The organism is Alkalimonas sp. (assembly GCF_020831925.1).
Taxonomy (GTDB): Bacteria; Pseudomonadota; Gammaproteobacteria; order Enterobacterales; family Alteromonadaceae; genus Alkalimonas.
On record NZ_JAFIFQ010000020.1, the window covers coordinates 1 to 56249 of the forward strand.

Consider the following 56249-nt stretch of genomic DNA (forward strand, 5'->3'; position numbering starts at 1 on the left):
ACGATGCTTTCTCGCTCGACCGAAACCGCACCACCTTATCGGATGAACCCGGTAAAGATAAACTGAGCAGCAAAGCACTGGCGCTGCGTTCGGATTACAGTGGCGTCGTCGGCGCTGATCTGATGTGGCAACTGAGCTGGCTGTCGGCCGACTCGGACTACAGCTTTGATGAAGACTGGGCTTTTGTGGGGATCCGCCCGGGCTGGGAATATTCCGCTTTTGACCGTTATCAGCGCTCCCGTGAGCAGTGGACGCTGGATTATCGTCTGGTATCGGATGAGCAGGGCCGCATCACCGACAATACCGATTGGGTGCTCGGGTTTTATGTCAGTGGCCGGGAGCTGGATTTACAGCGGACGCGTCGCTCAGGCACCAGGCTGCGTACTTTTGATAATAAGCTGCAACGTGATAATGCAGCGGTGTATGGCGAAACCAGCACCGCGCTCTCGGAGCAGACCACCTTGGTGGTTGGTGGTCGGGTAGAGCGCTATAAAGACGATTACCGGGACAGTGGCAACTTGACGATTCAACAGCGGCATACCATGTGGGGCGGCAAGCTCAGCCTGAATTTCCAGGCCAGTGAGCAGGCGATGATTTATACGTTGTTGTCACGTGGTTACAAGGTGGGCGGCGTGAATGGCGAGGCACTATCCAGAGCGGGCGATGATGGCCTGGAAGCCTTGCTGCAACAAGCCACCTTCAAACCGGAAACTCTGGTGAATGCAGAGTTTGGTGTGAAAGGGGCTGCCATCGATGGCAGCCTGGTAACCCGGGTGGCGGTGTTCCATATGTGGCGTGACGATATGCAGGTCAAGGGTTGGTTGAACCCGGATCTGGGCCCTGAATTTGCCGGCTTTATCGACAATGCCGGTCGCGGCCGCAATTACGGTATTGAAATGGAAAACCGTGTGGTGCTGCATCCAAGCTTTACCCTGCATGTGAATGCCGGGGTGCTGAAATCCAAGTTAGGCCCTTATGTCACCCAGTCCGGTCTGGATATGACCGGTCGTGATCAGGCCCATGCACCGCGCCTGACCTACCAGCTGGCTGGTGACTGGTTCCTGAGTGAGCAACTGACGCTGCAGGCCAGTGTGCAAGGCAAAAGCGGTTTCTATTACTCCGACGGCCACAACGCCCGCTCGGCCAGTTCCGAGCTGGTGAATCTGCGTCTAAGCTATCAGCTGGAGCAATGGCAATTCGCGCTCTGGCTGCGTAATGCGCTGGATAAAGACAAAGCCGTGCGTGGTTTTTACTTTGGCAATGATCCACGCGATGAGTATGCGCCACACACCTATGAGCAGTGGGCTGAGCCACGCCGCTTTGGTGTGACCGCCAGCTACCAATTTTAACAGCGCACTCAGGAGACGATGATGAAACTTTCGGTTGAAATCAGCAAGTACCCACTGGCCGATGAGTACATTGGCCCAATCAAGGCCTTTATCGAACAACTGCAGCAAGAGCCACAGCTGCATATTATCACCAACACCATGAGCACCCAGCTGTTTGGTGACTACGATGCGGTGATGTCGGCATTGCAGCGCTGCATGAAATGGTCGTTTGAGCGCTACGGTAAACTGGTGTTTGTCTGCAAGTTTATTCCGGGTGATCTGCGGCCATGATGGCGGCTTTGCAGCAGTTCTGGCAAGAGTGGCAGCTGCTGACCAGTTTAGAGCTGGTAGCCATGCTGCTGGCGCTGGCTTACCTGCTGCTTGCCATGCGGCATAGTTTGTGGTGCTGGCCGGCGGCGCTGGTCAGTACACTGATCTACACCTACGTGATGTGGCAGCATCAGCTGTATTCAGAAACCCTGTTGCAGCTCTATTATGCTGCTATGGCTGTTTACGGGCTGGTGCATTGGCAGCAGCTGCAGCAACAACTGAAGCAGCCTAAAGCAATAAAGCCAGTGATTGAGTGGGGCTTGCGCCAGCATCTGAGTTGGATCAGCATTGCCGCGGGCAGCGGTCTTGTTCTGGGCTATTACATGGCCAACTATACCCAGGCCGACTTTGCCTGGCTGGATGCGCAAACCACCACTTTCAGCATCATGACTACCCTATTGGTGGTGCGTAAAGTGTTGTCGAACTGGCTGTATTGGGTGGTGATCGATGCGGTTTGCATCTATGTTTATTTTCAGAAAGGCCTGTACTTCACCACCGGCCTCTTTGTACTCTACACCTTCTTGGCAGTGATAGGATACCTGGCATGGCGCAGCCATTACCGGCAACAACAACATACCAGCGGGCAGGTGCTGCAGCCGGCCTGAGTAATGCTGAAGCAGAGCAACGCATTCGTCAGCTCTGCTTGCATCTGGAGTTTTTTGCCAGTCACCCCCCCATAGCCATGAAACCACTGTCGCAAGGTAGCACCAACTTAAGTTACTGGGTGAAAACCAAGCGCGGTGAATATGTGGTACGTCATTATGCGCCGGATGTTACCGGGGTTTGTCGTCAGCAAGAGCTGCGTTGCCAGCATGCTGCTGCTGTTGCAGGCCTGGCACCCCCGCCTTTGTGTTTGAACAATCATCAACAGGTATTGATTTCTGAATACTTGCCAGAGGGCAAGCCGCTGGCGTTATCATCATCGCTGCTTGCGGCTATGGCGACTCAGCTGGTGCGTTTGCATCGATTGCAAGTGCAAACCCCGGTGTTACAGCCTGGTCGCTATCTGCATGAGCTGAAATCTCATGCTAAAACAAGCTGGACATCAGCTAATGAGGAGTTATTCGCTGCATGCATGCAGGTTGTTGCCATGTTTGAGGACATGCCGCAGGATCTGGTGTTGTGCCACATGGACTTACACGCTGGCAATTTGCTTTGGCAAAAACAGCGAATTTGGTTGTTGGATTTTGAATATGCGCAGCTGGCGGACAGCAGCCTGGATCTGGCTTCGGTGCTGGAAAATTTTTCACTGAATGCCGAGCAAAGCGAGCAGTTGCTGCAGTTGTATTGTCAGCAGCGTAATGCGGCCTTATCAGCCGAGTGCTGGCAGGAAAAAGTGGCCGCTGCCAGGGTGCTGTATCAGGGGTTCTGCTGGCTGTGGTACCTTGCCTTACCTGAAGGAAAGACTGAGGCGGTGCAACACCAACAACGTTTGCAGTTTTTGCTGCACCGAGGGCAGACCGCCTCAGCACCCTAGTTGCACTAGAGACCGCCTAGCCGCTCAGCCAGGATTTTGTAACGCTCCACGTCTTCTTTTTTAAACAAGGGCTTACCTTGCTCATCTTTATCGGTGGTGACCAGTAGGTTTTCCCGTGCCAGGCGTTCAACCCGTATGTTTTGCACACCAAGAAACTCGGCCACTTCATCCACACTCATCAGGCTCATGCTGTTATCCTTACTCACTTTTATTGTCGTTTGTGCTAAGTAAAGCCTAAAACTGCTGATTTGTGAATCAAATTTTTTTGCGTTCAGCCTGTAACAACTGGTTACACCTAAGGTTGATAGAAAAGTGGCGCATCGACAGCAGGCATGATAATTTTTTGCTGCTAAAGCATAAGGACAGCATGATGAAACTTTTAACTACTTTACTTTGTGTTCCACTCAGTCTGACTACCGCCGTTTTTGCAGACAGCAAGGTAGCTCCTGTCGCCGAGTCGCGGCCTTTTACTGTGAGTTCACCTCATGGTGATCGGGTTGATCCTTACTATTGGCTGCGGGACGATTCGCGTAGCAGTCCGGAAGTGATTGCCTATCTGGAAGCTGAAAATGCCTATGCTCTGGCGCATCAGGCCTCTTATGCTGATCTGGTGGAGCAATTGACCGATGAATTGATCGGACGTTTGCAGCAGGATGACAGTTCTGTTCCGTTTGTGATGGGTGACTATCAGTACAGCACCCGCTTTGAAACAGGCAAAGAGTACCCAATTTATGTGCGTACGCCGGTCGCAGGTGGTGATGAGCAGATCCTGTTGGATGTGAATGTTTTGGCCGAAGGGCAGGATTATTTTCAGGTCGCCAATTGGTCGGTCAGTCCCGATCAGCAAAAACTGGCTTATATGGAAGATACCACCGGGCGGCGCCAGTATCAGCTGCGGGTGAAAGATTTGACCACAGGCGCCTTGCTGGATGACACCATGACTGGGTTGTCATCATCTCTGGCCTGGAGTGCCGATAGCCAGCATCTGTTTGTGGTGGAAAATGATCCTGTGACCTTGCTTAGTACCAAGGTCTATCGGCATAAGCTAGGTAGCCCGGTCGGTGAGCGTGCTCTGGTGTATCAGGAGCACGACAACAGCTTTTTTATGGGGGTTGGTAACACCCGCGATCGTAATTTCGTAGTGATTGGTGTGAGCAGCACAGTTTCCAATGAGATGCGGGTGCTGGATGCCAGTAAGCCGGATGGAGACTTTCAGCTGATAGCTCCACGCCAGCGTGATTTTAAATACTCGGTCGACCACCTTAATGGTCGCTGGATTATCAATACCGACTGGGATGCGCCCAATTACCGCCTGATGACAGTAGCGCACGATAAAATTGGCGATCGCACTAACTGGCAAGAGTTAATTGCCCATGATGAGCAGGTCTTCCTGGAAAGCTTTATTGCTTTTGAAAACTACCTGGCCATTAACGAACGCAGTGAAGGCTTGCGTCGTATCCGTCTGATCAATTGGGAAGACATGAATCAGCAACAGTTTCTGGCATCGGATGAACCTAGTTACGTGATGGGCTTTTCTGTGAACCCTGAGCAGAGCCAGCAGTGGCTGCGTTATACCTATACCTCACTGACCACACCAGCCAGTGTCTATGAAGTCCATATGAAGACCGGCGAGCGGCGTTTGCTAAAGCAAGATGAAGTGCTGGGCGGTTTCGACCAGGCCAATTACGTCACTGAACGGGTTTGGGTGCCGGTAGACGATGGAGTAAAAGTCCCGGTTAGTTTGTTGTATCGCAAAGGCTTTGAGCGTGATGGCTCCGCTCCCCTGTACCAGTTTGCCTATGGCTCTTATGGTATTTCGATGGATCCATTCTTTCGCTCCGGTATTTTGTCGCTGGTCGATAGAGGCTTTGTTTACGCCATTGCGCATATCCGTGGCGGACAGGAGATGGGTCGCCATTGGTATGAAGATGGTAAGCTGTTAAATAAAATCAACACCTTTAACGACTTCATTGCGGTGACCGATTATCTGGTAGAGCACAAGTACGCTGCACCGGATACCGTGATAGGGATGGGAGGCAGTGCTGGTGGCTTATTGATGGGAGCAGTTGCCAATATGGCCCCACAGAAGTATCTGGGGTTGGTAGCGCATGTGCCTTTTGTCGACGTGGTCACCACCATGCTGGATGAGAGCCTGCCACTGACCACCAATGAGTACGATGAGTGGGGCAATCCGAATGATAAAGTCTATTACGACTACATGCTGTCCTATTCGCCTTATGATCAGGTAAGCGAGCAGGCCTATCCAGCTTTGTTTGTCACAACAGGCTTTCATGACTCACAAGTGCAGTACTTTGAGCCGGCGAAATGGGTTGCTAAGCTGCGTACTGTCAATACTTCCGAAAAGCCAATCCTGTTCCGGACTACGATGGAAGCCGGGCACGGTGGTCGCTCAGGCCGTTTTGCCCGCTTGGGGCAGGTTGCTGAAGAGTATGGGTTTGTGCTGGACTTAGTGGAGCAGGCCCAATCGGCCCGCGATTAACTCGGCACATGACGGGTCGGGGTCTGAAACAGGCCCCGGCTCATGTCCACTAGTTCGTAATAGTTCGTTGCTATGCTCAGACGACAGCCATGCGCCAGGCCGTATTTTGAGACGGGCTCTGGTTAGGCTTCCTCAAAGCCGCTGCTAATCAGTTGCACCACCGCTTGTAAAGCGCGCTCGGCATCCTCACCTTCAGCGACAATCTCCAGTAATTTGCCTTTACTGCTTGCCAGCATTAACAAGGCCAAAACACTGCTGGCATCGGCAGATCTACCATCCTGAATCAGCGCTATCTTGCTTTGAAACTGCTGACACAGTTGCGCTAGCTTAGCTGCCGGCCGGGCATGCAGGCCCAGCGGGTTGACGATGGTGACTTCGGCGCTACACTTGGTCGTCATGAAGCGTGGCCATGGTGACGTACCAGCTCGCGGTGGCGAATTTGAATGTCGCTACGTTGTTCACGCAACAGGTCTGCCAGTTGTTCGGCGATAAATACTGAACGGTGTTGGCCACCAGTACAGCCAATAGCAATGGTTAGATAACTGCGGTTGTTTTTCTCGAGTTGTGGTAACCAATGGACCACAAATTGATGGATTTGTTGAATGTAATCTTGCACCACAGGCTTCGTTGCCAGGTACTGTTGTACTGGCTGATCCAGCCCGGTTTGCGGCTTGAGCTCCGGCTCCCAGTGCGGGTTGGGTAAAAAGCGTGCATCAAACACAAAATCAGCATCTTTAGGGATACCGTATTTAAAACCAAAGGATTCAAACAGAATCACCAGTCGACCAGATTGTTGGCCCAATAAACGCTCACGTATTTGATCCGCCAACTGGTAGACATTAAGCTCTGTGGTGTCGATGTAGAGATCGGCTCGACTAGCAATTGGATCGAGCAGTTGTTGTTCCCGCAAAATAGCATCGTCCAGCGACATGGCCTGGTGCGATAATGGATGCATGCGACGGGTTTCGCTAAAGCGTTTTATCAGGCTGTTGTGATCGGCATCCAGATAAAGGATGGTCAACTCCAGCTTACGCGGTAAGTAGGTCAGGATTTCTGCCAGTTCGTCCGGCTCTTCCGGTAAGTTGCGGACATCAATGCTGATGGCTACCCGCTCGTACTTACCCATCACGGCATTGGCGAGTGTAGGTAATAAATTAACGGGAATATTGTCAACACAATAATACCCAAGGTCTTCCAGTACCCGCAGGGCGACCGATTTGCCGGAGCCTGAACGGCCACTGACGACCAACAATTTCATCTAACGTTCCGCCTCTTGTTGAGCTGCCAGTAAAATTTGGTATAAATCATTGTCGGATGTAGCATGGCGAATTTTCCGGGTCAGCTCTTTTTTCGACAACAGGCGTGCAATGGATGCCAAGGTATTAAGATGCATCTGGCACTGGTTTTCCGGGATCAGGATAGCGCAGAAAATATCCACCGCCTGGTTGTCGATGGCATCAAACTGGATCGGATCTTTACTGACCACGAAGATCAAGACGGGCTGCTCAACATCTTTTAGTTTGCCATGGGGGATGGCAATGCCTCCACCTATGCCGGTTGAACCAAGTCGCTCCCGTGCCATCAGGGACTCCAGGATCACGTACTCTGACGTCTCAGGCAGCTGTTGGTGACCCAGTTCGGCGATGTACTCAAGAATGCGTTTTTTGCTGTTAAAAAGGACTGCACTTTTGGTGCAGTCCTGAGATAACATAGTGCTCAATGTAGTCATACTGGTCAGTGTCGTGCTAATTTCTCTTTGTGCTTAATGACTTGCCTATCCAATTTATCGATGAGCTGGTCAATGGCGGCATACATATTTTCACTTTCTGAAACGGCAAAAACTTCACCACCATTCAGGTTGAGCTTGGCTTCTGCAATCTGCTGTAATTTTTCCACGTTTAGCACCACATGTACATTGTTAATGTGCTCGAAGTGGCGCTCGAGTTTGGCAAACTTGTTATCCACGTAGTCTTTTAAGGCTGCGGTGATTTCAACATGACGACCGGTAAGATTGATTTGCATAGCCTGTTTCCTTCTGGTTAAGTACTCAAAGCAAGGTCTTGCGTTGATTTGACGGCGGGATCAGCAAGGCCTCACGGTACTTGGCAATGGTTCTGCGGGCAACATTGATGCCCTGGTCCGACAAAATTTCCACCATCTTACTGTCACTCAGTGGTTTTGCCGGGTTTTCCGCCGCCACTAACTTCTTAATGAGCGCCCGAATCGCGGTAGACGAGCACTCGCCACCATTCTCGGTGCTGACATGACTGGAGAAAAAGAATTTCAGCTCAAAAATACCCCGTGGTGTGTGCATGAATTTTTGCGTGGTCACCCTGGAAATGGTGGACTCATGCATTCCGACCATTTCGGCAACATCATTCAGTACCATGGGTTTCATCGCTTCTTCCCCGTGTTCAAAAAAGCCTTGCTGCTGTTGCACAATGCAATTGGCGACTTTCAGCAAGGTATCGTTTCTGCTCTCTATGCTTTTTAGAAACCACTTGGCTTCTTGCAAGTGTGAGCGAATAAACTGACTGTCCGCGCTATTCTTGGCGGTACGGCTCATGGCTGCGTAGTGTTGATTGATACGTATTTTGGGCATCGAATCCGGATTAAGTTCCACCAGCCAACGACCTTTTACTTTTTTGACCGTCACATCCGGAATAATGTAGCTTTGTTCTTCGCGGATAACGGTGGTACCAGGCCGTGGATTCAGGCTATGGATCAGCTTCATCGTATCACGCAACTCGTCTTCTTTGAGCCGGGTTAGCTTCATCAGGGTACGAAAATCGCGATTGGCCAGTAAGTCGGCATGCTGGCTAATCAGTTGTCTGGCTTCTGCCAGCATTGGTGTGGCGGGATCGAACTGGCGCAGCTGCACCAGCAAGGACTCCTGCACGCTGCGTGATCCAACGCCGATCGGGTCAAACAACTGTATACGCTTTAGCACCGCCTCAACTTCATCTGCCTCGATCTCATCCATGCCAAGCGACTCGAGGATATCTTCACAACCGATGGTTAAAAAGCCACTCTCATCGATGGCTTCAATGATGATTTCTGCAATAGCGCGGTCTGTATCGGAGAAAGGGGTTAGCTCCATCTGCCAACGCAGATAGCTTTGCAGGGTTTCACTGGTTTCCCCCTGGTAAGTCGTGTCTTCATCGCCATTGTAGCTGCCGGAGGTCACCGGAGCGGCGCTAACCAGATCATCCCAATGGTTATCCAGTGGTAAGTCGTCGCTGATGTCCTGGCTGGTCATGGCTTCGCCGGTATCTGGCTCGTAGGGCTCATCGGTACCGCTGTCATCAGCACTATCATCCGATGCCGCATTGGCTCGCTCGGCACTCAACTCGCCTAAGCCATGTTCGTCGCTGCCGTTCAGTTGCTCGTAATCCTCTTCGGCTTCAAGCAAGGGGTTGGCATCCAGTGCTTCCTGGATTTCCTGTTGCAACTCAATGGTCGACAGCTGGAGTAGCCGGATGGCCTGCTGCAGCTGAGGAGTCATGGTAAGTTGTTGGCCAAGACGAAGTTGCAAAGATGGCTTCATCGGTGTGTACTGTGCTCCTGCATAAAAATTGAAAGCCTGTCGTTATAACTATAGCCTGAATTGCTCACCTAGGTATACATCCCTGACTTGCTGATTGGCAAGAACATCCGCAGGTGTTCCCTTGGCAATCAGCTCACCATGACTCACTATGTAGGCGGTTTCACAGACATCAAGGGTTTCACGCACATTGTGGTCGGTAATCAGCACGCCGATACCCCGCTGACTTAAGTGTTGAATAATTTTCTTAATATCCAACACCGATATCGGGTCGACGCCAGCAAAGGGCTCATCCAGAAGGATAAAGCGTGGATCCGCTGCCAGCGCCCGGGCAATTTCGACCCGGCGGCGTTCGCCTCCTGACAGGCTCATGCCAAGGCTCTGACTAATATGGCCAATATGAAACTCTTCCAGCAGATCATCGGCGGTTTCTTCCTGTTGGGCTGCAGTCAGATCTTTACGGGTTTGCAAGATGGCCATCAGGTTGTCCCGTACGGTTAACTTGCGGAAAATCGAGCTTTCCTGAGGCAGATAACCAATACCGAGCCGGGCGCGCTGATGGATCGGCTGATCGGTTAAATCCTGCTCACCCAACTGGATCCGACCTTTGTCACTTGGAACCAGTCCAACAATCATGTAGAAGGTGGTGGTTTTGCCTGCACCATTGGGGCCTAGCAAACCGACAATTTGGCCGGCGTTGACTTCAAGGCTGACATCTTTCACCACCTGGCGGCCTTTGTAGCTTTTGGCCAGATGCGCTGCAGTTAATTTCATGGTTGCTGTTTCTCTTGCTTCTTCTCTGGCTGCGGCAAGGCCTCAGGCGCAAAAATGGTGCGGACACGGCCATTTTCTCCACGCTCTGCCTGCAGTTGCTGTGTTTCAATGTTGTACTCAATTCTGGCGGCTTGTACCAAACTGCCACTTTGTTTTAACTCTGCCGCACCGACCATGATCAAGATCCGGCTGGCCCGGTCGTAACGGATCTCATAGGCTTCCGCTTCGACCAGGGAGTTATCTTCCATCCGTTGACTGTAGGTTGCTGGTGAGCCGCTGGCAATAAAGATTTCCAGCCCTTTGCCAGCTGAACCATCGACCTCCAGCCGCTCGGCTCGGATGTTGAGGCTACCTTGCTGCACCAACACATTGCGCTCATAGACCACATTCGAGCTTTGCAAATCGGTGAAAAAGGCTTCGGAGTCGATGCTCAGTGGTTGTTGAAAATCCGGCAGGGTTGAAGCCAAAGCGGATGCTGTCAGCAGTAGAGCCGCCAACGCAATTTTAAGGTTCATGATGGTAATCCGTTCGTAAGTGATGTTCAATTTCAATCGTCTGCTGCACAATACTAGCACGCAAACCCCGGCCAAAGATGGTAAAGCCATCGCCAAAAATCTGCACATCCTCATCGGTAACAAATTGCTCTGAGGCTAACAGCATTTCAAGATAACTGGTTTGCACTCGATCAATCAAATCACCGCTGGCCAGATTTTGTAGTAGCACAGCGCCATCCAAAATCAGTTTGTCATCGGGATAGAGCACTGCTGTGTTGCTGGATGCTTGCCAGCTCAGGTTGTGCGTCCGATCCAGCAAGGTAAACACTGGCTGCTCCAGTTGGGTAAAGCCCAGCAAATCGTAATGTTCCATGCGGCTGGCTTGCATCAGCTCACTGAGTTGACCCTGTTCATCGTACACAATACGGGTTAACTGTTCAGCCACGAAGTCCGGGATCAGCTCACGCTCGGTCAAAGGCGCACTGGCTTCATCGCTGCGGTCATACCAATACCAGGCCACTGCCAGCAGAGCAAGCAGCAGTAACAGAGTGCTCCAGGGCTTCATGTGCTACTACCCTGGAACTGGTGAAAGGCATTGCGGCTCATTAGCAGTAAGTCCGCTGCTTCACGAACAGCACCAAAGCCGCCTGGGCAGGTGGTGACATAATGACTGTGCAGACGCAAATAAGGATGGGCATCCCGCACTGCGATGCTAAGTCCGACGTGTTGCATCACTTCCCAGTCACTCAGATCATCGCCAATATAGGCTACCTGCTCTGGTGTGAGCCGCTCTTTTTGAAGTATCTCGGCAAACGCAGGCTGTTTACGCTCTTGTCCCTGATAAATATGAGGCACCGTCAGTGATTGCATGCGGTGTTTGACGATCTCGGAATGCCGGCCGGTAATGATGGCTACCTCAACACCAGCTTTACGCAAGGCTTTGATACCATAACCATCCCGGGTATGAAACGCTTTCAGCTCTTCGCCATCATTGCCCAGATAGATACGGCCATCTGAGAAAACGCCATCGACATCGCAAATCAGCAACCGGACTTGCTGCGCTTGTTGCCAAAGGGTATGCGATACCTCCTGATAGCATTGCTTAAATAGTTGCTGCATATCAGAGCACTCCAGCTTTAAGTAAGTCGTGCATATTCATTGCTCCTACCGGGTGCTGGTGTTGATCCACAATGACCAGGCCATTTATTTTCCGCTGTTCCATCAGTTTCAGCGCCTCTGCTGCCAGCATCTGTGGCTGGGCGGTGATGCAGTTGCGTACCATCACGGCCGTAATCAGCGTATCGTGTATATCGTAGCGCTGGTCAAGAATACGGCGTAAATCACCATCGGTAAAAATGCCTTGCAGGGTACCGCTTTCATCCACCACTGTGGTCATGCCTAGGCCTTTGGCTGACATTTCCAGCAGCGCTGTTTTGATGGTGGCTGTGGTAGGCACCATCGGGATGGTGTTGCCGGTATGCATAACGTCCTCAAGACGAAGCAGCAGGCGCCGGCCGAGACTGCCTCCAGGATGCGACAGGGCAAAATCATCGGCAGAAAACCCCCTGGCGTTGAGCAGTGCGACAGCCATGGCATCTCCCATCGCCAGGGTGGCGGTGGTACTGGCGGTTGGTGCCAGGCCGAGCGGACAAGCTTCTTGCTCCACCTGCACACAAACATGCACGTCCGATAGCCGCGCCAGGGTTGAGGCCGGATTGCCACTCATGCCAATTAAATGCGCACCAATACGCTTGAGCACAGGAATAATGGTTAGCACTTCGCCGGTTTCACCGGAGTTGGAAATGGCAATCACCACATCGTCCTTGGTAATCATGCCCAAGTCACCATGACTGGCTTCACCCGGATGAACAAAAAAAGCCGGCGTACCGGTTGACGCAAAGGTAGCCGCTATTTTGTTGGCAATATGACCGGACTTGCCCATGCCAGAAACAATGACCCGCCCCGGGCTGTCCATAATTAACTGGCAGGCTTTATTGAAATCATCATTCACAAAGCGCGCTAGTTGCGAAATGGCGGTTGCTTCTATCTGCAACACCTGCAGCGCTTGTTGGGTAAAATCTATGGTCATGCTGTATCCATTAACTCTAACTGGAAAATAATAAGTACTGATAACCGATAAAAGCCATCAACAGTATGCAGCCTTCGACCCGATTAATGCGCCGAAGTTTGCCTAAACGTAAACTCATCAGTAATAAAGCCAGGGTCGCCGCCATCATCACGTAGCTGTCTCGGCCTGCAGCAGCAGCGTCGATTGCCCCTGGGGCAATGATGGTGCCAACGCCGAGCACCGCCAGAATATTAAAAATATTTGAACCAATGATGTTGCCAAGGGCTAAGTCATCCTCGCCTTTTAAAATACCAATAAGGCTGGCAGCCAGCTCAGGCAGGCTGGTGCCTATGGCAATGATGGTCAAGCCAATCAAGAGGTCGCTCATGCCAAAGTGGCTGGCAATGGTCACAGCCCCGTGCACCAGCAACTGTGAGCTGGCCAGCAACAGGGTCAGCCCAAGCACCAGCCAGGCAGTCGCTTGCCAGGTCGGGGTGGGGGGCGGTAACTCTGCCTGGTACTCAGTCAGCAAGGGATCGTCCGGTTGCGCATGCTTCCCCCAGTACACCATCAGCACCAAAAACAACACAAAACCACCCAAAAACAGAGCTCCTTCAGCTCGGGTTAAGCTTTGGTCGGCTAGAAACAGGTAGCCTAACAGGGTGACCAGGATCAGCAATGGAAATTCGCGTTTAATGGTCATGGAGGCTACAGCGATCGGTTTCAACAAGGCGGTGGCACCAATCACCAGCAAAATATTGGTAATGTTGGAACCAAGGGCGTTGCCGACGGCCGTATCGAGTCGTCCTTGCCAGGCGGCTGTGGCCGAGACCATGATTTCAGGGGCCGAAGAGCCCATTGCAACGATAGTCAGGCCAATGATCATTGGTGAAATGTTCAGATTGCGAGCTATGGAAGAGGCGCCGTAGACAAAGCGATCGGCACTCCAGATCAGTAGTACCAGGCCAACCAGAACGAAAATAGTGGCAACAAGCAGTGGAGACACCTGTGATTCCTTGTAAACAATGGATCCTGTTGGCGCATTTTCCCGTTTATTGACAGGAAAAGCAAAACTTAGTGCGCCTGGGAACGTTCTACTTTCTGCAACGACTTGTTACGAATAATAGCAAGGTGTTGTGGTGGTAATTTTGTTACAATTGATCCCTTACTCAAGCTTGGCCGGATCAGCGTGCTGGTCCTGTTGATTGAAATGATGTATCAGCACCGGTATAGTGCGCGGCTGCACCGATGCAGGCTCGCGAGCAATGGATGGAGAGAATTTTGTCCGATTTGATGGTGGATATTCAAAATCTGACATTCAGCCGTGGAGAACGGCTGATATACGATGGCATGAGCATGCAGGTTAAGCGTGGTCAGGTTACGGCTATCATGGGTCCCAGTGGCATTGGTAAAACCACCTTGCTGAAACTGATTGGTGGCCAGCTGAAACCGGAGCGCGGGGATATCCTGTACCAGGGGCGCTCCATTCCTAAAATGAGCCGGGCAGAACTGTACCAAACGCGTAAATCAATGAGCATGTTGTTTCAAAGTGGTGCCTTGTTCAGCGAAATGACAGTGTTTGACAATGTCGCTTTCCCTATTCGGGAACATACCAAGCTGCCGGAAACCCTGATTCGTACCATGGTGTTGATGAAGCTCGAGGCCGTCGGTTTGCGCGGAGCCAGGGATTTGATGCCATCCGAGCTGTCTGGAGGTATGGCTCGCCGGGCTGCTCTGGCAAGAGCCATCGCGTTGGATCCGCAGCTGATCATGTACGATGAGCCTTTTGCCGGTCAAGATCCCATTTCGATGGGTATCGTGGTCAAATTGATTCGTGAGCTCAACAATGCACTGGGGCTCACTTCTATCGTGGTTTCTCACGATGTTCCCGAAGTGATGAGTATTGCCGATTATGTTTACGTGGTGGCAGAGAAGCATGTGATTGGAGAAGGAACGCCGGAGCAACTCAGGCAGCATGCATCACCCTTGGTGCAGCAGTTCTTAAAAGGCGAAGCCGATGGGGCAGTGCCGTTTCACTTTAAAGCGGCGCCTTATGCCGATGAATTAATGGAGCTGTTGTAATGTTTGTAAACCGATTACAACGCCTGGGTGCCGATACCATACAAACCGTAGCAGGCTTAGGCCGGGCCACCTTGATGCTGATCGGTGCCGTCTTTGGCAAACCGGATGTTCGCAAAGGTTTTCCGCTGTTAATCAAACAGCTGTATGTGGTTGGGGTTTTATCGCTGCTGATTATCGTGGTGTCAGGTCTTTTTATTGGCATGGTCCTTGGATTGCAAGGCTATACGGTGTTGGTGAAGTTTGGGGCCGAAGGCATGCTGGGCCCCTTGGTGGCTCTGAGTTTGTTGCGTGAACTTGGCCCTGTAGTAACGGCTTTGCTATTCGCTGGCCGGGCAGGCAGTGCCTTAACGGCTGAGATTGGCTTGATGAAAGCCACCGAGCAAATTTCCAGCATGGAAATGATGGCGGTGGATCCATTGCGGCGTATTATTGCGCCCCGCTTCTGGGCTGGTGTGATCAGTATGCCCTTGCTGGCTGTAGTCTTTACTGCGGTCGGGATTTTGGGAGGGCATTTAGTCGGTGTCGATTGGTTGGGTGTGGATGCAGGAAGTTACTGGTCCGCCATGCAGGCCAATGTCGATCTGTATCAGGATGTTTTCAATGGCATCATCAAAAGTATTGTGTTTGCTTTTGTGGTGATGGCAATCGCTTTGCACAAGGGTTTCGATGCGGTGCCGACATCCGAAGGCATTGCTAAGGCGACTACGGAAACCGTAGTTACTGCATCGCTGGCAGTGCTGGCGTTCGATTTTGTATTAACCGCATTAATGTTTGGTGGATAAGATGAACACACGGAAAATTGAAATTGCTGTTGGCTGTTTTGTCGCTATCGCGATAGGGGCATTTTTGATCCTGGCGTTGAAAGTGGCCAACACGGGTTTTGCCGGTTCAGGCGAAACCTATACCTTGTACGCCGACTTTGAAAACATTGGTGGTTTAAAAGCCCGCTCGCCGATCAAAGTAGGTGGCGTTGTAGTTGGCCGAGTCGCTTCCATTGAGCTGGATAAAACCTATTATACCCCGCGGGTGCGGTTAGAAATATCTAAGCAATACGATAACTTTCCGGAAACCAGTTCTGTGGTGATTCTGACCTCAGGGCTGCTGGGCGAGCAGTATCTGGGCATTCAGCCTGGTTTTATCGATGAAACCGTGCATATCCTGCAAGATGGGGATGTGATTGAAGATACGCGTTCAGCCATGGTGCTGGAAGAGTTAATTGGTCAATTTCTTTTTAACCGGAATTAATCATGAATATAGTGAAAACAATGGGCCAACTGCTGTTGGCTGCAAGCTTGGTAATCAGTGCTAACGTTCAGGCTGAAGTAGAGCGCTTCACCGATCCTTATCAGATGATTTCAGTGGTGGCAGATCATGCCTTTAGCCGACTGGCACAGGAAAAAGACAACATTAAAGAAAATCCGGAACTGTTGCGTACCATGGTGCATGAAGAATTGTTGCCATACATCGATGTGCGGTATGCTGCGTTTCGGGTGATTGGCAATCACATTCGCAGTACCACGGAAGAAGAGCGTGATGCCTTTGTCGCCGCTTTTCAGGAATACATGATTTCCACCTATGCTGGTACTTTTACGCTGTACCGGGATCAGCGGGTGATTGTGGAGCCTGGTCAGGATGTTGGCAATCGTCGGGTGGCGACAGTACGGACCCGAGTGATTGATCCCGGCAAACCCGATATCACCATCGAATTCAAATTGATTCGCCATCGGGATAGCGAGTACTGGCAGGTATTTGACATGGTGGCTGAAGGTATTTCTTTATTGGACAGCAAACGGGCAGAACTGGGCGGTATGATTCGTCAGCAAGGTTTGGCGCGGGTCACCGAGTTATTGCAAGAGCGTGCCAAGCTGCCGATTGAACTGGCCGAACCTGAGGAGTAAGCTGTGCTGAACATAGAGCAGCAGCAACAGCGGCTGATTTTCAGCGGCGTGCTGGACAGAAATACGCTGCTGGCATTTTGGCCTTTTCGCCTGCTGAACAGTTTGTCGGGTGATGTGGTATTCGATTTAAGTCAGTTGCAATCGATCGATACTGCAGGACTTGCCTGGCTCTTAAAGCAATTAGCACTTGCCAGGCAGGCCGGCTTGGTGGTTCAATTGCAGCATGTTCCAGAGCAAATGCGCTCACTGGCGAAAGTCAGCGATGTGTTGGAGCTCTTGCCTATCAGTGACTAATGCCGGGAATTCATGGATATTCAACAAATAGAACAAATTCTGCAGGAACAATTGCAGCTAACTGAAGTCAAAGTCAGCGCTGATGGTTCACACTACTCGGTGCGGGCAGTTGGTGACTGCTTTGCCGATGTAAGCCGGGTGCGGCAGCAGCAAATGATTTATGGCCCTTTGATGGCAGCCATCCAGGATGGCAGTATTCATGCGGTGTCCATTCGAACCTTTACCCCAGCGCAATGGCGTAGAGAAAAATTACTTAACTCATCGATGTAATCACTTATGCAGCAATTTCTTGTGACCGGTGGTGCTGAACTGCGTGGCGAGGTAACCATTTCCGGTGCCAAGAACGCAGCACTGCCTATACTTTTTGCCAGTATTCTGTCTCATGATCAGGTCATTATTGATAACGTACCTGAACTGAAAGACATTGATACCACCTTCCAATTATTGCGTCAGTTTGGCGCAACCGTCGAGCGTGCTGGACACCAGGTGCAGATCCACGCCGGTGCGATAAACAGCTACAAAGCCTCGTACGATTTGGTCAAGACCATGCGGGCCTCTATTCTGGCACTTGGTCCTTTGCTCAGCCGTTTTGGTGAGGCCGAAGTGTCTTTACCCGGTGGTTGTGCCATCGGTGCTCGCCCGGTCAATTTACACATTGACGGCTTACGTAAAATGGGTGCTGAAATCACGGTGGAGAATGGCTACATCAAAGCTCGCTCAAGCCGCTTGAAAGGCGCCCACATTGTGATGGATATGGTCAGTGTTACCGGCACTGAGAACCTGATGGCTGCGGCCGTACTGGCCAGTGGTACTACTACCATTGAAAATGCCGCCCGCGAGCCAGAAGTCACCGATTTAGCCAACTTTTTAATCGCCTTGGGTGCCCGTATAGAAGGGGCTGGTACGGATACCATCCGTATCGAGGGGATTGAACGTTTGGGCGGTGGTCAGTATCGCGTATTGCCCGATCGGATTGAAACCGGAACCTTTCTGGTTGCCGCCGCGGTCACAGGTGGCGATGTGACCTGTCGCAATACACAGCCTGGCGAGTTGGAAGTGGTGCTGGATAAGCTGCGTGAAGCAGGCGCTGATATCAGCACAGGCCCGGATTGGATCCGGCTCAATATGGCTGGCCGTACTTTAAAAGCCGTTCAGGTCAAGACAGTGCCTCACCCTGGCTTTCCGACCGACATGCAGGCTCAGTTCACTGTGTTGAATGTGGTGGCGCAAGGGGTTGGTACGGTCACGGAAACCATTTTTGAAAACCGCTTTATGCATGTGCCTGAGTTGCAGCGTATGGGGGCACGCATCCAGTTGGAAGGTAACACCGCGGTGTGCCAGCATACCGAGCATCTAACCGCAGCACAGGTGATGGCGACCGATCTGCGCGCATCTGCCAGTTTGGTAATTGCGGGTCTTGTTGCGAAAGGCACTACCGTGGTGGATCGAATTTACCACATAGATCGTGGCTACGAGCAGATTGAGCATAAGTTAGCTGGTCTAGGAGCTCATATTGAGCGGGTTGGTTAAACCCGCCAATGTCGCGCAGTGTGTGGTGATGCTTTGGCAGGGAGTTAACGAAACTCCCGAATCAGGGTAGGCACCACCATTCGCTCATTGTTGCGCTTGATGGTGAGCTGAACCACAGTATCAGGCGGGGTCTCGGCAATCACATTCAGTGCATGCTGGGTACTGCGCAACGGTTTGCCATCAATTTCCAGTAAAATATCGTTGACCTGAAGCCCGGCCTCAGCCGCTGGGCTGTGCGGGCTGATGGATGTTAGTTGCACGCCATACAGGGTTTGGCCGGTGGAGATTAGCCGATCGCCAGCCGCATTGATGACAGGCTCTCCATTAACGCCGAGATGTCCGCGGATCACCCGGCCATGCTGGATCAGCTTTTCCATGACCCGGTAAGCCAATTGGTAAGGCACTGCGAAGAAGATCCCTTGTACATCCTGACTTTGACGTTGGAAGGTGCCGGCATTAATCCCAACCAAAGTGCCGTTGCTGTTGACCAGAGCGCCGCCGGAATTGCCGGCATTAATGGCCGCATCCATCCGCATAAAATCGATATAACCGCGTGAGCTCAGGCCATCGTTGCCATTAGCACTGATAATGCCCTGAGTAATGGTTTGGCCAAGGTTCAGCGGGTTGCCTATGGCGAGCACGACATCCCCCACCTGAGGCTGTAACTCAGGATCCTGCGGGATGGCTGGCAGGTTGTCAGCCTCCACATACAAAAGTGCTAAGTCGGTAATTTCATCATGACCTATCAGCAGTGCTTCAAGCCAGCGACCATCTTGTAGCGCCACTTCGATATGATCAGCGCCATAAACCACATGGTGATTGGTTAAGATGTAGCCTTGCGAGCTCATAATCACGCCAGAGCCGAGCTCCTGTCGCTCTATGGTTCGCGCCCGGAGTGAACGTGGGTGGCTGATGGTGGTGCGGGTATAAACATTCACCACCGAAGGTGCTGCCAACCGAACGGCACGGGCATAAGAGACGGGCGCTGCCTTTTGCACCGCATCATTTGAGGTATGGCTGGGCCAGGGGAAGCGTAGCTGCTCTGGAAACAGCAGCAATAGAATCAGCGCCAGCGCAAGGCCGTAAGCTACACTTCGCAGTAAAAATAACAGAATCTTGAGCACTGACATCGGTTTAGCCAACGAGAGAATCTGTTAAGGATACCATTATTTACAGAAAAGCAGTAGCGGGCTAACGCTACTGCTTTGCACATTACCGATTATGGAAGCGGTGTTAGCGGATCAAAACATACAGGGTCTGATTGCCGCGCTGGATATTCAGGGCGACAACGCCGCGCTGCTCTTGCAAAGCTTTGCGTAGCTCGGCCAGGTTATGGATGCGCTGGCGGTTGACTCCGATGATCACATCGCCTTTTTCAAGACCAAGCCGCGCGGCTGGGGCGCTTCGCTCCAACTCACTGATCAATACACCGGCTTTACCATCCTGGGTTTGATCGTTCAATAAGGTGGCGCCTTCAAGCATAGGGTGAATGACATTAGCCGCGACCTGGGCTTGCTCCGCCCGACGAAGTGTGACGTCGACATCCATGGTGCGGCCATCACGCAGGATGGATAAGCGTACCTCACGGCCAGCGCCTAAAGTCGCGATCTTGGCTCTGAGCTCGCGGAAGTTAATGATACGATTGCCATTCATGCCAACAATGACATCACCGGAGCGCAGACCGGCCTCGGCTGCCGCTGAGTCTGGTACTACTTCATTAACAAAAGCACCTTGGGTGACAGACAAGTTCATGGCTTCGGTTAGCTCGGAGGTCACATCAATACCACGGATCCCGAGACTGCCACGGCGGATTTCACCAAACTCAATCATTTGATCGACTAAATTTTTCATCATATTGGATGGGATCGCAAACCCAATGCCGACATTGCCGCCATGCGGCCCCAAAATGGCGGTATTAATACCTATCAGCTCGCCGCGTAAATTGACCAGAGCCCCACCCGAGTTGCCGCTGTTAATAGCCGCATCGGTCTGGATAAAGTCTTCGTAGCCTTCCATACCCAGATTACCGCGGCCAAGGGCACTGACAATGCCTGAGGTAACCGTTTGTCCAAGCCCAAAAGGGTTACCGATGGCAATGGCAAAATCACCGACTCTTAGGCGATCCGAATCGGCAATTGGCAAGGCGACCAGATTGTCAGCCTCGATTTGCAGCAAAGCGATATCGCTCTCAGGATCTTCACCAATTTTCTTGGCAGCAAAGGTGCGACCATCCTGCAGGTTAATAATAATATCTGAGGCATCCCGTATCACATGGGCATTGGTGACGATATAACCTTGCTTGGCATCAATAATAACGCCCGAGCCTAAACCACGAAAAGGGCGTTCTTCACGGAATTCTCCAGGCGCTCTTGGACCAAAAAAGTGGCGAAAAGCGTCCGGCATGCGTTGGCGTACTTCACGGCTACCCTGCACCGAAATATTGACCACGGCAGGGGTGGCTTGCTCCAGCATCGGAGCCAAGGTAGGGGTTTCGCCCTGACTGAGCTGACTTAACGGAAGGTTTGCCTGTGCCAGCCCAACAGTTAAAAACAGGCTGGCAAGCAGGCCACTAACAGTAAGGATGTTTTTTTTCATACACGCAGATCTCCATCTAACACGCTGAGCATAAAATTTATGATTCAGAATGCTGCTAAAGACGCTCAGCGTTCAAAAAAGTTCATCGGTATCGGGTGAGATATCATCCAGAAACGTTGTTTCTGGATGATGTCCGCCTGGCTTTAAGCTGACGCAGGCTTTTTCGCGCTCTCTTTTAAAAGGCCACTGGCACCGCCGGCATAATCTTTCGGTTGCTCAAAGGACTCAGAAAAGGTTGGTTTGCGTTCGTCCAGCTGGTGGATAGACTGGCGGATCTGGTTGGCGGTATCGGACGACAAATAGGATATTGGTTCCGACTTCTTTTCCAGCATCGGTTTTTCCACCAGCTCCATCTTACTTTGTTGCAGGTGACTGGCAATTTTGCCATAGTTTTGCTGCAACTGAGTTATCAGCTGATTGGTGGTTTCCAGGTGGTTGGAGACATCCGCCCGGTATTTTTTCAGTTGCTCCCGCGTGTCGGTCAGTTCTTGTTGTAACTGGCTCTGATTGTGTTGCCGCAGGGCAAGAAACCATGCCACCAGACCTCCACAAACAAAGCCAACTGCCAGCCATACTAAAGTCATTGTTAGGGTCATATTTGCTCCTGCATTAACATCAAACGATTCCTCAATAAGTGTAACCGATTTTTTCAGTTAGAGTGGTAAGGCATGTTAAGATATCACCCTTGGTTTAATTGTGGCTGAACAGCCTTCTTTCAAGTAGAGCCATTATGCCCTCACCACAGGAAAAATATCAGCAAGATTTGCAACGTGTTGATTTTCAGCCGGATGCTGCCCAGGCAGAGGCAGTCCGTCACTTACAACGTTTGTACGATGATCTGCTGCAACAGCAACGCCGTCCGCTGGGGTTGTGGCAGCGTTTACTTGGCAAAAAACCGGAGCAGCCTGTTATTGGCTTGTACTTCTGGGGCGGTGTAGGCCGTGGTAAGACTTATCTGGTGGATACTTTTTATGAATGCCTACCAGTGCAACGCAAAATGCGGGTGCACTTTCACCGCTTTATGCATCGGGTACATGAAGAGCTAAAAAGCCTGAATAATCAAGCTAATCCACTGGAAATCGTGGCCGATCGCTTCAAACAACAAGCGGATATTATTTGTTTTGATGAGTTCTTCGTGTCGGATATTACCGATGCAATGTTGCTTGGTACCCTCATGCAGGCCCTGTTTAGTCGTGGCATTACTCTGGTCGCTACATCGAACATTGAACCCGATGGTTTGTACCGCAACGGTTTGCAGCGAGCGCGTTTTTTACCTGCCATAGAGCTTATTAAACAACATACGGTGGTGGTGAATGTCGACAGCGGCATTGACTACCGGCTGCGCACTTTAGAGCAAGCTGAAATTTATCATGCCCCGCTTGATCAGCAGGCTGAATTAAATCTGGCGCAGTACTTCCAGGCGTTATCGGATGAGCCAAGGCAGCAGGATGTGGCGATTGAAGTAGCGAACCGGCAGATCCAGGCCAGGCATGAAGCTGATGGTGTTGTTTGGTTTGGTTTTCGTGAACTGTGCGAGAGTGCCCGCAGTCAATACGATTACATGGAGCTTAGCCGTTGCTACCACACGGTACTGGTATCCGGGGTGAAGGTGATGGGCCAGCACAACGATGATGTGGCGCGTCGCTTTATTGCGCTGGTCGATGAATTTTACGAACGCAATGTCACCTTGATTTTATCGGCCGAAGCTGAGCTTGAGGCCTTGTATCAGGGCGGCTTACTCAGTTTTGAATTCAAACGCTGCATCAGCCGTTTGCAGGAAATGCAGTCGCACGAGTACCTGGCGCGGGCTCATTTGCCGTAGCGAAGAAAAAAATTGATATTTTTTAACCAGAAGGGCTGATCTTTTGCTGCAGATACATTATAATGCGCGCCCGGCCTACGTTACAGCCTCTACTGCCCTTTAGCCAGGCAGTAATTGTACTCGAAGGGGTACGGTCACGATACACGCAATAGCCCTGCGGGTATCAGGTGTAACTATGTAAGTTTTGGACTATTTAAATGAAAACTTTTACTGCTAAACCAGAAAGCGTTCAACGTGACTGGTACGTTGTTGATGCGGCTGGTAAGACTCTGGGACGTATCTCAACTGAAATCGCTGCGCGCTTGCGTGGAAAACACAAGCCTGAGTTTACTCCACACGTAGACACCGGTGATTACATCATCGTGGTCAATGCGGACAAAGTGGTTGTCACTGGCAACAAAGCCAAAGACAAAATGTACTACTCGCACAGTGGTTTCCCTGGTGGCATCAAAGAAATTAACTTTGAAAAGCTGCTGGCGAAAAAACCTGAAATGGTGTTGGAAAAAGCCATCAAAGGTATGTTGCCAAAAGGTCCATTGGGCCGTGCTATGTTCCGTAAGTTAAAAGTGTATGCCGGCGCCGAGCATCAGCATGCTGCTCAGCAACCGCAAGTTTTAGACATCTAATCGGAGCATCCCATGGCACAGAATCAATACTATGGAACTGGTCGTCGTAAAAGCTCAACGGCCCGTGTATTTTTAAAAGCCGGCTCAGGCAACATCGTGATCAACAAGCGCTCTATCACTGAGTACTTTGGTCGTGAAACTGCCCGCATGGTGGTGATGCAACCACTGGAGCTGGTTGATATGGTTGGCAAATTTGACATGCATATCACCGTCAAAGGCGGCGGTATCAGCGGTCAGGCCGGCGCTATCCGTCACGGCATTACCCGTGCCTTGATGGAATTTGACGAAACACTGCGTCCAGAGCTGCGTAAAGCTGGCTTCGTGACCCGTGACGCTCGTCAGGTTGAACGGAAGAAAGTGGGTCTGCGTAAAGCACGTAAACGTCCACAGTACTCCAAGCGTTAAGCTGTATTTACACCAAAGAACCCGGCCTTGTGTCGGGTTTTTTATTGCGATTCAGCGGCGGTTAATCCTTGTGTAAAGCGTGGCTTTTCATTATGATCGTCGATATTTATTCATTTATAATAATTTGCTGGTAAACAGCCGCTTAAACCAAGTTGTGATTAAGCGTTAATGTGGAGATGAGTGGATGAGCAACGCGCCTGTAGATCATGGCCGACGCCGCTTCCTGACCATTGCAACATCGGTCGTGGGCGGAGTAGGGGCCATTGGAGCCGCTGTTCCCTTTATTGCGTCCTGGAGCCCGAGTGAACGGGCTCGCCAGGCTGGTGCTGCAGTAACTGTAGATGTCAGCAAAATGGAAGAAGGACAGCTGATACGGGTAGAGTGGCGTGGAAAACCGGTCTGGATTGTAAAACGTACCCAGGAAATGATTGATTCGCTGCCGGATCATGAAAACCGTCTACGTGATCCTGAATCGAAAGAGCCACAGCAGCCGCATTATGCTCAGAACCGTCACCGCTCGGTGCGTCCTGAGTTTTTTGTTGCCGTTGGTATCTGTACCCACTTTGGTTGTTCACCGACTTACCTGCCGAATGAGTTTGCCGCTCAGGCCGAGGGTGTTCGTTCTGGCTTCTTCTGTCCTTGCCATGGTTCGCGTTTCGATATCGCGGGTCGGGTATTCCAGAATGTCCCTGCGCCAACCAACTTAGAAGTTCCTCCGTATATGTATACCGATGAATTCGTCATTATGATCGGTGAAGACGAGGAGACGGCCTGATGAAAAATCTGATGAACTGGATTGAGTACCGTCTGCCGGTTGTGGAAAAAATGAAAATCCACATGACGCAGTATCCGGCACCAAAAAACTTCAACTTTTGGTACTTTTTTGGCTCCTTGGCCATCGTAGTACTGGTAAACCAAATCCTGACCGGTATTTGGCTGACCATGAATTACGAGCCTTCCGCTGAAGGTGCGTTTCGCTCCATTGAATACATCATGCGGGATGTCGAGTACGGCTGGTTGCTGCGTTACATGCACTCCACCGGCGCTTCGGCCTTCTTTGTGGTGGTCTACCTGCATATGCTGCGCGGCATGATGTATGGCTCTTATCAAAAACCACGGGAGCTGCTGTGGATCTTTGGTATGCTGATTTATCTGGTGCTGATGGCTGAAGCTTTTATGGGCTACATGCTGCCATGGGGTCAGATGTCGTTCTGGGGTGCTCAGGTCATTATCTCGATTTTCGGTGTTATTCCCTTTATTGGTGATGATTTAACGCTGTGGATCCGTGGTGACTACGTTATTTCCGGTGCCACCCTAAACCGTTTCTTTGCACTGCATGTGATTGCGCTGCCGTTGGTGTTGGTCATTCTGGTGTTCCTGCACATCATGGCATTGCATGAAGTGGGTTCTAACAACCCGGATGGTATCGAGACCAAACGCGATAACGATGGCACTGTGCCGGCGGATGCGGTTAGCAAGTTCGAGTTCCACGACAACTTCACCAAGGGTGGCAAGAAAGTCATTATCGACTCGATCCCGTTCCATCCTTACTACACGGTGAAAGATCTGGTTGGTTTGGCCGGCTTCTTGTTCCTGTTCGCCTACGTGATTTTCTTTATGCCTGAAGGCGGTGGCTACTTCCTGGAAGCACCAAACTTTGAGCTGGCCAACCCGATGAAAACACCTGAGCATATTGCTCCGGTCTGGTACTTCACACCTTTCTACGCCATTTTACGTGCTGTTCCTAACCCGTTATTTGGTGCTGTGGCGATGTTTGCTGCCATTTTGGCGTTAGCACTGTTGCCATGGATTGATCGCGGCAAAGTGCGTTCAGTACGCTACCGTTGTGGTTTGCACAAACTGAACTTGGTGAACTTCTGCATCAGCTTTGTGGCACTGGGTATTCTGGGTGTGTTGCCGGCAACACCACTCTATACCATCTTGTCACAGCTGTTCTCATTCACTTACTTCGGTTTCTTTATTTTGCTGTGGTTCTACAGTAAGAATGAAAACACCAAGCCATTGCCAGAGAGGTTGACCTGATGTTGAAGCATATTATTTCTGCAGCGGCCTTGCTGGTATCTTCCATCGCATTGGCTGCCGGTCCGAATATTCCACTGGAAAAAGCTCCGGTTGATATTCGCGATACCGAGTCGTTACAGCGTGGCTTTATGTTGTATCAGAACTATTGTCTGGCCTGCCACCAGATGCAGTATCAGCGCTATGCCCGCAGCTTCCGTGATTTGAATATTCCGGAAGAGCTGGGCATGGAAAACCTGATGTTTACCGGCACTCGGGTTGGCGATCACATCACCAATACCATGGATCCGGCCGATGCGGCTGAGTGGTTTGGCGATGCGATCCCGGATTTAACCAATGTAGCGCGGGTTCGCGGTCCAAACTGGATTTATACCTACCTGAAGTCTTTCTACAAAGACGAGAGCCGTCCTTTTGGGGTCGACAACGATGTGTTTCCAATGGTTGGTATGCCACATGTATTGCAAGAGCTGCAGGGTGTGCCATACAAAGCTTATGAAACCCGTCTGGTCGATGGCCAGGAAACTCAGGTCTATGTCGGTATTCGTACCGACGGCTCGGGTGAGATGAGCGAAGAAGAATACGATCGTGCGGTTGCGGATCTGGTGAACTATCTGGTGTATACTGGTGAGCCCTATCGGCTGGAGTCGGAGCGCCTGGGGATCAAAGTATTGATCTTCCTGGCTATCTTCTTCGTGTTAGCTTACCTGCTGAAGAAAGAATACTGGAAAGATGTTGACTAAGCATCTGATTCCAAAAAGTATTTGATTACAGGGGCCTGATGGCCCCTTTGCTGTTTATTGTAAACCGGAGGAATGCATGGCGATTTCAGCCAATAAACGCCCTGTGATGACATTGTTTTCTGCTGCCGATGATATGTACAGTCATCAGGTGCGTATTGTACTGGCAGAAAAAGGCGTCAGTGTTGATATTCTCCAGGTCACTCAGGATAACTTGCCTGAGGAGCTGTATGAAGTGAACCCTTATGGCAGCTTGCCGACCCTGTTGGATCGTGAACTGTCACTGTATCAGGCACAAATTATCATCGAGTACCTGGACGAGCGCTTTCCACATCCACCTCTGATGCCGGTTTATCCGGTGGCACGTGGTCAGGCACGCCTGATGATGTATCGCATCGAAAAAGACTGGTATGCGCTGGCCGAGCGTATTTTACGCCACGACGACGATGCGGAGCAGGCGCGACAGGATCTGACGGAAGGATTGCTGGCAGTTGCACCTTTGTTCGATGAGGCTCCCTTCTTTATGAGTGAGGAGTTTGGCCTGGTCGACTGTTACATGGCAGCGTTGCTGTGGCGTTTACCGAAACTGGGTATCGAGCTGTCCGGCCCTGGTAGTAAGACGCTGATGAATTATATGGGACGTTTGTTTGATCGGGATTCATTCCTGGCGTCGCTGACGGATGCAGAGCGTGAATACCGGCGCGTGAAAGGGGTCTGAGATGACGCCGAATCGTCCTTACCTGCTTCGGGCATTTTATGAGTGGATTGTGGATAACGACTGTACCCCATACCTGGTGGTGGATGCAGCCTACCCAAAGACCAAGGTCCCGCAGCAGTTTGTACAGAACGGCCAAATCGTATTGAACCTGGCGCCGTCGGCGGTCGCTCAAATGCAGATGGGCAATGAGGTGATCAGCTGCAGTGCGCGCTTTGGTGGCCATCCATTTGCACTTTATATCCCGGTTAAAGCTGTGCTAGCGATTTATGCCAAAGAAAATGGTGCTGGCACGGTCTTTACCTTGGACGAAGACGAAGACTTTCCGGATGAACAGGACACTGACCTGGCACCTGAGCCTGAGACTTCACCTCCCGTCACGCAGAAAAAGGCGAAGGCCAGTCATCTTAAGGTGATCAAGTAAGTCAGAATGAAAAATGCAGCTTGGGCTGCATTTTTTTATCGTGCAGGCTGTGGACTGGCTAGTTGGCAGAATGCCTGCAGCAACGGATCGGATACACGTTTAGCCAAATAGCATATGCCCAGATCAAATGGTTCAAACTGGTAGTGGCTGTCGAGCAGGCGGACCCTGTCGACTACCGGACTATGTTGCACTACCACATCCGCCAGTACGGCAACACCACTACCAAGTGCTACCATACTAGCCATGGCCTCATGTCCATCAACCATGGCCACAATATTAGGGCGGAACCCCTCGGAGTGGAGCCACTTCTCAAAGCGTTCGGCGGCAGGGCCATGTGCAGGAGCGATCAGCGGTACTTCGGACCAGGGAATTGGATTCATACCAAGCAGATCATTCACCTTACAGGCAATACTTGGTGCAGCCAGCGATACAGGCAGTTTGGCGATACTATGAAAAAGCATACTGGAAGGCAGATGCTCAGGTCTGGCCGCAAGCGCAATATCGACTTCATCCTGCTTTAACCGCTCAAGCGCCGATGCAGCATCGCCTGTGGTCAGTTGAATATCAGCTTTAGGGCAGAGTACACGGAATTTATCAAGAATGGCCGGTAGATGGCTGTAACTTGCTGTCACGGTGCAAAATAAACGGATACAGCCTTGCAGTTCTGCCTCGCCGCTTGATAGATCCGCCTGAAGTTGATGCCATGCATCCAGATACTGCCGCACAAAGGCCAGCACCGTTTTCCCTTCACGGGTCAGTTCAACTGAGCGGGTATCCCGCAGAAACAACTGAACACCCAGTTCCTGCTCCAGTCGTTGGATAGCACGACTCAGAGTGGACGGGCTGACAAACATCTGCTCACTGGTGCGGGCAAAGTTCAGGCTAGCTGCCAGGTGCATAAATAATTGGGCTTGCTTGATGTCCATGCTATTTCATAATCTGCAATACAGAATTGTAAATATATCACTTCACGCAACTAAAGTGCCAGCATAGAATGGCCTCATTAACGCAGCAGCTTAGGCTGCCAGAGCCAGAGTGGCTGGCCAGCGTACCAGAATTTTGAGACAAACTATGAGCAACTATTTTAACAGCCTGAATTTGCGGCAACAGCTGAAACAGCTGAAACAGTGTCGTTTTATGGATCGCAGCGAGTTTGCCGATGGCTGCAATGCGATTAAAGACTGGAACATTGTCATTGTCGGTTGCGGTGCTCAGGGCCTGAACCAGGGCTTGAACATGCGCGACTCCGGTCTGAATATCAGCTATGCCCTGCGTGAAGAGGCCATTCGTGAACAGCGTGCTTCCTATCAGAAAGCGACCAGCAATGGCTTCAAGGTTGGCACCTATCAGGAGCTGATCCCAGCGGCGGATTTGGTACTGAACTTAACCCCAGATAAACAGCACAGTGCAGTAGTCGATGCTGTCATGCCATTAATGAAACAAGGCGCTACGCTGGCGTATTCGCATGGTTTTAATATTGTCGAAGAAGGCAAACAAATTCGCCCTGATTTAACGGTGATCATGGTGGCTCCTAAGTGCCCTGGTACTGAAGTTCGTGAAGAGTATAAGCGCGGTTTTGGTGTGCCGACACTGATTGCTGTTCATCCGGAGAATGATCCTAAAGGACAGGGCCTGAGCATTGCTAAAGCCTATGCAGCGGCCACAGGTGGTGACCGTGCCGGGGTATTGCACTCGTCTTTTATTGCCGAAGTGAAATCGGATCTGATGGGTGAGCAAACCATTTTGTGTGGCATGCTGCAAACCGGCTCCATTTTGGCGTTTGACCGTATGGTTGCCGATGGTATCGAGCCAGGCTTTGCCGGCAAGCTGATCCAGCAAGGCTGGGAAGTGATCACCGAAGCACTGAAGCATGGTGGTATCAGTCACATGATGGATCGGCTGTCCAATCCAGCCAAAGTGAAAGCGTACCGCTTGGCCGAGCAGTTAAAGCAGCAATTGCGCCCACTGTTTGAGCAGCATATGGATGACATCATCAGTGGTGAGTTCTCCAGCACCATGATGGCTGACTGGGCCAATGATGATGCCAATTTACTGCGCTGGCGCGAAGAAACCCGCCAGTCCGGCTTTGAGCAAGCCCCGGTGTCGGATGAGCACATTGCTGAGCAGAGCTATTTTGACCGCGGCATCCTGCTGGTTGCTATGGTGAAGGCCGGTGTTGAGCTGGCGTTCGAAACCATGGTAGATGCCGGCATTATTGCAGAATCGGCTTATTACGAGTCCTTGCATGAAACGCCATTGATTGCCAATACCATTGCTCGTAAGCGCTTGTACGAAATGAATGTGGTGATTTCGGATACCGCAGAGTATGGCAACTATCTATTTGCCAACGCTGCTATCCCACTGCTGCGTGACACGGTGAATAGCTTGCCTGCCGAGCTGATCGGTAAAGGATTGGCGGCACCGCAGGTTGGCGTAGATAACCTGGAGCTGATTGCTATCAATGAGGCAATCCGTAATCATCCGGTTGAAGTGGTAGGTAAAACATTACGCGGTTATATGACCGCAATGAAGAAAATTGTCGCGGCTGAGCAATAATTAGCTTTCATCCTGAAACGGCATCCTTGCCGTTTCGTGGAGCCGCCAACGAATGATGTGGTCAACGGTGAGTTGCACAGCGCCAGAAGCGCAGCAACTACCGGACCAATAACGATGTTATACGTGGACCTTGGTTGTTTGCCCTGCTTTGCAGGGCCTTTTTTTTACCAATGCAGCCACGCTGTGTTTCGGGCAGAGCCTTGCGCTTTATGCAGCCAATAACTCAGTTTGAGCGCGCGCACCAACCAGCCTTGACGGAAATAGCCAAGTAGCAGGTCAGGCAAGGGCATCGAAATAGATGCTTTAAGGGCGGCGAGGTTTTGTTGCAGCTGTTGGTTTGGAGCCTCTTGGCTGGCCGTGGTTGCTTTGCAGGCGCCAATAAAGTTACGACTACAAAAATAGCTGATGTAAAAGTTGGTGCGAGCCTGCCGATGGGGCAACACCTGCTGCAGACTGCTTTCAAAGCCAAGCAGCGCTTCTGCCAGATCTATGGCTTTCTTTCGCTGCATCGCAGGTGCCTTATTGGATAAAATGCTGCCAGGGCGCTGACGGTACTGCACCCAGGTACTGGGCTGGTAGTAATAGCTGGCTGCGTTTAAGGCCAATTTAGGGCTCACATGAATGTCTTCGAAATAACGGCCAACGGGGAAGAGTAAGCCTTGCTGCCAAAGGCTGCGCTTGGAAATCTTAGACCAGATATGCATCTGCCCGGCAGCGAAGAGACCAGTGATCAGTACTTCTTTATCGCTGCAGAGCTGCTGTTTCGGGCCATGAAAGCTACTGCGGTGATGTTCGCCGCGCAGGTAATGCTTCAAAGAGCGTTTGTTTCGTAGCAGCTCAAAGTCGCAGAGCACCAAATCAGGAGCCTGTACCTTGATGATGGACTCCAGCTCGGAAATTGCACCGGTATTCATCACATCATCAGAGTCAAAGAACCACAGGTAGCGGCCGTTGGCATGGTGCAATAGTGTGTTGCGGGCGGCGCTAAGGCCTTGGTTGTGCTCGTGCCGGTAAATTTTTATCTGGTTCGGATAAGCTTGCTGCCAGCTATGCATAATGGCATAGCCATGATCCGGAGAGGCATCGTCTAAAAGTAGCACTTCACAGCCGCTATCTAATTGCGGCATGATGGAAGCAAGGCATTCGTGTAAGTAGTCAGCGACTTGAAAGGCTGGGATCAAAATACTTAACCAAGGCGTCATCTGTGCAGCTCCAGGGAGAATGAAAAGCAAATGTTACAGAGTCCGCTTGTAAATAACTGTAATGAAGTGTCATTAAGTTAACTATTTGCTGATAATTTATGCGAAAAGAGGTGAAAATGAAAACAATTGCACTGGTGGCACACGATGGTAAGAAACAGGATTTGCTGGACTGGGTGAAAACGCATGCTGATTTTTTTGCCGATAAAGCACTTTATGCCACTGGCACCACAGGCTCCCTTTTAGCTGAAGTGCTGGGTAAAAGCGTGCATTGCTTTGCCAGCGGTCCGCTGGGCGGTGATCAACAAATTGGTGCTTTAATTGCTGAGCAACAAGTTGATTGGCTGGTATTTTTCTGGGATCCACTGAGCTCGCAGCCACACGATCCGGATGTAAAGGCCTTGATCCGTCTGGCGGTGGTTTGGAATATCCCGGTGGCCTGCAACAGGGCCACCGCAGATTTTATTGTGCATTCAACCTTGTTGCAGCAGGACTATCAGCGAGAGGTGCCGGACTTTAAAGCGTACCAAAACCGTTTTAAACCAAAGGACTAAGGTTTATCCTGTTTATCCTGTAAGTGCTCTGGGCTACGTAGAACATGAGTCTCTTCATCGTAGCGGCCATGCAGTTCGTCTTTGATGGTTTTGTCCCACAGGGGCACACCAATAAAGTAGCCAGCTCGGCCAATAGCATGTGCCGCAATCGGCGATGTTAGGGTGGTAAAGGCCATCACTGCCAGTGCTTTTAAGGTGACACCGCTATCAACAAAAAACAGCATCACGCCACACATGATAAGACCTGCTCCCAGTACACCCGACTTGGTGGTGGCATGCATGCGGGTTAGCAAATCAGGCATACGGAATACACCTAAAGATGCTACCAGCATAAAGAAGCTACCTGCTGCAATGAAAAAGGCAGCCAGAATATCAATGATCATCGCGGTGACTCCCTTTTTCTAAATAGCGGGCAAAACCAATGGCAGCCAGAAAGGCGGTCAGCGCCAGTACCATGGCGACATCGATAAAGGCGTCGCGGCCGGTACGAATAGCGTAAAGACCAATCAAGCCAACCGTCATCGAGGCAATCAGCTCCAGCGCCACCACTCGGTCGGGCAGGGTCGGCCCTTTAAATAAACGCCAAAGGGCCAGAAAAATGGCTACGCTCAGCACAGCAAAGCATAGCCAGAGTGTATAATCGAGTACTGGATTCATCGCATCACCCGCAGAATTTTAGTTTCCATTCGTTTTAGCTCATTCATCACATCTTCTTCATTATGCAGATACATAACGTGCACATAGAGTACCTTTCGATCAGAAGAAACATCCAGGCTGAGTGAGCCTGGCGTCAACGAAATCGCATTGGCCAGCATGGTGATTTCCAGGTCAGACTCTGCCCGCAGCGGCATGGCAATCACACCAGGTTTCATCAGGTGAATCGGTGTGAGTACATCGTAGGCGACTTTCAGGTTCGCCATGATCAGCTCTTTGGTAAAGAACACCACAAAGCTGAACATTCGAGGAACCCGCAGGCGGTACTGGCGAACATCAGGATGCTGACGAAACACCAACACCAGCACCAGGTAGCCGATAAAGAAACCAATCACCAGGCCGCCGGCATTCATGGTGTCGGTCAGTGCAGCCCAAATCAGGGCTAAAACCAGGTTTGAAAGCAATACATTCATGGTGTTGTGCCTCCCAATACGGCTTCAATATAGCCCGCCGGGTTGAGCAGCTGCGCTGCCGCCATTTCGGCCATCTGGTAAATCGGCTGGGCAAACAGACCTATGCACACCGTCATGGCTGCCAGCAAACCAATCGTCCAGTACAATAGAGCATTCCTGGTTGGTGCTGGGACCGCTGGGTTGGGTTCTGGCGAGGCTTTCCAGAAAGCTTCATTCCAGATTTTAATCATGGAGAACAGTGTCAGCAGACCAACCAGCAACGCAATGCCTACTGCCCACCAGGCGCCAGCCTCAACACCAGCTTTGATCAGAATAAACTTGGCAAAGAAACCAGATAAAGGCGGCACACCAGCCAGTGATAACGCAGGGATCAGGAACAACACGGCCAAGCCAGGATGATTACGGTACAAGCCACCGAGTTTTTTCAGCTCAAAGCTGCCACCCAAGCGATACATCAAACCGGCCACCAGGAACAAATTGGCTTTCACAATGATGTGGTGCATGATGTAAAAGACACCACCGATCAATGCCAGCGGGGTAAAGAGGGCCAGGCCCAGAATCATGTAACCAATCTGGCTGATGATATGAAAGCTTAAAATCCGTCGCACTTCAAACTGAGCGGCTGCACCCAGTACACCGGTCAACATGGTGAAAATGGCAATCCACAGCAAAATTTCATGGGTAAAGCCAGTATCAGCGGTAAAGATCAGCGTGAATACCCGGTACAGCGCATAGACACCCACCTTGGTTAGCAAGCCGGCAAAAATAGCCGACACCGCCACCTGCGGCGTGTGATAAGAAGCCGGTAACCAGAAAAACAGCGGGAACGCAGCTGCTTTGATAGCAAAAGCGATCAGGAACAGGCTGGCGATCACCGTCACCATCTTCTGATCTTCCAGGCTGGCCATTTTCACGGCGATATCGGCCATATTCAGAGTGCCCACCAAGCCATAAGTCAGGCCGATGGCGGTGAGGAATAAGGCGGAAGAGAGCAGGTTGAGTGTGACGTACTTGATGGCCCCTTCCATCTGTGCCCGCTCGCCACCTAAGATCAACAGGGCAAAGGATGCAACCAGCAAGACTTCAAACCAGACATAGAGGTTAAAAATATCGCCGGTTAAGAAAGCGCCGTTCACGCCGGCCAACAGCAAGTGCAGCAGCGGGTAATAACCAAAACGTTCAAAGCGCTTGCGCACCGTCTTTAAGCTATACAGCGCCGTTGCAAAGCCAGTGATCGAAGCCAACACCACCATAATGGCGCCCAGCATATCGGATACCAGCACGATACCAAAAGGCGCAGGCCAGGAGCCAACTTCCAACACCTGAATGCCTACTTCGCGGGTATGCAGCAATAACCAGACTGAGCAAATCAGCAGCAGAGCCGTACCAATGGCGCCTAACCAACGCTGTGCGCTGTGGTTACTCAGGACCGTCAGCGAAAGGGCACCAAGCAGTAACGGAATTATAATCGGGAGTGCAACCAATACTTCCAGATCCATCAATCGGTTCCTTTCATTTCGTTCATGTCATCGGTCTGCACTACTTCGCAAGCCCGGTGGATCAACACCACGGCAAAAGCGAGTACACCAAAGCCAATCACAATGGAGGTCAGAATGACCGCTTGCGCCAAAGGATCCGCCGCCGGGCCTTCAATCAGCAGTTCCCCTTTTGGGATAAGAGGCGGAATGCCTCTGTCCATGCCTGCTACGGTAAAGATCAACAGGTTGGCGGCATTGGAAAGTAAAATCAATCCAATCACCAACTTAACCACAGAGCGACGCAGCATCATGTAGATGGCAGCCGCATAGAAGGTGCCAATTAAAATGGCCATTAAGGTTGTCATGAGTGTTCTGCCTCCGCCAGAGTGAAAACGACCGTCAGCACGGTGCCGATCACGCCGAGAAAGACACCAATATCGAACAGCAAGGGCGTGCTGAGCTTTAACTCACCAAAAATCGGTAAGTCCAGACTCCACCACTGAGCGGTAAAGAAAGACTCCCCGACAAACAAAGGTGGTAAGGAAGCTACAGCCGCCAGCACCAGGCCAATACCGACCAACTGCAATGGGTGGACCCGCAACATATCACGGGCGGCTTTGTAATCTTCTGCAAACAACTTTAAAGCGACCGCTGCGGCAGCAACCAGACCGCCGATAAAGCCACCTCCTGGCTCATCATGGCCGCGCAGCAGTAGGAAGAGTGAAAACAACACCAGCAAGGGCAGTAGCAGCGAGCTACCGGTATTCAAAATTAAGGAGCGCATGTTAAAGCGACGTGGTTTCATCATTCTTCTCCCTTGCTAGCTGCAGCACTTGCTTCTGCTTCAGCTTTCGCGTCGGCTTTGGCTTTGTCTTTTTGCGAGCGGCGCAAATTAAAAGCAGCCCGACGATCCGAGTTAGTGACCGGTAAGGCCCCGGTGCGTAAATGGATCATGGCGTAGACACCGATGGCCACCAGCGCCAGAACGAAAACCTCACCGAGCGTATCAAGCGCTCGGAAATCTACCAGAATCACATTGACCACATTGCGGCCATGGCCCAGTGGCCCACTGTTCTGCAGGAAGTACTCAGAAATGCCTTCCAACTGACGGGCACCGGTGATCACCAGGATCAGAATGGTCATCAACAAACCGGTCATGCCGGCGATAATGGCATCGCGGATCCGGTTGGCAGTAGACGACAGGCTACGGAACTCCGGCAGCCGGTACAGCACCAGTACCAGCAACAGCACGGTGATGGTTTCTACCAATACCTGGGTGATGCCGACATCGATGGCACTGAAGAACACATAAAGCAGTGCCACACCAAAACCCAAAGCTCCCAACATGGCCACTGCTGCCAGGAAAGAGCGCACTAGCACAGCGATCAGCGCCGAGAAAATAAGCAGCACAGCAATGGCAACCTCATGTACCCGCATGTCTTGGAAGCTGATGTTCAACTCCAGTTGGTTGACCCGTAATAAGGCCCAGCCCACAACAATAATCACGGTACCAAGGGTGGTGATCAGGTAGTTACGCAGATAGCCGTTTTGCAGCGTATTAGTCTGCCAGGCGGCAAACTGTGTCATGCCGAGCATCAGACGCTCATACACCACTTCCGGTCCGATTTTTTCAGCACTGTGCATAAAGTTGGTCAACTGACGCCAGCCACCCCAGACTTTAAACAGCAACAAGCCCAGCAGCAGGCTGCTCAGACTGAGCATCAGTGGTAGGTTGATACCGTGCCAGAGCGCCAGGTACAGCTCAATCGGCTGACCATAGACAGCGCCAGCGGCTGCTGCCAACAGGCCCTTATCGGCAATAAAAGGCATCAGGCCAAACAGCAATCCCAAAGTAGCCAGTACCGCCGGTCCAATCAATAAAGCAATATCCGGGTCGTGCGGCTTTTTCGGGGTGTCAACCACGGCACCAAACCAGGGCTTTAGCGCAACGATGGCTGCGACCAGAACCACCAGGATATTGGCAATCACCGTAGCGATGGTCAGGCCAATGTGCCAGTTGGAAGCACTAAGTACCGCTTCTAGCAGCAATTCTTTACCAACAAAGCCAAACAGCGGAATAATGCCTGCTAAGGAGAGGGAGGCCAGTACCGCCACTACCGTGGTTTTTGGCATGCTGTGGCGTAAGCCGCCAGCCTGGGTAAAGTCTTTGACTCCGGCGGAGTGATCCAGAATGCCAGCCACCATAAAGAGCGCTCCTTTGTAGAGCGCATGAGCCAGTAAGAAGGTCACTGCGGCTAATGCAGCCGTTTCGGTGCCCAGGCCCAGCAACATGGTTAGTGTACCCAGGGCCATCACAGTGGAGTAGGCCAGCACTTTTTTGACGCCAGTAGCGCGACTGGCGAGGAAAATGCCGGTCAACATGGTTAAAGCACCGAACAGAGTCAGCATCAGCAGCCAGGTATCAGTACCGCCAAGGCCAGGATTGAGCCTGGCCAGCAGGTACACCCCGGCTTTCACCATGGTGGCGGAGTGCAGATAAGCCGATACCGGTGTGGGCGCTGCCATGGCGTTGGGCAGCCAGAAATGAAACGGTGCCTGGGCCGACTTGGTAAAAGCGCCGAGCAATATCAGCAGCAACATGGGTAGATAAAGCGCATGCTCGGTCAAGCCATCGCTATACAGGATGGTGCTGAGCTCATAACTGCCTGCGGCCATGCCCAGCATAATAAAGCCGGTCATCAGCGCCAGGCCACCCATCACAGTGATCATTAACCCCTGATGGGCTTTTTTACGGGCGTCTTCCTGCTCATGGTTAAAGCCAATCAGCATAAAGGAGGTGACTGTGGTCAGCTCCCAAAATACAAACAAACTGATCAGGTTATCGGATAACACCACACCCAGCATGGACCCCATAAAGCCAAGCAGAAAGACGAAAAAGCGACCCAAGTCCTTGTGTTTTTCCAGGTAGCGACCACCGTAGGCCAGGATAAAGAAGCCAATGCCGGTGATCAGCAGGGCAAAGAGTAAGGATAGGCCATCAACCAGAAAGCTCAGTTGAATACCCATGCCAGGAAACCAGGCGTAAGCAAATTGCAGGCTGTGGCCCTGACTTACCAGCGGCAACATGCTGGCAAAATAGGCAAACAGGGAGGCCGGCAAAAGTGCCAGTAACCAACCGCTATGGCGGCCACCCAGCCGATGCAGCCAGGGGGCAAAACAGGCTAAAATAAAGCATGACAGCACGGCTATCAGCATCATGTGTCGCTCCTTATAACAGGCACACAGTGTATAACGAATTGTATTATGGCTTAATTTCTATGGGCTTGCTAGCTATGCCAGTTCAGTGCACAGCAGTTCTCGGTGGATGGATAATCCTGATATCTCCAGCCGAACAGTATTTATTGTTTTATGCAATACGAGACGTATACTGCCGGTTTACGTTGCTGCTTGGAACCCATTCGATAGGATTTTATTATGGCTGAACACTCTGCGGCACCAAAAGTACGGGTTTTACACTTTGTAACCGGAGGTTTTTCCGGTGGGGCAACCCAGGTTGCTGTGTCTTTGGTGAAGGCTGCTCAGGAAGGACCGGATGTAGAGCCTTTGCTGGTGCTCCGGAAAAAGATGCGTACTGATCCTCGCCGGGTTCAGGAGTTGATCGACCAAGGACTGCCTGTTGCGACGGTGCCAGGCGTATCGCATTTGATTTCCATTCTGGCCCTGGTCAAGCTGTGTAAGGCGTTTAAACCAGATGTTCTGGTTGCTCATGGTTTTAGTGAGCATCTTTGGGGCCGTTATGCTGGTCTTATTGCCAAGGTACCGCATCTTGTGCATGTCGAGCACAACACCAAAGAGCGCTATACCACCTGGCGTTTAATGCAATCCCGTTGGCTGGCCAAGCGCACCGATGCGATTGTTGGGTGCTCCGAAGGGGTAAAGCAATCATTACTTGGCATGCAATTACCTGCAGAGAAGATCATTGCCATACCGAATGGCATTCAATTGGAACCTTTTGCACAAGCAGCACAGCAGCCTTATGCGGACAGGGCTGCACAGATCGTCATGGTTTCCCGTTTTGCCAAGCAAAAAGATCATGCCACCTTATTGCAGGCCCTTGCTTTGTTAAAGCACCGAGGGCTCACGCCACAACTGATGCTGGCTGGTAAAGGCAAGGCTCGATACATAGAGCCACTAAAGCGTTTGTGTCAGCAGCTGGGTATTGAGGAGCAGGTTCGCTTTCTTGGTTTATGCCGAACGGTTCCACAGCTACTGATGTCCAGCAAAATTGCGGTGCTGAGTACTCACTATGAAGGGATGCCGCTCTCACTATTGGAGGGAATGGCCGCTGGCTGTGCTGTTATTGGTAGTAAGGTTCCTGGTGTGCAGGAAGTGATTGAGCATGGTACAACGGGCATATTAGCAGAGCATGCAAATCCGATCGCCTTGGCTGATGCATTGCAAGAACTATTGGAAAAGGAAAGCTTTGCCCAGCAATTGGCGAGCAACGCTATGCAAGTGGCCTGGCAAGAGTTTTCAAAACAACGTATGAACGAACGCTACAATGCACTGTTCATCAAGCTGGTTGAAAGGGATAAGTTCTAAAACAATATTGAGAATAGTTCTCATTAGGTTTATACTTGCCGCCATTGTTTGTGCTGTCAGTGTATTCAGAACGGAGCTCCCTATGCGTCTTGTTTCGATGGTGTTGTGTTGCAGTGCCTTGTTGTCGCTTGCCAGCCAGAGTGCGGCGGTGTTCAGTGCTGAAGTGAATGTCTACTCAGCCCGCCAGGAAGAGCTGATTAAGCCTGTGCTGGATGAATTCAGCGCCAGCACGGGGATCCGGGTCAATCTGATTACCGGCAATGCCGATGAGTTGATCACCCGTATTGCCAGTGAAGGGCGCAATAGCCCAGCCGATTTATTAATTACCACCGATGTCGGTCGTTTGTACCGTGCCAAGCAACAGCAATTGTTGCAGCCTCAACGCTCTGAGCTGCTGCAGCAAGCGATCCCGGCCCACTTGCGCGATGAAGCCGGCTACTGGTTTGGTTTAACCGTGCGGGCTCGGCCGGTGATGTATGCTGCCGATCGTTTAAGTGAAGCCGATAAAGCGGAGCTTGCAGACTTAACGGCAGAGCGCTGGCGCGGCAGGATTTGCGTGCGCAGCTCGGGTCATATTTACAACCAGTCGATGGTGGCCGCTAAACTGGCGCATGATGGTACTGCGGCGACCGAACAATGGGTGCGTGGCTTGGTACAGAACCTGGCCCGCCCTCCGCGTGGTGGCGATCGCGACCAAATTCGGGCCCTGGCTGCTGGCGTCTGCGATCTGGCGATTGCCAATACCTATTATCTGGCCGGGATGATGAATGATCCGCGCGATCAACAAGCTGCCGCCAGCATTGCGGTGTACTGGCCAGAGCAAGACAGTAGAGGTGCTCACATTAATATTTCTGGCGCAGGCGTCGCTGTGCATGCCCCTAATCCTGCTGCTGCACTGCAATTGCTTGAGTTTATGCTGAGTGACAGCTCGCAGCAATGGTATGCCGAAGCCAACCATGAATACCCGGTGCGTCCTGGCGTTGCCTACAGCGAGACCTTGCAATCCTATGGTGACTTCAAAGCCGATACCTTGCCACTGGAGCGTTTGGGTGAGTTGAATGCCGAAGCTTTGCGTTTAATGGATCGTGCCCGTTGGCGCTAGTGCCTATCTCGAACAGAGGGCCTAAGTGCGAGCAGTATTGAACCCGATGAAGTGGCGACTTGACCCCTGGCGCTGGCTGGTATTGCTACCGGCCAGCGTGCTTGCTGTGCCGGTACTGGTAATTTTGCTCAGCTTGCTGCAACCACAATGGGACGTCTGGGCGCATTTGCGCCAAACTGTGCTCTGGTTGTATATCAGCAACTCGCTGTTACTGGCTTTTGGCGTGGGTTTTGGTGCACTTATGTTGGGTACGGGCAGTGCCTGGCTGGTGTCGCAATACGAGTTCCCCTGCCGTCGCTTGTTGGAGTGGATGCTGCTATTACCACTGGCTATCCCCGCTTACATTATTGCCTATACCTACACTGGGTTGCTGGACTTTGCCGGCCCGGTGCAAACGCATTTACGCGACTGGTTTGGTTGGCGTTATGGCGATTACTGGTTTCCCGAAATCCGCTCGCTGGCTGGCGCCATCCTGATGCTGTCATTGGTGTTGTACCCCTATGTGTATATGTTGGCGCGTAATGGTTTTCGTGAGCAGGCTGCCTCGTTGCAGGAGGCCAGTCGTACCTTAGGCCTGACCACCCGGCAGCACTTTTGGCAGGTGGCTTTGCCCTTGGCCCGGCCGGCCATTTTAACCGGGACAGCTCTGGCAATGATGGAAGCCTTTGCCGATTACGGCACCGTGCAGTACTTTGGCGTCGATACCTTTACCACCGGCATTTTCCGTACCTGGTTTGGCCTCAATAACAGCCTGGCTGCGGCTCAGTTGGCGGCTATGCTGACCAGTTTTGTACTGTTTTTATTGGTGTTAGAACAATGGTCTCGTCGCAAAATTCGCTATTATCATCAAGGGCAAAAAGACAGCAGGGCTCCGCGTAAAGAGCTAAGAGGGGGGCGAGGACTGATGGTGCTGGCGCTTTGTTTGCTGCCATTGCTGTTTGGCTTTGTGGTGCCTGCGGCGCAATTAAGCTGGTGGGCCTGGGCCACCTGGCAGCAGACCCTGGATGAGCGCTTTATGCAGTTGGTGTGGAATAGCTTTTCGTTGGCGGCCTTGGCAGCTTTGTTGGCGGTGCTGCTGGCGGTGATATTTGCCTATGCCCGACGCTTGCGTCGCGACTGGCTAGTGCTGGTGCCTGTCCGGCTGGCGGCACTGGGGTACGCTATTCCTGGTACTGTGATTGCCATTGGGGTGATGCTACCGCTGGCATTTTTGGATCGTCATATCGACTTGCTGGCAGAGCAATGGTTTGGCGTACGAACTGGCTTACTGTTTTCCGGCACCTTGTTTGCTTTGCTGCTGGCTTACAGCGTCCGGTTTTTGGCGGTTTCGCTGCACAGCGTCGAAGCCGGCTTGCAGCGCATCCGGCCCAATATGGATCAAGCGGCCCGCTCGCTTGGTTGCTCACCGCGGCAGGTGCTATGGCGGGTGCATGTGCCCTTGTTGCGTGGTAGTGTATTAACGGCGTTGTTGCTGGTGTTTGTCGATGTGCTCAAGGAGCTGCCAGCCACCTTGATCCTGCGGCCTTTTAATTTCAACACGCTGGCTGTACGGACTTTTGAGCTGGCCTCGGATGAGCGGCTGGCCGATGCTTCTTTGTCGGCACTGGCCATTGTCCTGGTTGGGTTATTGCCTGTGATTATTCTGGCCCGCTCGATGGAGCGGGTCCACTAAAGCGGACCAAAGATGCTGGTACTGGAACAACTTGCGGTGGCCTATGGCCCCCATACCGTAGTGAAAGACATCAATCTGTCGTTATCGAAAGGCCAAATCGGTTGTCTGGTTGGTCCGTCTGGCTGTGGCAAAACCACCTTGCTGCGTGCCATTGCTGGTTTTGAACCGGTCGCCAGTGGCAAAATTAGTTTAGCGCAGGGTGTGGTCAGTGCACCCGGTGTGCAGTGCCCACCTGAACAGCGGCAACTGGGCATGGTGTTTCAGGATTTTGCTTTATTTCCGCATTTAACGGTAGCGCAGAATATTGGCTTTGGCTTAAAGCATTTAAGCCGAAGTGATAGCCAGGCGCGCATTCGTGAGTTATTGCAACTGGTTGGCTTGCCCGACTTAGCCGGGCGCTACATTCACCAGCTTTCCGGTGGTCAGCAGCAACGTATCGCGCTGGCCCGGGCTATTGCACCTAAGCCTGAAGTCTTGTTGTTGGATGAGCCCTTCTCCAGCCTGGATGCAGACCTGCGTGAGTCGCTGGCGCGGGATATCCGCCAAATCTTAAAGCACGAACAGATGACGGCCGTGATGGTGACGCACGATCAATTCGAAGCCTTTACCATGGCGGATTTGATTGGTGTGATGGAACATGGCCGGATGCAGCAGTGGGCCACACCTTATGAGTTGTACCATAAGCCGGTGAATCGCTTTGTGGCCGACTTTATTGGCCGGGGGGTGCTGCTGGCTGGCCAGATGCTGGATGCGCAGCAGGTGAAAACCTCTTTTGGCATCTTTCGCCAAAGCTATCAGCCAGGCTTGCAGCAGGGTGATTTGGTTGATGTGTTGATTCGGCCAGATGATATTGTGCACGATGATGACAGTGGCGTTACTGCCAAGGTGCTGGAGAAATCCTTCCGCGGCTCGCATATTCTGTACAGCCTGGAGCTGCAAAGTGGTGATCAGGTCTACTGTCTGGCTTTGAGTCATCACAACCATGCAGTTGGCGAAATGATTGGCATCCGGCTCGATTTGGATCACATGGTGGTGTACCCACGGCTGGCATCCGCCAGCCAGGCGTTGGCTCAATAAAAACTAAAGGCCTGTTCCAGCTCTACAATTTGATGTTGCAGGCCAGCTAGTTGGTACTCCAGTTGGGTGCGGGTTCGCAGCAGTTCTGCCTGTTGTTGGCGGTGCTGACTGATTTCCCGATAGAGTTGCTGGCGCCCTTCCGGAGTGTGCCCATCGCCAAACATCAGCGCTTCTTTTTCTGTGATAGTCTGTGCCAGCTGTTGATGGTCACGTTCATTTTGTGCCAGGCTGCGTTCGGTCTGCTGTGCTTGTTGCTCCAGCAGGAAAATTCGTCTGCCAGCATCAAAACCCAGTAAAAAGTCGACTTCGGCCTCACCCTGACAAACGCCCTGATAGCTCTGGCCTTTGCGGCCAAACTCATAGCCATTGCTGGTTCGGCAAAAAAGCTGCAAACCTTGTCGATGACCACGCTGATAAAGGGCCAGATCAGGGACAATTTGGTGCTTAGCACAGTCCTGGCGGTAGGTATCGATGCGCGCTGGCGAGCGACCTTGAACGCCATCGGCATACCCTAGCGTCTGCCAGTCGGCTTGCAGACACTCATCTTTGCTTAAAGTGGCGCAGCCAGACAGCAACAGCCCGGTAAAGAACACAGCAACTAAGCGCATGGTTTTCTCTGACATTGAATTTTGCTCTACCTTAAAATATCCGGTGGTTACCGACAACAGATTTTAACGCTGCTTTTGCAGATAGCGGGTAAATTGATCGGGTGGTAAAGCCGCGGACCACAAATAACCTTGAGCCGCATCGCAGCCCAGCTGTTTTAACAGCTGGAAGGTGGCATCATCTTCCACACCCTCTGCCACCGTACTTAGCTCCAGACTTTTTGCCAGCTGAATGATAGCGCGTACCAGGGGTTCATCCCGCAGCGATATCGACAAGGAGCTGATAAAGGATTTATCCACTTTCAGGCTGGAGGCATTGAACTGGCGCAGGTAACCCAGGTTGGAGTAGCCGGTGCCAAAGTCATCGATGGCGAAGCTAATGCCTAAAGCGCCAAGGCTGCTCAGTTGTTGCTGTACAAAGTCACTGTTGTCAATCAACAAGGACTCGGTAAGCTCCAGCTCCAGCGCGGTTGCTGGTAAGCCACTTTGCCGCAGCGCATCCAGCACCGTGTGCTCCAGCCTGCCGTCGCGAAACTGAATCGGTGATACATTGACCGCCACTTTCACATCGGGAAATCCAAGTTGTCGCCATTGCTGGCAGTCGTTGCAAGCCTGTTGCAAAACCCAGGCACCAAGCTCAAGAATGAGGCCGCTGTATTCTGCCAGCTCGATGACTTCTGCCGGGTTGATAAAACTGCCATCACTCTGAGGCCAGCGCAGTAGGGCTTCTGCACCCTGCACATGTTGCTGTTGCAGGTCGATTTTTGGTTGGTAATAGAGCTTAAATTCGTTGTTTTTCAGCGCATCGCGGATACGCTGCAGCAAATTAAACTTGTCGGTATTGGCCTGATCCATCGCATCACTGTAAAAGCGCCAGGTATTACGCCCTTGCTCTTTGGCGCTGTACATGGCCAGATCCACTTTGCGGCACAGTACATGGAACTCAATACCATCGGCGGGTGCGCTGACAATTCCAATAGAACCTGAAACTTCTACTTTGGTTTGCATCAGGGTAAATGGCTCGGTAGTCTGCGTCAGCAAACGGGCGGCCAGATCGGCCAAAGGCGCATCATCCGAGTCTGCCGGGCAGAGCACCATAAATTCATCCCCGCCAAAACGGCAGAGTACCGCCTGCTCACTCAGCTCGGAGTGCAAACGCTGCGCCAGTTGCTGCAGCAGTAAATCACCGGCAGCATGACCCAGGGCATCATTTACGGGTTTAAAATTATCAAGATCCAGGAACAACAACGCCAGGCGCTGTTGTTGTTGCAGGCACTGCGCCTGCATGGTACGAAACAGCTCCTCACAGAGTGTCCGGTTGGGCAAGTCGGTCAGTTTGTCGTGCATTGCCAGACGTTGTAATTGTTGCTGGGTATCCCGTACGCGCTTATTTTCTGCCTGTAGCGCCCTTAGTGAGCGGTGCAGATCCTGTGCCATCAATTGCACACTAAAGCCGGTGATGCTCAGAATTAGGCTCACATACAGCACCTGACGCCAGCTGTCATCGGGTAAAAACGGGGTGAACCAGCCTTGCATGCTGGTATATCCCATACTGACGGCAGCAACAAGGATAAAGCTTAGCAAGGACAGAAACAGATTGCGGCTGCCTAAAATAGCGGCAAATACCAGCACGCCGGGATAGCCGACCACTGCCAGATCTCGGATACCCCCGGATACCAGGGCCAGACCTGTGAGCATTAGCGCCATCGACCAAAGCAGGACATAAGCAGCAAGCAAGGGACGCTGCTTCCAAGCGGCCAGAAAAGCGATGGCAAGACAGCCGCAGCCTAGCAGGAGTAACCATTGCGTCATGCCTGTAGCTACTGACATTGCCAACAGCAAGCCAAACAAGGTTGTACCTGATATTTGCAGTAAACGCCGAACGCGCAGTGACTGGATGCTCTGAGGTTCAGAGGCTTGGTCTTGAATGGTATTGGTTTGCCAGTCTGAACTCATTAGGGACGGCTTCTCCGGGCAAAGCAAAATTGTGCAACCAAGAGTAAGGCAAGCGGCGGCTAAGTGCAATCACCTAAATGAGTGCTACTGGGCTTGGGTTGACCGTACTTTGGCCCCGTTTTGCTGTAGCTGCTGCAGACTGGGTAATAAACGATCTTTTATCCGCTCCAACTCGCCGGAGTGCTTTAACTGAGTAATGGCCGCACTAAAGGCTTTGTTCAGCTCAGCTGCCTTTGGATGTTGACGGGAAAACAGTAAGTACAAGGGCTGCGTTTCAATGGGTGGCTCGAGCCAATCAATCTGAGCGCTGAACTCCGGAAACTGATGCAACAGCAGATAAATGCCGTTTAATTTGTCGCCGGCCATCAGGTCGACCCGGCCAGCACTGAGTAAGCGGAATAATTGTTCTTCACTGGCAACCTGGTAATGACGGATGCGGGTTTCTAGCAAGCCCTCTGGATGCGAATAGCCTAGCACAGAGCCATAACGAACGCCTTGATGGACCAGGTCGAGATATGAATCGAAGTCAAAATCCTGGTTGCGCCGTTTAAAAAACACAATGGAAGTGTCATATACGGGCTCAGGAAAATAAAAATCCAGTTCACGCTCAGGGGTATATTTAACACCAATGATGCCGGCGTATTGTCCAAGCCGGGTTGCCTGCATGGCACGTGCAAAGGGCATGTAATGGATCTCCACCTCTTGACCCATAATGTCGAAGGCTGCCTGAACAATGGCCGTAAGAGCGCCGCCCTCCGGTAAATGCTCTCCGGTATGGGGCGTATAATCTGAACTAGCCAGCAGAATGGGCTCAGCCCAGAGCAACCAACTGGATACTAGCAGCCATATGCTTGCACAGATTGATTTCATCAACAGCACCAAAGGCGGAACATGCAGTAAGTATGGCAGAAGTTAGCAAAGGTGTTTTTGAGCTAGCATAAAGAAAGACGCCCCGAAGGGCGCCAAGAGGGCAAAACCAGTGGGAAACCACTATGAAAAGCTATTTTTGCAGGAATTCGCTCAGAACCTCGGCTACAGCCGGCATGCCAACCACGCCATCCAAATGCCCCCAGATGCCGGGAATTTCGTGGTACTCCACCTCTTTACCGGCCGCCTCCAGAGCTTGCTGGGTGGTACGACTCATCTGTGGCAGTAGCAGTTGATCGCCGCTAGCCGGTAGCAGCAGGGTACGGGCCTGTATCCGTTTCAAGGCTTCCTGCCAGTTGTCGCCCATGCCGGCACGAAACAGCTGGGAGGCACGCACCAGATACAGAATATGATTGGCATCCTGGTAGGCGGCTCGTAACGCGGCATGCTCACGCAGTTGCTGCCAGGCCGAAAAGCTGGCGCGAATATCCTGATGGGGTGCGGCATCGGTGTAAGGTGCCGGATAGCGCAGGTTGAAGCCGGTCGGGTAAACCGCATCCTGAATAATGTAGGATAAGGCCGTGATCAGGCCTTCAGTGGGTTGACCGGTGGCATAATAATCCCCATTGTTCCAGGCCGGGTCGGCTTTGATTGGGTAAGCCCAGCGCTCCAGCCGCACTGCAGCCCAGGCATCCATAAAGGCCGAGCCAATGACCGGCACCAATCGCTCCACCCGCTCCGGATAGCGGGTGGCCCACTCAATGGCTTGAAAGGAGCCCATTGACGCGCCAATCACGGCGAACAGGCGTTCAATGCCGAGACTATCGAGCAGGGCTCTTTGCACTTCGACAAAATCACCGATGGTGACCACCGGAAAATCCAACCCCCAGGGCTTGCCGGTCGCCGGGTTGATGGTAGCTGGCCCTGTGGTAATCACATTGGGATCAAATACATTGGCATTGACCAGGGTATCGACACTAATCACATAAAATCGATCGGTATCAATGGCTTTACCTGGCCCAATGATGTTGTCCCAATAGCCGGGCAGGGCATCCTCCTCGCTGTACTTGCCGGCGGCATGTGAGCTGCCGGAAAAAAAATGGGTAATTAAGATCACATTGTCTTTGGCTTCGTTCAGCTGGCCATAAGCCTCCCAGCCGACCTGAACCGGTGCAATCAGCTGGCCGTTCTCGGTGGTAAACTCAGCAATTTCAAACCGCTGCTTTTCTACCAGCATGGCCTGTGCAAGACCACTGAACAACAAAGCGCTAAAGAACAGTATCCGTAACAGCATGGGGTTTCTCCTTAAAATAACTGAAACAGGCCAATGGCGATAAAGACACCGACCAAAGGCACCAGTACGCTGACGACAGCAACCGGCCAGTAGGCATTCTGGTGCGTTTCACCACAGATAGCACGGATGGTGGTGACCACATAGCCATTATGCGGCAAAGAATCGAGCGCGCCGGATGAAATCGCCACTACCCGGTGCAGCTGCTCCGGATCAACGCCACGATCCAGATAGGTTGGGGCGATTTCCGGTAGCGCTATGGCCTGGCCGCCAGAGGCCGAACCGGTCAGGCCTGCAATAGCACTGACTGCGACTGCTGCGCCAAGCAATTCTGGGCCTGGCAAATGGGTCATGTAATCCACCACGCCGGCAAAGGCCGGCGTTAACCGGGCTACGCTGCCAAAGCCCACCACAGCAGCGGTGTTGCCAATTGCCAGCAAGGCACCCAGCACACCTTCATTGGTGGCGGCCGCCGGATTGCGTAAAAACTTCATATTCAGCAGGTACAAACTGCTGACCCCGCCAGCCAGGGCAACAATCAGCGCTGCTTGCTGCAGGGATTCATGCAAAAAGAACGACAGTGTGAGCACCACTAACAGCGGGATAATACCAAAGATCGGATTAGGCAGACTGCGATCTTCGACCACAGGATCGCTGGCGCGCTGGATAAAGTGCTCGCCTTTGGCCACGGCTTTTCGAATCATCCACATCAGGCTCATGTAACCGCTGATGGCCATAATCACCGCTACCACCAGGCTGACTTCCCAGCCGGCATAGGGGGTGGTGCCAAGATAAGGGATTGGGATCCAGTTCTGAATTTCCGGTGAGCCGGCCGAGGTCATGGTAAAAGTGACTGAGCCAAGTGCCAGCGCTGCCGGTATAAAACGTCGGGGTAGGTTGGCACCTTTAAATAAACTAACTGCCATTGGGTAGGCAGAAAATGCCACCACAAAGACGCTGACGCCACCGTAGGTTAATACGGCACAGGCCATCACCACGGCCAGCACAGCCCGGGTATGGCCGATACGTTTGACAATGGCCAGCGCTACCGCATCGGCGGCACCGGTGTGCTCCATCAGCTTGCCGAACAAAGAGCCAAGCAAAAACATCAAAAACCAGGCGGCAACAAAACCGGAGAAGCCGGTCATGTAGCCATGGACAAAGTCCACTTTATTGGCGATATCCCAAAAAGGAATGCCATTGGTAGCGGCCACCAGCAAGGCACACAGTGGTGCGGTAATAAAGAGGTTGAAGCCGCGCATGGTTAACACGATCAGCAGCAGCAACCCAAGGATCAAGCCGAATAACCCCAGCATGCAAAATTCCTCGTTGTATTTTGATTCAGTGTGATACAACAACAGCAGTCAAGCCATAGTACTAAGGTACAGGTTAAAAATTCTGCATTTAGGCCTACAGTAGAAGCGTATTGTTAACGACTCAGCAGGAGAGCCATGATGGCAACGAACGAAAAACTAAAAAACAGCACTGCAGCAAGACGGGGATTTACATTGAGCGCTTTGGCCTTGGCGGTCAGTACCGGATTGATAGCCACTGCTGCCATCGCAGCAGACGACGAAAATGCCGCCGAGAGCGAGCTGCGGTTAGAGCGTATCGAAGTGACAGCGCGTCGCACGGTAGAAAACTTGCAGCGGGTGCCGGTGGCGGTGACCTCCATTGGTGAAGACGATATTCTGCAGCGTGGTTTATCCACCATCATTGAAGTGCAGCAGTTCTCACCCAATACCACCTTGCAGCAAAGCCGGGGTACCAACTCCACCTTAACGGCTTTTATCCGTGGGGTGGGTCAGGAAGATCCGCTGTGGGGGTATGAGCCTGGTGTTGGTATTTACATTGATGATGTCTATGTTGCGCGGCCGCAAGGTGCTGTGCTGGACATTCTGAATATTGAACGGGTTGAAGTGCTGCGCGGCCCACAAGGCACGCTGTATGGTAAGAACACCATAGGCGGTGCTGTTAAATACGTCACCAAACAAATGACCGGCGATACCGAGTTTGCCATCAGTGGCACGGTCGGTAGTTTTAATCAGCGTGATGTAAAAGTGACGGGCCAATTGCCACTGATCCAGGATCAGCTCTATCTGGGAATCGGCTATGCCAATTTGCAACGTGATGGCTATGGTGAGTTTCTGATTTCTGATTTAGCCAATCAGGATAAAGAAAACTACAACAAAGACATCCAGGCCTTCCGTGCAACTTTGGAATATCGGCCGGCTGACAATTTCTTTATGCGACTGAGCTACGACAAGACCGATGATAAGTCGAACTCCAAAGGGGGCTTCCGCCTGCTGCCAAGCTTGCTGACTGATGCGCCGGTACCGGACAGTGTGTACGATTCGTACACCAGCTTGCCAACCTGGACCCGGGTAGAAACTGAAGGGATGAGCTTGTTGCTGGACTGGACTGTCAACGACAGCTTGAGCCTGAAATCCATTACGTCACGTCGTGAAAACTACTCACCAGTAAATATCGACTTTGATAATACGCCACTGCGGATTTTCGATGTGCCTGCCATTTACGAAGATAAGTGGTTTACCCAGGAACTGCAGCTGAACTACCGTACCGACAACCTGAATCTGGTGTCTGGTTTGTATTACTATACTTCTGAATCTTGCGGTGTTTTTGATGCCATTCTGGAAGTGTTGGGGCAAACCGCCTTTGGTACTCCGGGTTTAACCCGGGAAGTGGCTGGTTGCAGCGACAGCGATAGCAGTGCCGCCTATGCCCAGGGTTCCTACCAACTGAATGATCAGTGGTCGTTAACGGCAGGCCTGCGCTACACCAAGGACAAAAAAGATGCCCTGGTACGCAATGGTCTGATTTTTGATACCGTTTATCCGGAGTCCGGCTGGATCCCGGGTTATGTGCGCCCGGATGGTTTGCAAACCCCGATAGTACTGGATGATAGCGCCAGCTGGAGCAAGTGGACGCCGAAACTGGGTGTCGAATTCCAATACAGTCAGGACACCATGTTTTTTGCCAGTTTTAGTCAGGGTTTTAAATCCGGTACCTTTAATCCCCGGGCCGAAAGAGCGGAGCCTGCAGCCAACCCGGAAGATGTGCTGTCGTACGAAATTGGCATGAAAAGCGATTTAACCAATACCTTCCGTCTGAACGCCACCCTGTTTATGCTGGACCATAAAGATCGTCAGTACATCTCGGTGATCCCGGATCCAAATGACGCTTCGGTGCTGAATCAGCGACTGGGTAACGTTGGTCAGTCCGATGCCACCGGTGCCGAGTTTGAATTTACCTGGATGGCCAGCCGTAACTTGCAAGTCTATGGCAGCTTGGGCTTGATTGATGCGAAGTTTAAAAATGTGTTTAGCTTTGATCCAAGCACAGGTGGTCAGGTAGACATTACCGATAGCTTTGTGGTGACCAATACGCCGAAAACCACTGCGAATCTGGGGTTTAGCTACGAAATGCAGCTGGCATCCGGTGGTGATCTGATTTTTAACGGCAACTACCATTACCGCAGCAAGTACGCGCTGACCGAGCTGAACAATCTGTTGGAGCAGAGCAGCTATGGCCTGCTGAATCTGTCGGTGAATTGGTTGAGTGCTGATGGCCACTGGACGGTTGGTCTGCATGGTAAAAACCTGACCGACAAGCAGTATCTGGTGGGGAACTATGCCTTTATCTCGGTGGCGGATGATGGCAGCTTTGTGCCAGGCTTGGGCGGTGACAACACCCTGATTGGCTATTATGATGCGCCTCGCACCATCAGTCTGACCGTGGGTTACCGCTTCTAAGACAGCAACGATGGCCGGAACTGTACTCCGAAGGGCAGTTCCGGCTATGATAGCTACCACCTTCGCCTACTCTGAATCAAGAGCTGCCATGATTGCCATCATTGCTGATGACCACCCGTTGTTTCGTGTTGCCCTGTCACAGGCCGCCCAAACCATTTTAGGCGACCAGGCGCTTTTGCTGCAGGCCGAGAATATGGAGCGGGTCTGGGCTTTATTGCGCCAGCACCCGGATACCAGCTTGATTTTCCTCGATTTGAAAATGCCTGGCGCCGATGGTTTTGCTGGGTTAACGGCCTTGCGCACCGAGTACCCGGATGTGACCGTGCTGATGGTGTCGGCAGTGGAGGAGCCGGCAGTGATCAAGCAGGCGATGCAACTGGGTGCGGCTGCCTATGTGCCCAAGTCAGCACCGCTGGAGCTGATGTCGGCTGCCATCGATGCTGTGCAGCAGGGCGATACCTGGTTACCTGCCGAGCTTAGCCAGGAAGTGGCCGATGCTACCAGTCTGATCGATGATGATTTTGCCAACCGGCTGGAGCAACTAACGCCGCAGCAGTTTCGGGTACTGAAGATGATCGCCGATGGTTTATTAAACAAGCAAATCGCTTATGAGATGACTGTGCAGGAAACCACCATCAAACAGCATGTGTCGGCGATTTTGCGCAAGCTCAATGTCAATAACCGCACCCAGGCGGGTATTTTATTCGAAAAGCTCAAGCTGCCTGACAGTCATTCCTGATATTCTTACAATCAATGCCAGTGATGCCATGCATTCGCCAAAGTTATGAGAATGGTCCCTTTTCACGGTAAAAATGCTGTCCCAGACCGCCGTTGCTTTGCCTGAGCTGTGCTCAACGACATGGTTCCAAGAGGATTGCGCCTACTGCTCTTTACTTTTTTTATTAAATATCAGATGGTTGCTGTATCTTTGGCGGGTGCGGCCCAAAGGCTTTACATCACTTTAGGCCCATATCCTTAGTGAATGTCAAAGATGGTATTTATTGATTTCATTTATGGTTCATTCAGGGCTAGATTAAAATCACAACAGCCAAAAGCCCTGAGGAAGATCCCATGACTTACCAAAGCACCCTGGACCAATTCGCCACCCTGATCGGCAGCAAAGACAGCAGCTGGCAGGAAATCAGCCCGGAATATGCGGCTCGTATGGCGCTGCAAAACCGTTTTCAGACCGGGCTGGATATTGCCCGTTACACCGCGGGCATTATGCGCCAGGACATGGCCGACTATGATGCTGATAGCAGTCAGTACACCCAGTCGCTGGGCTGCTGGCACGGCTTTATCGGCCAGCAAAAGATGATTGCCATCAAAAAGCATTTTGGCAATACCAATAAAAAGTACCTGTACCTGTCTGGCTGGATGATCGCAGCACTGCGCTCTGAGTTCGGCCCATTGCCGGATCAGTCGATGCATGAAAAAACCGCTGTACCCATGCTGATTGAGGAACTCTATACCTTCTTACGCCAGGCCGATGCCCGTGAGCTGGGCGGCTTGTTCCGTCAGCTGGATGCGGCCAAAGACGCTGGCGATGCTGCCAAAGCCGCTGAGCTGCAACAGCAGATCGACAACCACCAAACCCATATCGTGCCCATCATTGCCGATATCGATGCCGGTTTTGGCAATGAAGAAGCCACTTACCTGCTGGCGAAGAAAATGATTGAAGCCGGTGCTTGCTGCATTCAGATTGAAAACCAGGTGTCGGACGAAAAACAATGCGGTCACCAGGATGGCAAGGTAACGGTGCCACACGCTGACTTCTTGGCGAAAATCCGCGCGGTGCGTTACGCCTTCTTAGAGCTGGGTGTGCCGGATGGTGTGATTGTGGCCCGCACCGACTCGTTGGGTGCCGGTCTGACCAAGCAAATTGCTGTCACCAAAGAGCCGGGCGATCTGGGCGATCTGTACAACAGCTTTCTGGATGGCGACTACGTGCAAAGCGCCGATGACATTGCCAATGGCGATGTGGTAGTCAAAGCCAACGGCAAGTTGTTAAAGCCAAAGCGTCTGGCCAGTGGTCTGTTCCAGTTCCGCCCAGGCAGCGGCGAAGATCGGGTGGTGTTGGATTGCATCACTTCGTTGCAGCACGGTGCCGACTTGCTGTGGATTGAAACCGAAAAACCGCATGTGGGTCAAATCGCTGCCATGGTGAACCGGATCCGCGAAGTAGTGCCCAATGCCAAGCTGGTGTACAACAACAGCCCATCCTTCAACTGGACGCTGAACTTCCGTCAGCAGGTGTTCGATGGCTGGCAGCAGGAAGGCAAAGATGTGTCGGCTTATGATCGCGCTAAACTGATGAGCGCTGAGTACGATGCTACTGAGCTGGCGATTGAAGCCGACCGCCGTATTCAGACCTTCCAGGCCGATGGTGCCCGTGAGGCCGGAATTTTCCACCACCTGATCACCTTGCCTACCTACCACACGGCAGCCCTTTCGACCGATAACCTGGCGAAAGAGTACTTTGGTGAGGCTGGCATGCTGGGTTATGTCGAGGGCGTGCAGCGCAAAGAAATCCGTCAGGGTATTGCCTGTGTCAAGCACCAGAATATGGCCGGTTCGGATATGGGCGACGATCACAAAGAGTACTTCTCCGGTGATGCGGCGTTAAAAGCATCCGGTAAAGACAATACCATGAACCAGTTCTAGTTTTGGCCTTGGTTGGGGCTTTGATTGGGCAGCTTTCGGGCTGCCCTTTTTTATGGGCGTGTTATTTACTGGTTGGCTTTTTCTCACTGCTCTGTGCTGACGGCGTCGCTAAAAAAGCAGGTTGGCGATAGGCATCTAGTTGTTGCTCCAGTAGCTGCGCCAGTGCCAGTAGCTCGGGTTCGCTCCAGGGGCTGCCAATCAGACTGACGCCCAGCGGGAAAGGGCCACTAAAACCAGCCGGCAGGTTGATGGACGGATAGCCAGCCACAGCGGCGGCGGTTGAGGTGCCAAAGTTGAATTGATCGCCTTGCTGGTGGTCAATGGGCCAGGCGGGGCCATAAGAGGGTAAAATAATAGCGCTGGCGCTGGTCAAATGCTCGTCGAGCAGAGCTTCAGCCAGCTCACGACTTTGTGCCAGTGCTTTTTGATAATAAGGCGCCTGTTCACTCAGATTAACCGCTGCAGCCTGTTGCAAGTACTCCTGACCAAAAAATGCCAGCGCTTCTTCCCCTTTGGCATGATTAAAATCGACAATGCCTTGCAGACTGTTCACCGGTGCCGGCACGTTAAAATCACGCAGCCACTGCTCTAAATCGCGTTTGTATTCATACACCAACACTTCCAGCTCGCTCTGATAAAGCTCTGCCGGCACCTGCCAGGCATCCACTTGCTGCACGGCAATACCAGCGGCTAACAGCTGCTCGACCAACTGATCCAGCATAGGACCAATCGCTTCGTCTCTATCGTCATAAGCCCTGATCACCACTACCTGCTGAGTTGCAGCTGCTTGCTGGCTGGCTGCACTCAAGGGAATGGCAAACTGCTGTTTGGCTTCGGCGGTTAGCATGGCATCCAGCAGCAGGGCTGCATCGTATACTTTGCGGGACATTGGCCCAGCAATGTCCTGCGCACTGGCAATAGGAATAATGCCATGGCCGGACACGCTGCCACGAGTGGGTTTGATGCCCACCACGCCATTCATGGCTGCCGGGCAAATGATGGAGCCATCGGTTTCAGTACCCACCGCCAGTAAAACGAAATCGGCGGCAACGGCTACCGCCGAGCCCGAGCTGGAACCGCAAGGGGTGTGACTGAGTACATGCGGGTTTCGGGTTTGGCCACCTAAAGCCGACCAACCGCTGGCCGAGCCGGTACCACGAAAGTTGGCCCATTCCGATAAATTGGTTTTGGCCAGGATCACAGCTCCGGCTGCCCGCAGTTGCGCCACCAGTTCGGCATCTTGTTCGGTGACAAAGCCTTGCAATGCCAAGGCTCCTGCAGTGGTTGGCATGCTATCGGCAGTGGCGATATTGGCTTTAAGCACCACGGGCAGACCATGCAACGGTGATAACGCTTTACCAGCAGAGCGCTCTTGGTCACGCTTGCGGGCAATGGCCAGAGCATCCGGGTTGATATCGATGATGGCGGCCAGCTGATGACCTTGCTGATTGTGCTGCTCAATTTGATTTAGGTAATGCTGAACCAGTTGCTCACTGCTCAGGCTGCCATCCTTAAGTGCTTGTTGGGCGCTTTTGGCGTCCAGCCATGCCGGGTCGATGGCCGCTTGCAGTGGCAGGGCAGCACAAAGTAACAGGGGGATCAAAGCTTTCATAGATGGCCTCGTTTTATAGAAAAAAATCAGCATATGTTAGCTTCTCGCCAAACACCAGATGTGGCGTGAAATCAAGCACTGGTTTGCTCGTAGCAATAAAAATACGGGGCAGGGTTGTTCAGATCCCAATAAAGCGAGCTAAAAGCAAATCAGGATTATCCGAATTTTGTGGTCAAAAATGCTACCATACCAACAATATGCGGATAGCTGTCAGGGGGCTGGGATGATGCTGAGTTTGTTGGGGTGGGCGGGGCTATTGGCCGCGCTGTGGCTGAGCTTTCCGCGCGAGTTCTGGCCCAAGCTAAAAGCAGAGCCGGAGTACCAGCATCTGGTGTTTGGCTCGGCGGCGGTGTTGCTGCTGCTTTGGTTGCTGCAGGCCAGTATTTTTGACGGCCTGGCGGTACACTTTCTTGGCATTACCCTGGTAACCCTTTGCCATGGCTGGCGCATAGCGGTTTGGATCTGCTTGT

General features: G+C 52.0%; 60 protein-coding genes (1 of these 60 running past the window's edge). 30 read left to right on the top strand and 30 right to left on the bottom strand.

Translation table 11 applies throughout. The features are described 5' to 3' along the window. The 4 genes from JJU14_RS08010 to JJU14_RS08025 form a co-directional block, all read left to right on the top strand. Positions 1-1349: TonB-dependent receptor (locus JJU14_RS08010; protein ID WP_228612359.1), on the top strand; the 1349-nt coding region annotated here is incomplete at its 5' end. Between the two features lie 21 nt (positions 1350-1370). Further along, positions 1371-1619, top strand: a complete 249-nt coding sequence (locus JJU14_RS08015) for a hypothetical protein (RefSeq protein ID WP_228612362.1) — start codon at positions 1371-1373, stop codon at positions 1617-1619. Next, positions 1616-2263, top strand: coding sequence for a nicotinamide riboside transporter PnuC (gene pnuC / locus JJU14_RS08020; protein ID WP_228612364.1), 648 nt, complete (start codon positions 1616-1618; stop codon positions 2261-2263). The genes JJU14_RS08015 and pnuC overlap by 4 nt, the downstream gene beginning before the upstream one ends. Beyond that, entirely contained in the window at positions 2203-3135 is a 933-nt protein-coding gene (locus JJU14_RS08025) for a phosphotransferase (protein ID WP_228612366.1), read from the top strand. Before pnuC ends, JJU14_RS08025 begins: the two co-directional genes overlap by 61 nt. A gap of 5 nt (positions 3136-3140) precedes the next feature. Here JJU14_RS08025 and JJU14_RS08030 read toward each other — a convergent pair whose 3' ends face one another. Continuing rightward, the gene (locus JJU14_RS08030) at positions 3141-3323 is read right to left on the bottom strand and encodes a helix-turn-helix domain-containing protein (RefSeq protein WP_228612368.1); all 183 of its coding nucleotides are present in this window, start codon (positions 3321-3323) and stop codon (positions 3141-3143) included. Positions 3324-3505: 182 nt separating this feature from the next. Here JJU14_RS08030 and JJU14_RS08035 point away from each other — a divergent pair, with 182 nt between their 5' ends. Beyond that, positions 3506-5635, top strand: a complete 2130-nt coding sequence (locus tag JJU14_RS08035) for a S9 family peptidase (protein WP_228612370.1) — start codon at positions 3506-3508, stop codon at positions 5633-5635. Positions 5636-5757: 122 nt separating this feature from the next. Here the strand turns inward: JJU14_RS08035 and JJU14_RS08040 are convergent, their stop codons facing one another. The 11 genes from JJU14_RS08040 to JJU14_RS08090 are packed head-to-tail and all read right to left on the bottom strand — an operon-like array spanning position 5758 to position 13521. Beyond that, the gene (locus tag JJU14_RS08040) at positions 5758-6033 is read right to left on the bottom strand and encodes an HPr family phosphocarrier protein (RefSeq protein WP_228612372.1); all 276 of its coding nucleotides are present in this window, start codon (positions 6031-6033) and stop codon (positions 5758-5760) included. Further along, on the bottom strand, positions 6030-6893 hold the full coding sequence (gene rapZ / locus JJU14_RS08045) for an RNase adapter RapZ (RefSeq protein ID WP_228612374.1): 864 nt from the start codon (positions 6891-6893) through the stop codon (positions 6030-6032). Before rapZ ends, JJU14_RS08040 begins: the two co-directional genes overlap by 4 nt. Further along, entirely contained in the window at positions 6894-7364 is a 471-nt protein-coding gene (ptsN, locus tag JJU14_RS08050) for a PTS IIA-like nitrogen regulatory protein PtsN (RefSeq protein ID WP_228612376.1), read from the bottom strand. 5 nt (positions 7365-7369) lie between these two features. After that, positions 7370-7657: a ribosome hibernation promoting factor gene (hpf, locus tag JJU14_RS08055; protein WP_228612378.1), complete on the bottom strand. Its 288-nt coding sequence runs from the start codon at positions 7655-7657 to the stop codon at positions 7370-7372. 25 nt (positions 7658-7682) lie between these two features. Next, positions 7683-9182 (bottom strand): RNA polymerase factor sigma-54, encoded by a 1500-nt coding sequence (locus JJU14_RS08060; protein WP_228612380.1) that lies wholly within the window; start codon positions 9180-9182, stop codon positions 7683-7685. Positions 9183-9230: 48 nt separating this feature from the next. Then, positions 9231-9953, bottom strand: coding sequence for an LPS export ABC transporter ATP-binding protein (lptB, locus tag JJU14_RS08065; protein ID WP_091339267.1), 723 nt, complete (start codon positions 9951-9953; stop codon positions 9231-9233). Further along, entirely contained in the window at positions 9950-10468 is a 519-nt protein-coding gene (gene lptA, locus JJU14_RS08070; protein ID WP_228612382.1) for a lipopolysaccharide transport periplasmic protein LptA, read from the bottom strand. Before lptA ends, lptB begins: the two co-directional genes overlap by 4 nt. Beyond that, on the bottom strand, positions 10458-11012 hold the full coding sequence (gene lptC / locus JJU14_RS08075) for an LPS export ABC transporter periplasmic protein LptC (RefSeq protein ID WP_228612384.1): 555 nt from the start codon (positions 11010-11012) through the stop codon (positions 10458-10460). The genes lptA and lptC overlap by 11 nt, the downstream gene beginning before the upstream one ends. Next, positions 11009-11566, bottom strand: a complete 558-nt coding sequence (gene kdsC, locus JJU14_RS08080; protein ID WP_228612386.1) for a 3-deoxy-manno-octulosonate-8-phosphatase KdsC — start codon at positions 11564-11566, stop codon at positions 11009-11011. The genes lptC and kdsC overlap by 4 nt, the downstream gene beginning before the upstream one ends. 1 nt (position 11567) lies before the next feature. Then, positions 11568-12536, bottom strand: a complete 969-nt coding sequence (locus tag JJU14_RS08085) for a KpsF/GutQ family sugar-phosphate isomerase (protein ID WP_228612388.1) — start codon at positions 12534-12536, stop codon at positions 11568-11570. 16 nt (positions 12537-12552) lie between these two features. After that, on the bottom strand, positions 12553-13521 hold the full coding sequence (locus JJU14_RS08090) for a calcium/sodium antiporter (protein WP_228612390.1): 969 nt from the start codon (positions 13519-13521) through the stop codon (positions 12553-12555). Between the two features lie 263 nt (positions 13522-13784). Between JJU14_RS08090 and mlaF the strand changes: the two genes are divergently transcribed. The 7 genes from mlaF to murA are packed head-to-tail and all read left to right on the top strand — an operon-like array spanning position 13785 to position 18319. Then, positions 13785-14597, top strand: coding sequence for a phospholipid ABC transporter ATP-binding protein MlaF (mlaF, locus tag JJU14_RS08095; RefSeq protein ID WP_228612462.1), 813 nt, complete (start codon positions 13785-13787; stop codon positions 14595-14597). After that, positions 14597-15379 (top strand): lipid asymmetry maintenance ABC transporter permease subunit MlaE, encoded by a 783-nt coding sequence (gene mlaE / locus JJU14_RS08100; RefSeq protein ID WP_228612392.1) that lies wholly within the window; start codon positions 14597-14599, stop codon positions 15377-15379. The genes mlaF and mlaE overlap by 1 nt, the downstream gene beginning before the upstream one ends. A gap of 1 nt (position 15380) precedes the next feature. Further along, the gene (mlaD, locus tag JJU14_RS08105; protein WP_228612394.1) at positions 15381-15842 is read left to right on the top strand and encodes an outer membrane lipid asymmetry maintenance protein MlaD; all 462 of its coding nucleotides are present in this window, start codon (positions 15381-15383) and stop codon (positions 15840-15842) included. A gap of 2 nt (positions 15843-15844) precedes the next feature. Beyond that, positions 15845-16495 carry an ABC transporter substrate-binding protein gene (locus JJU14_RS08110; RefSeq protein WP_228612396.1) on the top strand — a complete coding sequence of 217 codons (651 nt, stop codon included), beginning with the start codon at positions 15845-15847 and terminating at the stop codon, positions 16493-16495. A 3-nt stretch (positions 16496-16498) separates the two neighbouring features. Then, complete coding sequence (locus JJU14_RS08115) at positions 16499-16789, top strand: STAS domain-containing protein (RefSeq protein ID WP_228612398.1); 291 nt, start codon at positions 16499-16501, stop codon at positions 16787-16789. A 12-nt stretch (positions 16790-16801) separates the two neighbouring features. Continuing rightward, a complete protein-coding gene (locus tag JJU14_RS08120) occupies positions 16802-17059 on the top strand; it encodes a BolA/IbaG family iron-sulfur metabolism protein (RefSeq protein WP_228612400.1) in 258 nt (85 codons plus the stop codon). Positions 17060-17065: 6 nt separating this feature from the next. Next, positions 17066-18319, top strand: a complete 1254-nt coding sequence (murA, locus tag JJU14_RS08125) for a UDP-N-acetylglucosamine 1-carboxyvinyltransferase (protein WP_228612402.1) — start codon at positions 17066-17068, stop codon at positions 18317-18319. Between the two features lie 44 nt (positions 18320-18363). Here murA and JJU14_RS08130 read toward each other — a convergent pair whose 3' ends face one another. From JJU14_RS08130 to JJU14_RS08140, 3 genes are all read right to left on the bottom strand, one after another. Continuing rightward, a complete protein-coding gene (locus JJU14_RS08130) occupies positions 18364-19443 on the bottom strand; it encodes a trypsin-like peptidase domain-containing protein (protein WP_228612465.1) in 1080 nt (359 codons plus the stop codon). 109 nt (positions 19444-19552) lie between these two features. Further along, the gene (locus JJU14_RS08135) at positions 19553-20914 is read right to left on the bottom strand and encodes a Do family serine endopeptidase (protein WP_228612404.1); all 1362 of its coding nucleotides are present in this window, start codon (positions 20912-20914) and stop codon (positions 19553-19555) included. A gap of 143 nt (positions 20915-21057) precedes the next feature. Further along, on the bottom strand, positions 21058-21510 hold the full coding sequence (locus tag JJU14_RS08140; protein ID WP_228612406.1) for a YhcB family protein: 453 nt from the start codon (positions 21508-21510) through the stop codon (positions 21058-21060). Between the two features lie 134 nt (positions 21511-21644). Here JJU14_RS08140 and zapE point away from each other — a divergent pair, with 134 nt between their 5' ends. From zapE to JJU14_RS08180, 8 genes are all read left to right on the top strand, one after another. After that, the gene (zapE, locus tag JJU14_RS08145; protein WP_228612408.1) at positions 21645-22736 is read left to right on the top strand and encodes a cell division protein ZapE; all 1092 of its coding nucleotides are present in this window, start codon (positions 21645-21647) and stop codon (positions 22734-22736) included. Positions 22737-22933: 197 nt separating this feature from the next. Continuing rightward, complete coding sequence (gene rplM, locus JJU14_RS08150) at positions 22934-23362, top strand: 50S ribosomal protein L13 (RefSeq protein WP_228612410.1); 429 nt, start codon at positions 22934-22936, stop codon at positions 23360-23362. 12 nt (positions 23363-23374) lie between these two features. Next, on the top strand, positions 23375-23767 hold the full coding sequence (rpsI, locus tag JJU14_RS08155; RefSeq protein WP_091339226.1) for a 30S ribosomal protein S9: 393 nt from the start codon (positions 23375-23377) through the stop codon (positions 23765-23767). Between the two features lie 184 nt (positions 23768-23951). Then, positions 23952-24542, top strand: coding sequence for a ubiquinol-cytochrome c reductase iron-sulfur subunit (petA, locus tag JJU14_RS08160; RefSeq protein ID WP_228612412.1), 591 nt, complete (start codon positions 23952-23954; stop codon positions 24540-24542). After that, entirely contained in the window at positions 24542-25810 is a 1269-nt protein-coding gene (locus JJU14_RS08165) for a cytochrome bc complex cytochrome b subunit (RefSeq protein ID WP_228612414.1), read from the top strand. Before petA ends, JJU14_RS08165 begins: the two co-directional genes overlap by 1 nt. Next, positions 25810-26547, top strand: coding sequence for a cytochrome c1 (locus tag JJU14_RS08170; RefSeq protein ID WP_228612416.1), 738 nt, complete (start codon positions 25810-25812; stop codon positions 26545-26547). The genes JJU14_RS08165 and JJU14_RS08170 overlap by 1 nt, the downstream gene beginning before the upstream one ends. Before the next feature lie 76 nt (positions 26548-26623). Then, entirely contained in the window at positions 26624-27262 is a 639-nt protein-coding gene (gene sspA, locus JJU14_RS08175; protein ID WP_091339217.1) for a stringent starvation protein SspA, read from the top strand. A 1-nt stretch (position 27263) separates the two neighbouring features. Beyond that, positions 27264-27683: a ClpXP protease specificity-enhancing factor gene (locus JJU14_RS08180; RefSeq protein WP_228612418.1), complete on the top strand. Its 420-nt coding sequence runs from the start codon at positions 27264-27266 to the stop codon at positions 27681-27683. 35 nt (positions 27684-27718) lie between these two features. Here JJU14_RS08180 and ilvY read toward each other — a convergent pair whose 3' ends face one another. Beyond that, the gene (gene ilvY, locus JJU14_RS08185; RefSeq protein WP_228612420.1) at positions 27719-28609 is read right to left on the bottom strand and encodes an HTH-type transcriptional activator IlvY; all 891 of its coding nucleotides are present in this window, start codon (positions 28607-28609) and stop codon (positions 27719-27721) included. 145 nt (positions 28610-28754) lie between these two features. Here ilvY and ilvC point away from each other — a divergent pair, with 145 nt between their 5' ends. Then, positions 28755-30239 (top strand): ketol-acid reductoisomerase, encoded by a 1485-nt coding sequence (ilvC, locus tag JJU14_RS08190; RefSeq protein WP_228612421.1) that lies wholly within the window; start codon positions 28755-28757, stop codon positions 30237-30239. A 164-nt stretch (positions 30240-30403) separates the two neighbouring features. Here ilvC and JJU14_RS08195 read toward each other — a convergent pair whose 3' ends face one another. Further along, a complete protein-coding gene (locus tag JJU14_RS08195) occupies positions 30404-31441 on the bottom strand; it encodes a glycosyltransferase family 2 protein (protein ID WP_228612423.1) in 1038 nt (345 codons plus the stop codon). A 116-nt stretch (positions 31442-31557) separates the two neighbouring features. Here JJU14_RS08195 and JJU14_RS08200 point away from each other — a divergent pair, with 116 nt between their 5' ends. Beyond that, a complete protein-coding gene (locus tag JJU14_RS08200) occupies positions 31558-31992 on the top strand; it encodes a methylglyoxal synthase (protein ID WP_228612425.1) in 435 nt (144 codons plus the stop codon). Here JJU14_RS08200 and mnhG read toward each other — a convergent pair. Genes mnhG through JJU14_RS08235 form a run of 7 tightly spaced genes read right to left on the bottom strand, consistent with a single transcriptional unit; the run spans position 31989 to position 37813 of the window. After that, positions 31989-32375, bottom strand: coding sequence for a monovalent cation/H(+) antiporter subunit G (gene mnhG / locus JJU14_RS08205; RefSeq protein ID WP_228612427.1), 387 nt, complete (start codon positions 32373-32375; stop codon positions 31989-31991). The genes JJU14_RS08200 and mnhG overlap by 4 nt on opposite strands. Continuing rightward, positions 32365-32649, bottom strand: a complete 285-nt coding sequence (locus tag JJU14_RS08210) for a cation:proton antiporter (protein WP_091339198.1) — start codon at positions 32647-32649, stop codon at positions 32365-32367. Before JJU14_RS08210 ends, mnhG begins: the two co-directional genes overlap by 11 nt. After that, positions 32646-33119, bottom strand: a complete 474-nt coding sequence (locus tag JJU14_RS08215) for a Na+/H+ antiporter subunit E (RefSeq protein ID WP_228612429.1) — start codon at positions 33117-33119, stop codon at positions 32646-32648. The genes JJU14_RS08210 and JJU14_RS08215 overlap by 4 nt, the downstream gene beginning before the upstream one ends. Further along, on the bottom strand, positions 33116-34612 hold the full coding sequence (locus JJU14_RS08220; protein ID WP_228612467.1) for a Na+/H+ antiporter subunit D: 1497 nt from the start codon (positions 34610-34612) through the stop codon (positions 33116-33118). Before JJU14_RS08220 ends, JJU14_RS08215 begins: the two co-directional genes overlap by 4 nt. 5 nt (positions 34613-34617) lie before the next feature. After that, positions 34618-34962 carry a Na+/H+ antiporter subunit C gene (locus JJU14_RS08225; RefSeq protein ID WP_091339192.1) on the bottom strand — a complete coding sequence of 115 codons (345 nt, stop codon included), beginning with the start codon at positions 34960-34962 and terminating at the stop codon, positions 34618-34620. Beyond that, positions 34959-35402, bottom strand: a complete 444-nt coding sequence (locus tag JJU14_RS08230; RefSeq protein WP_091339189.1) for a Na+/H+ antiporter subunit B — start codon at positions 35400-35402, stop codon at positions 34959-34961. The genes JJU14_RS08225 and JJU14_RS08230 overlap by 4 nt, the downstream gene beginning before the upstream one ends. Further along, complete coding sequence (locus JJU14_RS08235; RefSeq protein WP_228612469.1) at positions 35402-37813, bottom strand: putative monovalent cation/H+ antiporter subunit A; 2412 nt, start codon at positions 37811-37813, stop codon at positions 35402-35404. Before JJU14_RS08235 ends, JJU14_RS08230 begins: the two co-directional genes overlap by 1 nt. A 219-nt stretch (positions 37814-38032) precedes the next feature. Here JJU14_RS08235 and JJU14_RS08240 point away from each other — a divergent pair, with 219 nt between their 5' ends. The 4 genes from JJU14_RS08240 (at position 38033) to JJU14_RS08255 (ending at position 43011) form a co-directional block, all read left to right on the top strand. Next, entirely contained in the window at positions 38033-39160 is a 1128-nt protein-coding gene (locus JJU14_RS08240) for a glycosyltransferase (protein WP_228612431.1), read from the top strand. An 82-nt stretch (positions 39161-39242) separates the two neighbouring features. After that, entirely contained in the window at positions 39243-40262 is a 1020-nt protein-coding gene (locus JJU14_RS08245) for a Fe(3+) ABC transporter substrate-binding protein (RefSeq protein ID WP_228612433.1), read from the top strand. A gap of 46 nt (positions 40263-40308) precedes the next feature. After that, a complete protein-coding gene (locus tag JJU14_RS08250) occupies positions 40309-41934 on the top strand; it encodes an iron ABC transporter permease (RefSeq protein ID WP_228612436.1) in 1626 nt (541 codons plus the stop codon). A gap of 12 nt (positions 41935-41946) precedes the next feature. Further along, entirely contained in the window at positions 41947-43011 is a 1065-nt protein-coding gene (locus JJU14_RS08255; protein WP_228612438.1) for an ABC transporter ATP-binding protein, read from the top strand. Here the strand turns inward: JJU14_RS08255 and JJU14_RS08260 are convergent. The 5 genes from JJU14_RS08260 to JJU14_RS08280 all read right to left on the bottom strand — a co-directional run bounded on the left by JJU14_RS08260 (position 43005) and on the right by JJU14_RS08280 (position 49046). After that, positions 43005-43634: a DUF2799 domain-containing protein gene (locus tag JJU14_RS08260; protein ID WP_228612440.1), complete on the bottom strand. Its 630-nt coding sequence runs from the start codon at positions 43632-43634 to the stop codon at positions 43005-43007. The two genes, JJU14_RS08255 and JJU14_RS08260, sit on opposite strands and share 7 nt — an antisense overlap. 48 nt (positions 43635-43682) lie before the next feature. Beyond that, positions 43683-45572 (bottom strand): EAL domain-containing protein, encoded by a 1890-nt coding sequence (locus tag JJU14_RS08265; protein WP_228612441.1) that lies wholly within the window; start codon positions 45570-45572, stop codon positions 43683-43685. Positions 45573-45656: 84 nt separating this feature from the next. Further along, positions 45657-46442 carry a transporter substrate-binding domain-containing protein gene (locus JJU14_RS08270; protein ID WP_228612445.1) on the bottom strand — a complete coding sequence of 262 codons (786 nt, stop codon included), beginning with the start codon at positions 46440-46442 and terminating at the stop codon, positions 45657-45659. 130 nt (positions 46443-46572) lie between these two features. Then, positions 46573-47733: a homoserine O-acetyltransferase gene (locus JJU14_RS08275; RefSeq protein WP_228612447.1), complete on the bottom strand. Its 1161-nt coding sequence runs from the start codon at positions 47731-47733 to the stop codon at positions 46573-46575. 11 nt (positions 47734-47744) lie between these two features. Continuing rightward, entirely contained in the window at positions 47745-49046 is a 1302-nt protein-coding gene (locus JJU14_RS08280; RefSeq protein WP_228612448.1) for a GntP family permease, read from the bottom strand. Positions 49047-49184: 138 nt separating this feature from the next. Here JJU14_RS08280 and JJU14_RS08285 point away from each other — a divergent pair, with 138 nt between their 5' ends. The 3 genes from JJU14_RS08285 to JJU14_RS08295 all read left to right on the top strand — a co-directional run bounded on the left by JJU14_RS08285 (position 49185) and on the right by JJU14_RS08295 (position 54167). Then, complete coding sequence (locus JJU14_RS08285) at positions 49185-51503, top strand: TonB-dependent receptor (protein ID WP_228612450.1); 2319 nt, start codon at positions 49185-49187, stop codon at positions 51501-51503. Positions 51504-51591: 88 nt separating this feature from the next. Continuing rightward, positions 51592-52242, top strand: coding sequence for a response regulator transcription factor (locus JJU14_RS08290; protein WP_228612452.1), 651 nt, complete (start codon positions 51592-51594; stop codon positions 52240-52242). Positions 52243-52574: 332 nt separating this feature from the next. Then, positions 52575-54167, top strand: a complete 1593-nt coding sequence (locus JJU14_RS08295) for an isocitrate lyase (RefSeq protein ID WP_228612454.1) — start codon at positions 52575-52577, stop codon at positions 54165-54167. A 61-nt stretch (positions 54168-54228) separates the two neighbouring features. Here the strand turns inward: JJU14_RS08295 and JJU14_RS08300 are convergent, their stop codons facing one another. Further along, positions 54229-55779: an amidase gene (locus tag JJU14_RS08300; RefSeq protein WP_228612456.1), complete on the bottom strand. Its 1551-nt coding sequence runs from the start codon at positions 55777-55779 to the stop codon at positions 54229-54231. A gap of 226 nt (positions 55780-56005) precedes the next feature. On the opposite strand from JJU14_RS08300, the gene JJU14_RS08305 reads away from it, so the two are divergent. Then, positions 56006-56249: the 5' portion of an energy-coupling factor ABC transporter permease gene (locus JJU14_RS08305; RefSeq protein ID WP_228612471.1), read on the top strand. It continues 401 nt past the right edge of the window; the window shows 244 of its 645 coding nt (coding positions 1-244); it begins with the start codon at positions 56006-56008; its stop codon lies beyond the right edge, outside the window.

Bases quoted from the DNA above. Each gene is read 5' to 3' on its own strand.
- rplM (WP_228612410.1), top strand. From the start codon at position 22,934: ATGAAAACTTTTACTGCTAAACCAGAAAGCGTTCAACGTGACTGGTAC.
- JJU14_RS08120 (WP_228612400.1), top strand. From the start codon at position 16,802: ATGGATATTCAACAAATAGAACAAATTCTGCAGGAACAATTGCAGCTA.
- ptsN (WP_228612376.1), bottom strand. From the start codon at position 7,364: ATGACTACATTGAGCACTATGTTATCTCAGGACTGCACCAAAAGTGCA.
- JJU14_RS08240 (WP_228612431.1), top strand. From the start codon at position 38,033: ATGGCTGAACACTCTGCGGCACCAAAAGTACGGGTTTTACACTTTGTA.
- JJU14_RS08030 (WP_228612368.1), bottom strand. From the start codon at position 3,323: ATGAGCCTGATGAGTGTGGATGAAGTGGCCGAGTTTCTTGGTGTGCAA.
- mlaD (WP_228612394.1), top strand. From the start codon at position 15,381: ATGAACACACGGAAAATTGAAATTGCTGTTGGCTGTTTTGTCGCTATC.
- JJU14_RS08215 (WP_228612429.1), bottom strand. From the start codon at position 33,119: ATGAATGTATTGCTTTCAAACCTGGTTTTAGCCCTGATTTGGGCTGCA.
- JJU14_RS08060 (WP_228612380.1), bottom strand. From the start codon at position 9,182: ATGAAGCCATCTTTGCAACTTCGTCTTGGCCAACAACTTACCATGACT.
- JJU14_RS08235 (WP_228612469.1), bottom strand. From the start codon at position 37,813: ATGCTGATAGCCGTGCTGTCATGCTTTATTTTAGCCTGTTTTGCCCCC.
- JJU14_RS08300 (WP_228612456.1), bottom strand. From the start codon at position 55,779: ATGAAAGCTTTGATCCCCCTGTTACTTTGTGCTGCCCTGCCACTGCAA.
- lptA (WP_228612382.1), bottom strand. From the start codon at position 10,468: ATGAACCTTAAAATTGCGTTGGCGGCTCTACTGCTGACAGCATCCGCT.
- mlaF (WP_228612462.1), top strand. From the start codon at position 13,785: ATGGAGAGAATTTTGTCCGATTTGATGGTGGATATTCAAAATCTGACA.
- JJU14_RS08280 (WP_228612448.1), bottom strand. From the start codon at position 49,046: ATGCTGGGGTTATTCGGCTTGATCCTTGGGTTGCTGCTGCTGATCGTG.
- rapZ (WP_228612374.1), bottom strand. From the start codon at position 6,893: ATGAAATTGTTGGTCGTCAGTGGCCGTTCAGGCTCCGGCAAATCGGTC.
- JJU14_RS08275 (WP_228612447.1), bottom strand. From the start codon at position 47,733: ATGCTGTTACGGATACTGTTCTTTAGCGCTTTGTTGTTCAGTGGTCTT.
- JJU14_RS08230 (WP_091339189.1), bottom strand. From the start codon at position 35,402: ATGAAACCACGTCGCTTTAACATGCGCTCCTTAATTTTGAATACCGGT.
- mnhG (WP_228612427.1), bottom strand. From the start codon at position 32,375: ATGATCATTGATATTCTGGCTGCCTTTTTCATTGCAGCAGGTAGCTTC.
- JJU14_RS08015 (WP_228612362.1), top strand. From the start codon at position 1,371: ATGAAACTTTCGGTTGAAATCAGCAAGTACCCACTGGCCGATGAGTAC.
- JJU14_RS08200 (WP_228612425.1), top strand. From the start codon at position 31,558: ATGAAAACAATTGCACTGGTGGCACACGATGGTAAGAAACAGGATTTG.
- lptB (WP_091339267.1), bottom strand. From the start codon at position 9,953: ATGAAATTAACTGCAGCGCATCTGGCCAAAAGCTACAAAGGCCGCCAG.
- JJU14_RS08170 (WP_228612416.1), top strand. From the start codon at position 25,810: ATGTTGAAGCATATTATTTCTGCAGCGGCCTTGCTGGTATCTTCCATC.
- JJU14_RS08270 (WP_228612445.1), bottom strand. From the start codon at position 46,442: ATGAAATCAATCTGTGCAAGCATATGGCTGCTAGTATCCAGTTGGTTG.
- JJU14_RS08135 (WP_228612404.1), bottom strand. From the start codon at position 20,914: ATGAAAAAAAACATCCTTACTGTTAGTGGCCTGCTTGCCAGCCTGTTT.
- JJU14_RS08195 (WP_228612423.1), bottom strand. From the start codon at position 31,441: ATGACGCCTTGGTTAAGTATTTTGATCCCAGCCTTTCAAGTCGCTGAC.
- JJU14_RS08110 (WP_228612396.1), top strand. From the start codon at position 15,845: ATGAATATAGTGAAAACAATGGGCCAACTGCTGTTGGCTGCAAGCTTG.
- JJU14_RS08035 (WP_228612370.1), top strand. From the start codon at position 3,506: ATGAAACTTTTAACTACTTTACTTTGTGTTCCACTCAGTCTGACTACC.
- pnuC (WP_228612364.1), top strand. From the start codon at position 1,616: ATGATGGCGGCTTTGCAGCAGTTCTGGCAAGAGTGGCAGCTGCTGACC.
- kdsC (WP_228612386.1), bottom strand. From the start codon at position 11,566: ATGCAGCAACTATTTAAGCAATGCTATCAGGAGGTATCGCATACCCTT.
- JJU14_RS08245 (WP_228612433.1), top strand. From the start codon at position 39,243: ATGCGTCTTGTTTCGATGGTGTTGTGTTGCAGTGCCTTGTTGTCGCTT.
- mlaE (WP_228612392.1), top strand. From the start codon at position 14,597: ATGTTTGTAAACCGATTACAACGCCTGGGTGCCGATACCATACAAACC.
- JJU14_RS08225 (WP_091339192.1), bottom strand. From the start codon at position 34,962: ATGACAACCTTAATGGCCATTTTAATTGGCACCTTCTATGCGGCTGCC.
- JJU14_RS08210 (WP_091339198.1), bottom strand. From the start codon at position 32,649: ATGAATCCAGTACTCGATTATACACTCTGGCTATGCTTTGCTGTGCTG.
- ilvC (WP_228612421.1), top strand. From the start codon at position 28,755: ATGAGCAACTATTTTAACAGCCTGAATTTGCGGCAACAGCTGAAACAG.
- JJU14_RS08085 (WP_228612388.1), bottom strand. From the start codon at position 12,536: ATGACCATAGATTTTACCCAACAAGCGCTGCAGGTGTTGCAGATAGAA.
- JJU14_RS08285 (WP_228612450.1), top strand. From the start codon at position 49,185: ATGGCAACGAACGAAAAACTAAAAAACAGCACTGCAGCAAGACGGGGA.
- petA (WP_228612412.1), top strand. From the start codon at position 23,952: ATGAGCAACGCGCCTGTAGATCATGGCCGACGCCGCTTCCTGACCATT.
- JJU14_RS08025 (WP_228612366.1), top strand. From the start codon at position 2,203: ATGGCGCAGCCATTACCGGCAACAACAACATACCAGCGGGCAGGTGCT.
- zapE (WP_228612408.1), top strand. From the start codon at position 21,645: ATGCCCTCACCACAGGAAAAATATCAGCAAGATTTGCAACGTGTTGAT.
- JJU14_RS08180 (WP_228612418.1), top strand. From the start codon at position 27,264: ATGACGCCGAATCGTCCTTACCTGCTTCGGGCATTTTATGAGTGGATT.
- JJU14_RS08265 (WP_228612441.1), bottom strand. From the start codon at position 45,572: ATGAGTTCAGACTGGCAAACCAATACCATTCAAGACCAAGCCTCTGAA.
- JJU14_RS08040 (WP_228612372.1), bottom strand. From the start codon at position 6,033: ATGACGACCAAGTGTAGCGCCGAAGTCACCATCGTCAACCCGCTGGGC.
- lptC (WP_228612384.1), bottom strand. From the start codon at position 11,012: ATGAAGCCCTGGAGCACTCTGTTACTGCTGCTTGCTCTGCTGGCAGTG.
- JJU14_RS08260 (WP_228612440.1), bottom strand. From the start codon at position 43,634: ATGTCAGAGAAAACCATGCGCTTAGTTGCTGTGTTCTTTACCGGGCTG.
- JJU14_RS08250 (WP_228612436.1), top strand. From the start codon at position 40,309: ATGAAGTGGCGACTTGACCCCTGGCGCTGGCTGGTATTGCTACCGGCC.
- sspA (WP_091339217.1), top strand. From the start codon at position 26,624: ATGGCGATTTCAGCCAATAAACGCCCTGTGATGACATTGTTTTCTGCT.
- JJU14_RS08140 (WP_228612406.1), bottom strand. From the start codon at position 21,510: ATGACCCTAACAATGACTTTAGTATGGCTGGCAGTTGGCTTTGTTTGT.
- JJU14_RS08165 (WP_228612414.1), top strand. From the start codon at position 24,542: ATGAAAAATCTGATGAACTGGATTGAGTACCGTCTGCCGGTTGTGGAA.
- murA (WP_228612402.1), top strand. From the start codon at position 17,066: ATGCAGCAATTTCTTGTGACCGGTGGTGCTGAACTGCGTGGCGAGGTA.
- JJU14_RS08295 (WP_228612454.1), top strand. From the start codon at position 52,575: ATGACTTACCAAAGCACCCTGGACCAATTCGCCACCCTGATCGGCAGC.
- rpsI (WP_091339226.1), top strand. From the start codon at position 23,375: ATGGCACAGAATCAATACTATGGAACTGGTCGTCGTAAAAGCTCAACG.
- ilvY (WP_228612420.1), bottom strand. From the start codon at position 28,609: ATGGACATCAAGCAAGCCCAATTATTTATGCACCTGGCAGCTAGCCTG.
- hpf (WP_228612378.1), bottom strand. From the start codon at position 7,657: ATGCAAATCAATCTTACCGGTCGTCATGTTGAAATCACCGCAGCCTTA.
- JJU14_RS08290 (WP_228612452.1), top strand. From the start codon at position 51,592: ATGATTGCCATCATTGCTGATGACCACCCGTTGTTTCGTGTTGCCCTG.
- JJU14_RS08255 (WP_228612438.1), top strand. From the start codon at position 41,947: ATGCTGGTACTGGAACAACTTGCGGTGGCCTATGGCCCCCATACCGTA.